This is a genomic window from Methylobacterium sp. WCS2018Hpa-22 (genome assembly GCF_031843785.1).
Lineage (GTDB): Bacteria > Pseudomonadota > Alphaproteobacteria > Rhizobiales > Beijerinckiaceae > Methylobacterium.
This window is the reverse complement of sequence record NZ_JAVTJA010000007.1, coordinates 170,643-226,881: the sequence shown is the minus strand read 5'-3', so window position 1 is coordinate 226,881 and position 56,239 is coordinate 170,643. Positions and strand designations below refer to the sequence as shown.

The following is a 56,239-nucleotide window of genomic DNA, read 5'->3' as shown; positions in this document are numbered from 1 at the left end:
GCAACCCGGGCGGGCCACGCTCCTCGCCGGGCGACGCCCTCCTGACCATCCGCATCCTGCCGCATCCGCGCTTCACCGTGGAGGGGGCGGATCTGCGCACCTCCGTCGACCTCGCCCTCGAGGATGCGATCCTCGGCGGCCCGATCCGCGTGCCCACCCTCACCGGCGCGGTCGAGATGCGTGTTCCGGCCATGACGAGTTCGGGCCGGACCTTCCGCCTGAAGGGCAAGGGCCTGCCGAAGAAGGATGGCACCCGCGGCGATCTGTTCGCCACCACGGCGATCTCGCTGCCCGCGAGCGAGGACGAGAACCTCATCGCCTATGCCAATGCGCGTCGAGCGGCCCGCACCGGCACTGGACAGGCGTAGGCCCGGACTTCCGTCACCGGCGCACCTCCGCTAAGGATGCCTCGGCGCGAGCGCTTCCCCCCAGGTCCGGACGGGTCCGCTCCGGCGCGCGACGGCCTCTCGCTCAGGTGACCCATGGCGGATACGAACCCGGTACACGATCACGTCGGCGGCCTGCTCGCCGGGAAATGCGGTCTGGTGCTCGGTGTCGCCAACAACCGGTCCATCGCCTGGGGCATCGCCAAGAGCGCCCATGCGCATGGCGCCAAGCTCGCCTTCAGCTACCAGGGAGATGCCCTGAAAAAGCGGGTCGAGCCGCTGGCGCGCGAGCTCGATGCCCATGTGGTGGGGCATTGCGACGTCACCGACGGCGCCTCCATCGATGCTGTCTTCGCTGAAGCCGGCCGTGTCTTCCCGCAGGGGATCGACTTCGTCGTCCATTGCATCGCCTTCTCCGACAAGGATGAGCTGACCGGCCGCTATGTCGAGACCTCGGAGGCGAACTTCACCAAGTCGCTGATGATCTCCTGCTACTCGTTCACCGCGGTGGCCCAGCGGGCCGAGAAGCTGATGCCCAATGGCGGCTCGCTCCTGACCCTGACCTATTACGGCGCCGAGAAGTGGATGCCGCATTACAACGTCATGGGCGTCGCCAAGGCGGCGCTGGAAGCCTCCGTGCGCTATCTCGCGGCCGATCTCGGCCCCTCGAAGATCCGCGTCAACGCCATTTCGGCGGGGCCGATCAAGACGCTCGCCGCCTCCGGCATCGGCGACTTCCGCTACATCCTCAAGTGGAACGAGTACAACGCGCCCCTGCGGCGCACGGTGACCATCGAGGAGGTCGGCGAGACCGCGTCCTATCTCATCTCCGACATGTCGCGCGGCATGACGGGCGAGATCCTCCATGTGGATGCCGGCTACCACGTGGTCGGCATGAAGAACCCGGAAGCCCCGGACCTGAGGCTCGACAGCAAGGAGTGAGGTGGGCCGCGAGCGCTTCGCGCCGTCCGCCCCGGGCGATTAGGGCGGAACACCGACCCGGTCCGGGGCCGCTTTCCGCCGAGGCCCCGTCATCGTGAAGACTCGCCCTGACTTCGATGACGCGGCCTCCGCCGGGATCATCACCTCCGACCAGGCACGCGCCCTCGCCGCCTTCTACGCCGCGCAGCAGGGCCGCGGCGCGGCCTTCGATCTTACCCATGTGCTCTGGTATGCCGGCGCCCTGGTTGTCATCGGGGCGATGGGCCTGTTCTCGACCCTCGCCTTCGGGCTGATGGGCGGACCGGCCCTCACCGCCACCGCCCTGATCTACGCCGCCGCCTTCGTCGCCGCCGGGCGGCACCTTCGCATCGCGCACGACCTGCCAGTCCCCGGCGGTCTTCTCATCGCCTGCGCCGTCGCCATGACGCCGCTCGCCGTCTACGGCCTGCAGGAGAGCTGGGGCTGGGGCGAGCAGGGCCGGCCGGGCGCCTATCGCGACGTCTTCGCCTGGATCAAGGGCGGCTGGGTGCCCATGGAAGCGGCGACGCTTCTGACCTCGGCCATCGCCCTGCGCGCCACGCGCTTCGGTTTCATCACGGTGATCGCGGCGGTGGCCCTATGGTTCCTGTCCATGGATATCGGCCTCTGGGCCACGGGGCCGGATCTCGACTGGGAAACCCGCCGGACGATCTCGCTCTGGTTCGGCCTCGGCCTCATCGCCTTCGCCTGGGCGGTGGACCTGTGCCAGAAGCGAACGGATTACGCGTTCTGGCTCCATGTTGCAGGCATCCTCACCTTTTGGGGCGCGGTGACGTGGCAATTCTCCGACAGCGAGGTGGCGAAGGCACTCTACGCCCTGATGAACGTCGCACTCATCGGCCTCGCCATTTTCCTCTCGCGGCGGATCTACGCGGTGTTCGGCGCCATCGGCGTGGCGCTCTATCTCGGCGATCTGGCGAGCCGGGTGTTCAAGGACTCGCTGCTCTTCCCCTTCGCGTTGTCGCTCATCGGTCTCGGCCTGATCGGCCTCGGTATCCTCTACCAGCGCCATGCCGACAGGATCGGCGGGGCGATGATACGGACGCTGCCGGGATCTCTCCGGCGCTGGCGGCCCGACCACGGCGATAGGGCATGACCAGCTGCGCTTGAGAGCCCCCGTCACGCGTCGTCGGCTTCCGCGAACTCTCCCGACAGCTTGAGCCCTTCGATCCAGGTCGCCCCCTCCCGCTTGACCACCCGGCGGGGCGACACGCCGCCCTGCTCCTCGATAGCGTCGGCCAGCCGCTCCGAATGGGTCACCAGCCAGACCTGTGTACGACGCGACGCGGTCACGATCATCCGTGCCAGGGGCTCGATCAGGTCCGGGTGGAGGCTCGTCTCCGGCTCGTTCAGGGCGATGAAGGGCGGGAGCCGGTAGGCGAGGAGGGCTCCGGCGAGGGCGAGGTAGCGAAGCGTTCCGTCCGACAGTTCGGCGGCCTCGAACACGCGCTTGGGGTAGTCGGGAAAGACCATCCCGAAGCTCGCCTCGCGGCCGGGCGACGGGATGACGAGGCGCGCGCCGGGGAAGGCATCGGCCACCGCCCCGTCAAGATCGACAGTGTCCTCGCGGATGTGCCGGAGGGTGGCGAAGACGGCGGCGAGGTCGGATCCATCCGACGACAGGGTCGGCGTGGTGACGGCGAGGCAGGGCCGGCGCAGGGCCGAGGCCGCGTCGGTGCGGAAATCGTGGTGGAAGCGCCAATCCAGTAGCGCATGCCGAACGAGATGCAGTTCGGGAAACGCCACCGCGTCCTGAAGTGCCGCGAGCGCGGTTTCGGTGGCGAGGAGACTCGAGCCGAGCGAGCGCTTACGGCCGTCATCGCCGCGCACGAAGCCGGAAGGCCCGTCACGCTCGAGCATGACCGACGGCCGCCGGCCCGACAGGACGGTGAGCCGCTCCCGCTTGATCTGCGGTTCGAGCCGGAAGGCGGCTCCCCTGGGGCCGTCCTCCGACTGGGGCACCAGACCGACCTCGATCTCGTATCCGTAGGCGACGGACGCAGCCTCGTCGCCGAGCTCGACGGACCATCCCACCCGCACCGGCCCCTTGCCGCTGCGTGGTCCGGCCCAGACGACCGAGTCCATCCCGCCTTCCGCCGCGAGATCACGCACCAGCGTGCCGGCGGCGGCGGCCTGCAGGCGTTCGAGCGCCCGGTAGAGGTTGGTCTTGCCGACACCGTTGCCACCGATGAACACGGAGAGAGCTTCCACCGGGAAGCCAATACGCCTGAGGGACCGATACCCGGTGGAGGAGATGTTACGGACGGTGAGCATGGGGCCGCCTTCGCCGAAGATGCGGGGCCAGTCGAAGCGCATGCGGCCATCGCGAGCAAGCGCTCGGGAGGGTCAGGCGGTGCTTGCATCTCCCTGCAGCCGGGGTTTCCAATCTTCCACCTGGCCCTTGTCGAGGCGTCGTGCGGCAAGGGTTCGCCAGGACGTCGACAGGGATGGCAGGGCGGCGATCTCAGCCAGCGCCGCCCGATCGAGCCGGTCGACATAGAAGACCCGCAGCAGCCGCGACAGCGGCCAGTCCGGGTGCGCCCGTTCCACCAGCGCGAGATCGTCTCCGGCCCCGACCATGCCAGTCTCGATGATGCGGTAATACCAGCCGGTCCGCCCGGTCTTCTGCACGCGCACGGCCATGTCGGTCACGCCAAACCGGGCGTTCAGCTTCCAGCACGGCTGACGGGCCTGGCTCACCTGGAGCAGGGCGGTACCGGCGCGCCAAAGGTCACCGATGCAGATGTCGGCCTCGGTGAGCCCGTGGGTCGAGAGATTTTCGCCGAAAGCACCCGGCCGCTCGAGCACGGCTGGCGCTCCGGGAAGGTCGGCTCGCCAGGCCGGAGCATGATCGAGGGGATAGTGATGGACAGCCTTCTCCGGCCCGCCATGGTTACGACGATCCGCCTGCTCGTCGCCGTCCAGCCCCTCGAACCCGATCCGCACAGGGCCGGCCGAGGCCGACTTATCGATGCCACTGGGCTTCCCGGTCGAAGCCAGAGGCGCGACCCGCCCCACCAGCACGGCCTCGATCATCACACGCATGGTCACCCCACCGAAATCACCTACGACAAACCATGAGACAACTTGTTGTCTCATGAGGCCCTCGTTGTCCCGCGGTCTTCGATTTGTCAACGGCGCATCGCATTGCCGACCCGGTGAAAGCCGGTCATGTGGGGGCATGTCGGTCGCACAACGCATCCGGGCGCTTCGACGCCGCAGCCATCTCACCCTCGATGCCCTCGCCGCCCGCGTCGGGGTCCACAAGGGCCACCTGTCGCGCATCGAGCGCGGTCAGAAGGCTCCATCCCCGGCCACGTTGGAGGCCATCGCGATGGGACTCGGGGCGAGCATGTCCGAACTGTTCGGGGAGAAGGCCGCCGCAGACGACGTGATCGTCGCGCGCGCCTGGGCCAGGATCACGACCCGTGACGCCGGTTATGCGGTTCACGCTCTGCTGCCGGCCGAGGCGGGACGGGCCGCCGCTCTGTACATGGTCGAACCGGGCGAGACGTTCCTCACCGAGGATCGTCCTACCCATGGCGGCCAGGAGATCGCTTATGTCCTGGCAGGGGAGGTCGAACTTGTCGTGGCGGACCGCAGCGTCGTCCTCGGTATCGGCGACTGCGCCACCTACGATGGCGGCCTGCCGCACCGCCTCCGCCGCCTCGGCAGCGCACCGGCATCGGTGCTGGTGATCATCACCGGCTGAGGCGACGCAGCGGCATCGTCCCCCTCAATCCGGCACCGTCAGCTCAGCGATGCCCGGCTGAGCGTCCGGATAGCGCGGGTCCATCGCCTCCAGGGTGTTGGCGATGGTGCGGGCGACGAGGAGGTTGCGGTACCATTTGCGGTTGGCCGGCACCACGTGCCAGGGCGCGTGCGGGGTGGAGCAACGGCTCAGGGCATCCGTGAAGGCGCTCTGATAGGCGTCCCAGGATTGGCGCTCGACGAGGTCGGCCGCATCGAATTTCCAATGCTTCTCGGGGTCGGCGATCCGCGCCTCCAGGCGCTCCTTCTGCTCGTCCTTCGAGATGTGCAGGAAGAACTTCAGCACGGTGACGCCCGACAGGGTCAGCATCCGCTCGAAATCGTTGATGAGGTCGTAGCGCGGCCGCCATACGTCCTCCGCCTCCAGGGATTTCACCCGCACCACGAGCACGTCTTCGTAATGGCTGCGGTTGAACACGCCGATCATGCCGCGCCCCGGCACCTTGGCGTGGTAGCGCCAGAGGAAGTCGTGATCGCGCTCCTCTGCGCTCGGAACCTTGAACGACCACACCCGGCACCCTTGCGGGTTCACCCCCTCGAAGACCGAGCGGATGGTGCCGTCCTTGCCGCCGGTATCGATGGCCTGAAGCACCACGAGGAGGCTGCGCCGATGTTCGGCATAGAGCCGCTCCTGCAGTGCCTGGATGCGGTTATGCTCGACGAGAAGCGCCTGTTTGGACGCCTCCTTGTCGAGCCCGCCATCGGCATCGGCGTCGATCGCGGCCAGATCCAATGCTTCGCCCGGCTGAACCGTGACGATGCCCGCGGCGGCGCAGGAGGCGATGGAGGCCGTGTCGATCGGGCTCGCGCGGTCGGGATACCGCATCGCCGAACGAGCCCAGGCGGCGGAGGAGGGCGGCTTGTCCGATTCGGGCCGGCGGGCCGGCGGCTTGGGTTTATGTCGACCCATGTCGTCCGATTGGCCCGAATGCCGCTTGCCGCGCTTCTTCGACATGATCACAACTCACCTTATACGATATTCAATCGATGCAGCGGGCACCGCATGGGCGAGCCGCCTCTCCGGGAAGGCGACCCGCCGATGCCCGTAACGCGTGGAGCAACCTTGAGCGCGACAACGATCCGCGGCCTTGGCCGTTCCGGGACAGCGCGGCACGCCGCCATGGCCGGCCGGCGCGCATGACGGTGTATTTCATCCGGCACGGCCAGACCGACTGGAACGCGGCCGGCCGACTCCAGGGCCAGCGCGACGTGCCCCTCAATGCCACGGGCCTGGGCCAGGCGGAAAGCGTGGCCGAGCGCCTGAAAGCCGTAGCGGGCGACAGCCTCAGCGAGGCCCGGTTCGTCGCGAGCCCGCTCCAGCGCACACGGCAGACGATGGAAGTCCTCCGGGCCCGCCTCGACCTCGGACCGCAGGACTACGCCGTCGATGCTCGGCTGAAGGAAATCAACTTCGGCACCTGGGAAGGCTCGACCTGGGCCGAGATCCGTCGGCGTGACAGCGGCAGCGCCCTGGCGCGGGACCGCGACCGTTGGGGCTACCGCCCGCCCGGCGAGCATGGCGAAAGCTATGCCATGCTGGTGGAACGGGTGAGACCGGCGATCGCCGAGTTGCAGCGGCCGGCGGTCATCGTCGCTCATGGCGGCGTCGCCCGCGCGATTCTGGTGATCCTGGGCTATGCCAGCATCCGCGAAGCACCCCGGATGGCGATCCGCCAGGGCAGCGTCCTCGTCCTGGGCCGGGCCCGCTGGCACTGGGCCTGACGTGCTTTCTCCGTGAAGACCAGTTCTAGGCGGCTCGGCAAACGTGCTAGAGGGCGCGACCACATCGGGGCGCCGCGTTTTCGGCACGATCCGGGCGCCTAACCCGGTCAAAAGGACGGCCTCGCAGCGGCGGGGCCGGCAGCGGAGCATCGGATGAGCAGTCTCGCCGAGACGACCCGGCCTCGGGCGGAGTCGTTTGTGGACAAGGCCGAATGGGGCGAGACCGGGTCGCATAGCGGCGGCGGAGCGCCGGAGCGTAAGGCCGTACTACGCGGGGAGAGCCGCCCGGACCTCATCCGGGACGAGGTTCTGGGAGAGATCTTTTCCGACAGCGCCCGCCTGCGCCCGGACCATCCCGCCATCATCGACGGCGCGAGCCGGGACGCGGCCGGCCGTCATCCCGCCTTTTCCTATGCCGAGGTCGAGGCTCGCGCGGGCGCCATCGCCCGTGGCCTCGCGCATCGCGGAATCGGCCCCGGCGACGTCGTCGGACTCTGGATGGCGCGGGGACCCGACCTGCTGATCAGCCAGATCGGGATCACGATGTCGGGAGCGGCCTGGCTGCCCTTCGACGCCGAGGCACCGGCCGATCGCGTCGCCGTCTGCCTAGACGATGCGGAGGCGAAGCTGCTCCTGGTCTCGCCCGCCCTCGCGCCCCAGGCGCCGGCGGCCAAGCCGGCCCTGACCCCGGAGGCGCTTCTCGCCGAAGTGCCGTCGGATGCGCCCCGTCCCGACCCGCGCGGTGCCGGCCTGACCCCCGCGCATCCCGCCTACCTGATCTACACGTCCGGCTCGACCGGGGTGCCGAAAGGCATCGTCATCAGCCACGCCAACATCTGTCACTTCCTGCGCTCGGGGAACGCGCTCTACGGGATGCGGCCCGACGACGTGGTGTTCCAGGGCGCCTCGGTGGCGTTCGATCTCTCCATGGAGGAGATCTGGGTTCCCTATCTGGTCGGCGCGACGCTGTTCGTCGCCAGCCCGGCGATGATGGGCGATGTCGAGGCGCTGCCCGACATCCTGACACGGAACCGCGTCACCGTGCTCGACACGGTGCCGACGCTGCTCGCCATGCTGTCACAGACGCTGCCGAGCGTCCGCCTCGTGCTGCTGGGCGGCGAGGCCTTGCCGGAGCCCCTGGTCGCCCGCTGGGCCACGGGATCGCGGAAGCTGTTCAACACCTACGGTCCGACCGAGGCCACTGTGGTCGCCACCGCCGCCGAGATGCGGCCGGGCGAGCCCGTCACCATCGGCGGGCCGATCCCGAATTATTCCGTCTATGTGGCCAGCGAGAGCCTGGACCTGCTCGGCCCCGGCCAGCAGGGCGAACTTCTCATCGGCGGCCCCGGCGTGGCGGCCGGCTATCTCCAGCGGCCCGAGCTGACGGCGGAGAAATTCGTCGCCAACCCGTTCCCCTCCGACGGGACCGACCCGGTGCTCTACCGGTCGGGCGACGCGGTCTCCCTCGATGCGCAGGGGCGGATCGTCTTCCACGGCCGCATCGACGACCAGGTCAAGATCCGCGGATTCCGGGTGGAGCTCGGCGAGATCGAATCCCGCATCCAGGCGCAGGCAGGCATCAACCAGGCGGCGGTGGTCCTACGCCAGGACGATGGCGTCGACCGCCTCGTCGCCTTCCTGATCCCCGAGCGGGGAACGGAATTCGACAAGGCCGCCCTGCGCCACACCCTCGCCGAACAGATGCCGCCCTACATGGTGCCGGGGCATTTCGAGGTGGTGGAGGTGCTGCCGCGCCTGACCTCGGGCAAGGTCGATCGCAAGGCTTTGCGCATCGCCACACTCACCGTCGCCGACCTGTCGGGCGAGCAGGAGCTGCCCGACAACGAGACCGAAGCGGCGATGCTGGCCGCCGCCAAGCAGGTTTTCGGCAACCAGCCGATCCCGTTCGAGGCCGATTTCTTCGCCGATCTCGGCGGCCACTCGCTACTCGCGGCCCGGTTCGTCGGCGCCGTGCGCGAGGCGCCCGCCCTCGCGGCCATCACCCTGCAGGACGTCTATACCCGGCGCACCCTCCGGGCCATGTCGGAGGCGCTGATCGAGCGCACCGGCGGCGTCGGCACCCAGATGGCCGTACGCGACCTCGGATTCGTGGCGCCGCCGCTCCTGCGCCGCATCCTCTGCGGGACCGCGCAGGCCATCGCCCTGCCATTCGTCATCGCGCTCGCCACGTCGCAATGGCTCGGAATCTTTGTCACCTACCTGCTGCTCACAGGCGGCTCGCTCGGCTTCTTCGGCGAGATCGCTGTGCTGCTGCTGGTTTATATCGGCATCAACGCCGTCACCGCCTGCATCGCGATCAGCGCCAAATGGCTGATCCTCGGGCGGACCAAGCCCGGCCGCTACCCGCTCTGGGGCGTCTATTATTACCGCTGGTGGCTGACGCAGCGGCTGACCCCGCTCGTCCACGTGAAATGGCTCCAGGGTTCGCCCGCCATCGCCATCTACCTGCGACTCCTCGGCGCGAAGATCGGTGCCGATGCCCTCATCTCCGATATCGAGGTCGGCGCGCCCGACCTGCTCAGCGTCGGAGAAGGGGCCTCCCTCGGCGGCCGCCTCGTCATCGCCAATGCCGAAGTGGTGGGCGACGAACTCATCATCGGCACCGTCAGCATCGGCGCCGATGTGGCCATCGGCACGTCCTGCGTCATCGGCCCGGACACGACGATCGGCGATTTTGCCGAGATCGCCGATCTCACCACGATCCCCACCGGCACGGTGGTGGAACGCGCCGAGCAATGGGACGGCTCACCCGGCCGCAAGGTCGGCATGGCCGACCCTTCCGTCCTGCCCGAGGCCGCCCGGGCCTCGCCCCGCCGGCGCGCCGGCTTCCTCGCCGTCTACGCCTTCCTGCTCGCCGCCATCCCGGCCGTGGGTCTGCTGCCGATCTTCCCCGCGTTCTACATCTTCGACCAGCTCAGCGATTCACTCAGCGACATCACCGATATCGACTACCACTGGTATCTGCCGCTGCTGACCTGGCCCACCGCCATGCTGATGACGGCGGGCACGGTGCTCCTCATCGCCGGCATCCGCTGGCTGGTGCTGCCGCGGGTCTCGTCCGGCACCTACTCGGTGCATAGCGGATTCTACCTGCGCAAATGGGCCGTGGCGCTCGCCGCCGAGGTGACGCTGGAGACACTCTCCTCACTCTTCGCCACCGTCTACATGCGGGCCTGGTACCGGCTGATGGGCGCGCGGATGGGGCAGGGGGCGGAGATCTCCACCAACCTCGCCGGACGCTACGATCTGGCGGATGTCGGCGCGCGCAACTTCATCGCCGACGAGGTCGTGTTCGGCGAGGAGGAGATCCGCCGGGGCTGGATGCACATGCATCCCGTGAGCACCGGGGCCCGCGTCTTCGTCGGCAACGACGCGGTAGTGCCACCGGGCGCCGTGATCCCCGACGACATGCTGGTGGGCATCAAGTCGAAGCCGCCCGCCAACGACCTGATGGCGCCGGGGGATACCTGGTTCGGCTCGCCGCCCATCAAACTCCCCTCGCGCCAGAAGGTCGATCTCGGCTCCAACGCGCAGACCTACGAGCCCGGCATCGGGCCGAAGCTCCGGCGCGGCATCTTCGAGGCCTTCTCCACCTCGTTCTCGCCGATGCTGTTCATCACCCTCGCGATCTCGGCCATCGACTTCTACTTCTACCCCGCCATCCTGGCTCAGGACTGGACCGGCCTCGCCGTCAGCTTCGTCGCCGTCAGCGTCGCCATCGCCTTCATCCAGTCCTTCACGGTGATCGGGGTGAAATGGCTGCTCATGGGGGCCTACCAGCCCGGCATGCAGCCGATGTGGTCATGGTGGGCCATGCGCACCGAGGCGGTGGCCGTGCTGTACTGGGGCTTGGCCGGCAAGGTTCTGCTGGAGCACCTGGTCGGCACGCCGTTCCTGCCCTGGATGCTGCGCCTGTTCGGCGCGAAGATCGGCTCTGGCGTCTGCATGCTCACCACCGACATCACCGAGTTCGACTGCGTCACCATCGGCGACTATTCGGTGATCAACCGGACCTCGGCCCTGCAGACGCATCTCTACGAGGACCGGATCATGAAGGTCGGCCGCGTGGTGGTGGGCAAGGGCGTATCGGTAGGGGCCTTCTCGACGGTCCTCTACGACACCAAGGTCGGCGATTACGCCCGCCTGCGCCCGCTCACCATCGTCATGAAGGGCGAATCGATCCCGAGCCATTCGGAATGGGAAGGCGCGCCGGCAGTGCCGGTGATTCACGCAAAGACGGCGGGGGCCTGACTCGGGGCCTGCTCTTCCCGTTGGACGGTCCGCAAAAACCTGTAGGATGACGCCATGAACAATATGGCACCTGTTTCACTTCCAAACCTGCAGGGCCTCGTCGGGACGTGGCGGCGGTTCGGCCAGGTCGGTCCCGTCTACGAGATCGTCAGTGTGGGCGATACGCCTGCGGATGGCGATCGGATCGTGCGCGTGCGCGTGCTGGAGACCAGCGAGGAGATCAATTATCGACTCGCTGACGTCTTGGACGATCCCAGAGAGCGCTGATGTTCGCCATTGCGTTCGATCTCGTGGTCGCAGAGGCTCAGATCCATCATCCCAAAGGCGTGTCGCAAGCCTATACTGACATCCGCACCACGCTTTCCGGGCATGGTTTCGACTGGGTGCAAGGAAGTCTCTACACCAGCAAGGACGAGGATCTGGCTAAGCTGTTCTCGGCCATCACGGCCCTGAAGGGGCTGAGCTGGTTTCCCCTATCCGTGCGCGACATCAGGGCCTTCCGTGTCGAGCAATGGTCGAATTTCACCGCCTTGATCAAGGGTTAGGCGAAGCCCGGCATGTCTCGGCCGATTGCCGGGCATGACGTTCCTCCGATCGAAAAAAGCCGGCGGAGCTTGGCGCCACGCCGGCTTTTTTAAAGAAGAATCGCTGGCGACGGATCGATCCCGTCCGTTTGTCTCACCCTACCTGCTCTTTCGGGCCGAGCCTCTTGTCGAGATAGGTGTCGACCGTCTGGGTCAGCTCGTCGACCTTGCCGTCGAAGAAGTGGTTGGCGCCCTCGACCACCTGATGCTCGATGATGACGCCCTTCTGCACCTTCACCTTCTCGATGACCGGCATCACCTCGCGGGCCGGAGCCACGCGGTCCTCGGAGCCGTGCACGAACAGGCCGGAGGACGGGCAGGGGGCCAGGAAGGTGAAGTCGTAGCGGTTGGCCATGGCCGCGATTGAGATGAAGCCCTCGATTTCGGGGCGGCGCATGAGAAGCTGCATGCCGATCCACGAGCCGAACGAGACGCCGGCGATCCAGCAGGCCCGCGCCTCGGGATTGACCGACTGCACCCAGTCGAGCGCCGAGGCCGCATCGGACAATTCACCCGTGCCATGGTCGAAGTTGCCCTGGCTGCGGCCGACGCCGCGGAAATTGAAGCGGAGCGCCGCGAAGCCGCGATTGGCGAAGGTATAGAAAAGATTGTACACGATCTGATTGTTCATCGTCCCCCCAAACTGGGGATGCGGATGCAGCACGATCGCGATCGGCGCGCCCTTCTTCTTGGGTGCCTGGTAGCGCCCCTCGAGACGGCCGGCGGGTCCGGTGAAGATGACTTCGGGCATGGTCTTTCCAAAACTCCTGGCGCCGCTCGCTGAAAGCAACCCATCCTGTCGGCCAACGCGCCTTGACTCGGAGCGCCGCACTCTTAAAAACGCTCTTAGAATAATTCTAGGTGATTAGAATAATTCTAAACTGACTCGTTTCCAGAGACTTGGGATCGGTCGCCCCTCGAGGCTCGGCGCTTGGCGAAGACGTGTGGTGCCGGGGCCTTAGCATGATGACGGGGGGCAAAAGCAAGGAAATGTGGGTTCGGGCCTTGACCAACGCATGACTATTTCGCGCGCCTATCTCGATCACAACGCGACATCTCCGGTTCGTCCGGAGGTGGCGGTAGCGGTCGCGCGCGCGCTGGAACTGCCCGGCAACCCCTCGTCGATCCATCACGAGGGCCGTGCCGCCAAGGCTGCGTTGGAGGCCGCGCGCGACCAGGTCGCCGCCCTGATCGGCGCTGGCCAGAGCCGCGTCATCTTCACCAGCGGCGGCACCGAGGCGGCGAATGCAGTCCTGTCGGGCGCTCTGATCAGGACCGGAGCCGCGGCGCCGACACGTCTCCTGATGAGCGCCACCGAGCATGCCTGCGTCGGGGCGGGACACCGCTTCGCGCCCGGATCGGTGGAGATCGTACCGGTTCACCCCTCCGGCCTGATCGACTTGGCCGCACTGAAGCAGGCCCTGGAGCGAGCGCGCGACGAATCGGTGCTGGTCTCCGTCCATGCGGCCAACAACGAGACCGGCGTGGTCCAGCCCCTCGCCGAGATCGTCGCCCTGGCCAAAGCGCATGGCCGTGCCCTCGTCCATAGCGACGCAGTGCAGGCGGTGGGGAAGATCCCTCTCGATTTTGCGAGGCTCGGCCTCGATGCCCTCACCCTGTCCGGACATAAATTCGCCGCGCCGAAGGGCACCGGCGCGATCGTGCTCGCCGAAGGCGTCGCGCTGGATCGGGCTTTCATCCGGGGCGGCGGCCAGGAATCGCGGCAGCGCTGCGGAACCGAGAACCTGCCGGGTCTCGTCGGCCTCGGCGAAGCGGCGCGGATCGCTCGGGTGCATCTGGCCGGCATCGATGCCGACCTCCGAAACGGGACGGAAGCCGCCCTTCGTCGCATCGCCCCGGATGCCGTCGTCTTCGGGAGCGGTGCGCCAAGGCTCCCCAATACCCTGTGCTTCGCCGTGCCGGGACTCAATGCGGCAACGGCGCTGATGGCGCTGGATCTCGCCGGAATCGCCCTCTCGTCCGGGTCGGCTTGCTCGTCGGGCAAGGTCGCCCGCTCGACGGTCCTGGCCGCCATGGGCGTGAGCCCCGCGCTGGCTGCGGGGGCGCTCCGCGTCAGTTTCGGCTGGAACAGCGCGGAAAGCGACCGCTCACGCTTCCTCACGGCCTTCGAACGGCTGGTGGGGACCCTATATCAACGGCGAGGGCAGGCGGCCTGAAGCGCCGCCCATCCCAAGCCATCCTCTCGCGAAAACCCCGGCCCTTGACGCCGGTGTAGGTCAGGAGACGTGCAATGCCTGCAGTGCAGGAAACCATCGACCGGGTCCGCTCGATCGACCTCGACCAGTACAAGTACGGGTTCGAGACCACGATCGAGATGGAGAAGTCCGCCAAGGGCATCTCCGAGGACGTGATCCGCTTCATCTCGGCCAAGAAGGACGAGCCCGAATGGATGCTGGCCTGGCGCCTCGACGCCTACAAGCGCTGGCAGACCATGCAGGAGCCCGACTGGGCGCGGGTCTCCTATGACAAGGTCGATTATAAAGACATCTACTACTACGCGGCGCCCAAGCGCCCGGCGGCGATGTCTCTCGACGAGATCGACCCCGAAATCCTGAAGACCTACGAGAAGCTCGGCATTCCCCTGCGCGAGGTCGAGGTGCTGGAGGGCATCGCCCCCGAGCGCCGGGTCGCCGTCGACGCGGTGTTCGACTCGGTCTCGGTGGCCACCACCTTCAAGGCCGAATTGTCGAAGGCCGGCGTGATCTTCATGCCGATCTCGGAAGCCATCCGCGAATACCCGGACCTGGTGCGGAAGTATCTCGGCTCGGTCGTGCCCGTGACCGACAACTTCTTCGCGACTCTGAACTCCGCGGTCTTCTCCGACGGCTCGTTCGTCTACATCCCGCCGGGCGTGCGCTGCCCGATGGAGCTGTCGACCTATTTCCGCATCAACGAGCGCGACACGGGGCAGTTCGAGCGCACGCTGATCATCGCCGACAAGGGCTCATACGTCTCGTATCTCGAGGGCTGCACCGCCCCGAAGCGCGATGACAACCAGCTCCATGCCGCTGTGGTCGAACTCGTCGCTCTCGATGACGCCGAGATCAAGTACTCGACGGTCCAGAACTGGTATCCGGGCGACAACGAGGGCAAGGGCGGCATCTACAACTTCGTCACCAAGCGTGGCGACTGCCGGGGCGCCAACTCGAAGATCTCGTGGACCCAGGTCGAGACCGGCTCGGCCATCACCTGGAAGTACCCATCCTGCATCCTGCGCGGCGACAATTCCCGCGGCGAGTTCTACTCGATCGCGGTGTCGAACGGCATGCAGCAGGTCGATTCCGGCACTAAGATGATCCATCTCGGCAAGAACACGACGAGCCGGATCATCTCGAAGGGGATTTCCGCCGGGCGTTCGCAGAACACCTACCGCGGCCTCGTCTCGGCGCACCGGAAGGCGACGGGCGCGCGCAACTTCACCAACTGCGATTCGCTGCTCATCGGCGACCAGTGCGGCGCGCACACCGTGCCGTATATCGAGTCGAAGAATTCTTCCGCGCAGTTCGAGCACGAGGCCACCACCTCGAAGATCTCGGAAGACCAGATGTTCTATTGCCAGCAGCGCGGCCTCTCCAACGAGGAGGCGACCGCCCTCATCGTCAACGGCTTCGTCCGCGACGTGCTGCAGCAGCTGCCGATGGAGTTCGCCGTGGAGGCCCAGAAGCTGATCTCGATCAGCCTCGAAGGCTCGGTGGGGTAGGGCGGTTTTTCCCTTCTCCCCTCTGCGGGAGAAGGTGGCCCGCGAAGCGGGCCGGATGAGGGGTGCGCGCGACCCGGAGGGGTCGCCCCCTCTTGCGGGACTTCGTACCGATCCGCCCGCTCCGTAGGCACGCCCCTCTCCTCGGATGGGAAAGGGTCGCTCCGCGTTTCAAGTTTTAGAACGGACTTTGCTGCAATGATCGAAATCAAGAACCTGACCGTCGCCATCGAGGACAAGCAGATCCTCAACGGTCTCAACCTCACCGTGAAGGACGGCGAAGTCGCCGCCATCATGGGCCCCAACGGCTCCGGCAAGTCGACGCTGTCCTACGTCATCGCCGGCAAGGAGGATTATGAGGTCCTCGACGGCGAGATCCTGCTCGACGGCGTGAACATCCTCGAGATGAGCCCCGACGAGCGCGCCGCTTCCGGTGTGTTCCTGGCCTTCCAGTACCCGCTGGAAATCCCGGGCGTCGGCACCATGACCTTCCTCAAGGCGACGCTCAACGCCCAGCGCCGGGCGCGCGGCGAGGGCGAACTCTCCACCCCCGACTTCATCCGCAAGGTGAACGGCGCGGCGGAGAAGCTTGAGATCAACAAGGAGATGCTCAAGCGCGCCCTCAACGTCGGCTTCTCCGGCGGCGAGAAGAAGCGCATGGAGATCCTGCAGATGGCTCTACTGGAGCCGAAATTCTGCGTGCTCGACGAGACCGATTCCGGCCTTGACATCGACGCCCTTCGCATCGTCTCCGGCGGCGTGAACGCGCTGCGCGCGCAGGGCCGCTCGTTCCTCGTCATCACCCACTACCAGCGCCTGCTCGACTACATCGTGCCGGACGTGGTCCACGTGATGTCGCAGGGCCAGATCGTGAAGTCGGGCGACAAGGACCTCGCCAAGGCGCTCGAGGCTTCCGGCTACGCCGAGTACCGCACGGGCGAGGCCGCCTGATCATGGCCGACATCACCCCGCTCCGCACGGCGGCCGAGACCGCCCTGTCGAAACTCTTCGAAGCCACGAAGATGAAATACCCCACGGGCGTGTCCATCGCCCGCGAGGAGGCCTTCCGCTATTTCGAGGCGGTGGGCCTGCCGACCCGCCGGGTCGAGGCGTTCAAATACACCGATCTGCGCTCGGCGTTCCGCGATGCCGCTCACCCGGCCGAGATGCCCTCATCCGACACCGCCAAGGCGGCGGTCGAAGAGGCGAAGGGCTTTGCCGGGATCGAGGCCGTGCGCCTCACCTTCGTGAACGGCCACCTGATCGCCGACCAGTCGGATCTCGGCCGCATCCCGGCCGGCATCACCGTGACTCCGCTCAACGAGGCGCTGACCGTCGGGAACGCGCTTCTGGAGAAACTGACGCCCGTTCGTCAGGCCTCTGAGAACCCGATCTACCAGCTCAACACCGCCTTCCTGGCGGATGGCGCGTTGATCAGCGTGGAGGCCGGCGCCAAGGTCGAGACGCCGCTGCACCTGCGCTTCATTGGCACCGGCACGGAAGCCTACTCGACCGCCACCCGCGTGCTCGTAACGCTGGGCGAGGGCGCGGAAGCGCTCGTGCTGGAGAGCCATGAGGGGCCGGACGGTATCTCCTACCAGCCCAACGATGCCATGGACGTGGTGGTGGCCGATAACGCCACCTTCCGGCATGCGCGCCTGAACGCGGAGGGCCGCGACGCCGTGGCCTTGTCGACGCTATCCGTGAAGCTCGGGGCCGAGGCTGCGGTGGAAACCGTGAACGTCGTGGTGGGCGCGGTGCTCTCCCGGCATCAGGTCTACCTGAACTTCGCCGGGGCCGATGCCCGCGCGGTGGTGAACGGCGCAGCCATGCTCAACGGCAAGCAACTCGCGGACACCACCTTCCTGGCCGACCATGCCGCCACCGGCGGCGTCAGCCGCGAGCTGTTCAAGACCGTGGTGGATGGCGAGGCCACGGGCGTGTTCCAAGGCAAGATCATCGTCCAGCAGGCGGCCCAGCAGACCGACGGCAAGATGATGTCGGCCTGTCTCATCCTGTCCGACGAGGGCCAGATGATGAACAAGCCCGAGCTCGAGATCTTCGCCGACGACGTCGCCTGCGGTCACGGTGCCACCTGCGGCGCGCTCGATGAAGATCTGCTGTTCTACCTGATGCAGCGCGGACTGCCGAAGGCCCAGGCCGAGAGCCTGCTGGTCCAGGCCTTCCTGGGAGCCGCCATCGAGTCGGTCAGCCACGAGGGCGCGCGAGAGGCTCTGGTCGGAACCGTCGAGGCGTGGCTCGCGGCGCGCGGCTGATCGCATTCCGACAGGCCCCTTCCCCTCGCACCGGGGGGAAGGGTTGCGCGCGCCGGACACCCAACAGGTATCGCCATGAACGCACCCGTCCCGAATACTCCCTACGACGTCGAGGCGATCCGGGCCGAATTCCCGATTCTGGCCCAAAAAGTCTACGGCCGGCCGCTGGTCTATCTCGACAACGCGGCCTCGTCGCAGAAGCCGCGCGCAGTCATCGACGCCATGGTGAATTGCATGGAGACCGGCTACGCCAACGTCCATCGCGGCCTGCATTTCATGGCGAATGCGGCGACCGAAGGGTTCGAAGGCGCGCGCGAGACCACGCGGCAATTCCTCAACGCCGACTCCACCGACGAGATCATCTTCACCCGCAACGCCACGGAAGCCTACAACCTCGTGGCCTCGTCCATGGGGCTGCTCGGCCAGATCGGGGAGGGGGACGAGATCATCCTCTCGATCATGGAGCACCATTCCAACATCGTGCCCTGGCACTTTCTGCGCGAACGGCGCGGTGCGGTGATCAAATGGGCGCCGGTGGACGACGAGGGCAACTTCCTCGTCGAGGAATACGAGAAGCTGTTCACGCCCCGCACCAGGATGGTGGCGATCACCCAGATGTCGAACGTGCTCGGCACGGTGACGCCGGCGGCCGAAATCGTCCGCATCGCCCACGCGCACGGGGTGCCGGTGCTCCTCGACGGAGCGCAGAGCGCGGTCCACCAGCCCATCGACGTGAAGGCGCTCGATTGCGACTTCTTCGTCTTCACCGGTCACAAGGTCTACGGACCCACCGGTATCGGCGTGCTCTACGGCAAGAAGGAATGGCTGGAGCGCCTGCCCCCCTATCAGGGTGGCGGCGAGATGATCCGCACGGTGAGCCAGGACGCGATCACCTATAACGATCCGCCGCATCGCTTCGAGGCCGGAACCCCCGCGATCATTGAGGCGGTGGGCCTCGGTGCGGCGCTGGAATTCATGATGGGGGTCGGGCGCGACCGGATCGCGGCGCACGAAGCGTCCCTCCTGGCCTATGCCCAGGAGCGCCTCGGCGCGATGAACTCACTGCGGATGATCGGCACCGCCAAGGGCAAGGGCGGCGTCATCGCCTTCGAGATGAAGGGGGCCCATGCCCACGACATCGCCACGGTGATCGACCGCTACGGCGTCGCCATCCGGGCCGGCACTCATTGCGCCATGCCGTTGCTGACGCGATTCGGCGCGACCTCCACCTGTCGCGCGTCGTTCGGCCTGTATAATACCCGTGACGAAGTGGATGCGCTTGCCGAGGCCTTGGCCAAGGCCGAGATGATGTTCACCTGAGACGAGATCCGGCGGCGAAGCCGCCGCGAGTGCGATTGCGCGCCGCCGCGCCTGCGGCGGTCGTCGCGAGTCGGAGACGATCGATCCGCGGCACTCACCATGAGGACGACACCATGAGCGACGCAGCCATCACCGGAGGGGCCAATACCCCCGCCATCGCCAGCGCCTCGGCGATCCCGCCGGAGGAACTCGACCGCCTGACCGACGATATCGTCGCCGCTTTGAAGAGCGTCTACGATCCCGAGATCCCGGCGGACATCTACGAGCTCGGCCTGATCTACAAAGTCGACATCGCCGATGACCGCACGGTCGCCATCGACATGACCCTGACGGCCCCCGGCTGTCCGGTGGCCGGCGAGATGCCGGGCTGGGTCGAGACGGCGGTCGCCGCCGTGCCGGGTATCCAGTCCTGCAGCGTCACGATGGTGTTCGATCCGCCGTGGGACCAGAGCCGGATGTCCGACGAGGCCCGCGTCGCCCTCGATATGTGGTAGCGCGGTTCAGAGGGGCGGTTCTTCGGCGGCGAGATCCCGGCGCCGCGGGAAGCTTAGCCTGTCAGAGATGTCTGCCAGTGCCAATGCGGCACCGATCGCCGGGAGGGCGATGACGGCCTCCAGACCTTCGAAGGTCTCTATCTCCCAGGAATCCCTCTCACGCGCGTAGAGCAAAGCCTGCGGCTTCAGGGGCTCGACAAGGAGGATGTAGGCGAGGGTCGGATGCCGCTTGTATTCTTCCATCTTGCGGGTCTGATCGATGGAGGTGGTTGAGGGCGAAGCCGCCTCGACCACGAGCTTCGGCTACGGCATGGCTTGCCGCGGAGCTGATTGCCGAGGCTGATGATGATGTTCACCGTCGCCCGGTCGTGCTGCATGCTCGCCCCCGTCATAATCCGGTGCCGCGGCACCGGGTGGCCGTCGACGAGTTCGTAGAGTTCGTAGAGTTCGTCCTGACCGCTTTGCCAATCGAAGAACTCTTCCGGGGTCATGGTCCTCCGCCCCGCGTCCGCCATCGCTCCCTCCGCCTCGCAGTGCGAACGATATCATACCCATGCAGGCCTTGCTGCGTCCCACGGCAGTGGACCGCAGCCTTCGCCATCCTTATCTTAACGGCGTACTGCCATCCTCAACCGCCCGGGCCTTGAACCCGGTTGCCGGAGAGATCTCATGCTCAAGAATTTCAAGGTCCTTTCGCTGACGGATGCGGCGGCGGACCGGATCAAGGCCATCATCGCGGATGCGGACAAGCCGATCGCGGGCCTCCGCGTCGGCGTCAAGAACGGCGGCTGCGCCGGCATGTCCTACACGATGGAATATGCGGAAGGGCGCAACCCCGGCGAGGACATGGTGGAGGATCGCGGGGTGACGGTTTTCGTCGACCCGAAGGCGGTCTTGTTCCTCCTGGGCACCGAGATGGACTTCAAGACGACCAAGCTATCGTCCCAGTTCGTGTTCAACAACCCGAACCAGACCTCGTCCTGCGGCTGCGGCGAATCCGTTGCGATCACGCCGGCCAATCCCGAAGTGCTGCGCGCCTCGGCCTGAGGCCGGGTTGGCCGGGACGCGAGGGTCCGGCCGGCAGAACCGGCTCGGCCTTCATGCGACGGCGGTGAGCACGTCCAAGGCGACGCGGGAATCGTCCACGGTCCGGTTGCGGCCGTCGCGCTTGGCCATGAACATGCATTGGTCGGCGCGTTCGAGGAGCGACACGGCGGTGTCCCCCGGTCGCGAGGTCGCGACCCCGAGGGAGATCGTCACCTTGCCGAGGGACTCTCCCGTGGTCCGCTTCACCAGTTCACGCCCCATCACGCTGGCACGGACCTTCTCGCCGATGGCGACGGCCGCGTTCCGGTCGGTTTCGGGCAGGAGAATCCCGAACTCCTCGCCGCCGAAACGCGCGAGGGTGACACGAGCCTTCAGGTGCTCGCGCATGACGATGGCGACGAGGCGCAGCACTTGATCGCCCGTGAGGTGGCCATAGACGTCGTTGAAGCGCTTGAAGAAATCGACGTCGATGACGATCAGGCTACAGGGAAGCGCTTGGTTCGCCGCGGCCTCGACCATCTTGCGCAGACTCTCCTCGAAATGCTTGCGGTTAGACAGCCCGGTGAGGGGATCGGTGAGGCTCTCCAGCCGCGTCGCCTCCAGCGTCTCGCGCAGGGTCTCGATCTCGCTGCGGCTCTCGCGCATGCGTGCTTCGAGCGTGCGGTTATTGGCGGTGATCTCCCGGGTCGTCGCCACGAGTGTCGTAACGATCTCACGGACGCGGGCGCGGTTCTGGTCCGAGACGTCGAGATCGCGCGATAACGCCTGAAGTGACGCGCCATACTGCGCGGTCGATCCGAGGGAGAGGTCCATCACCTCCATGATGCCCTCGATTTCGGCCAGCATGTTCGCGTTCATCCGCTCGGTGGCGGCGACAAGACGGCGACTGTCGACATACGTCTCGTAGAGGGAATCCACATCGGAATCGGAGAGGCTGCCCTTCTCCGTGGTCAGCCTCTTGATCGCGTCGTTCATCAGCGGCTGGGTGCCGGACACGTAGGCATACCAGACGGAATAGGCCTGGGGGGTCGCCGAGGAGCCGTAATCCCGCATCAGCACGTTGGCGCGGTCGGACAGTGCGAAGGTTCGCTCCCTGTCACCGTAGCTTCCGTGGCTCATCAACCCGCCTGCTTCCCGAACCGGCATTCAGGATGCTGAATGACGAGATGTCCCCGTTACCCCACTGATGGTGGAGATGCAGTTAAAAGGGCAGGGAACAATTTGTGGCTCGGCGCGTTAGGTCGACTTTTTGATCACGGCCGGGCGCAGGAGGAAGGCTGGCACATGCTCGCCAAGACCGAGCGGCGTATCGCCATCGTCATCGTCTCTGCGACGGGGTGACGGACGGCGTTCGTCGCGGCCGCGGTCCGACGAGCCTCGGCGGGAATCTTGACCGCGTGGATCAGGGTTGCGAGCCTCTTGCGGCGGACGAGAAGGCTCGCGCCGGCGCGGAACCTGGACGATTGCCTCGGGCGTGGGGGACTCGGCCACAGCATCGACCTGTGCGGGCTCGGAACGCCGCGAGGGCTGGCGCTCGCGTGATGAGCGCCGGCCTTCCGACTTGCCGCCTTCCGACTTACCATTCTCGGACTTGCCGCTTTCGGGCTTGCCGCTTTCGGACTTGCTTCCCTCGGATCTTCCGCCCTCGCCACCGCGTGAGCGCCGAGCGGAATCCCCGCTGCGTCCGCGATGACGTGTGCGGGTCTCTTCCTCGACCACCACCGGCGAGGGCTCGGCCAGGGTGCCGAGATCGCCCTCAGCCCAGGGGATCGGCTGACCGATCAGGCTCTCGATCGCGGTCACCGACCGTTCGTCGGAGCGGGTGACCAGGGTGAAGGCATGCCCGGCGCGACCGGCACGGCCCGTACGCCCGATCCGGTGCACGTAGTCTTCCGGGTGATGCGGCACGTCGAAATTGAAGACGTGGCTCACCGCGGGAATGTCGAGGCCGCGAGCCGCGACGTCGCTCGCAACCAGCAGCGGAACTTCACCGGAGCGGAATCCATCGAGGGCGACCGTGCGCGCGCGCTGATCCATATCGCCGTGAAGGGCCGCGACGTTGAAACCGTGGCTCGCCAGCGACTTCTGCAGCAGCGCCACGTCGCGCTTGCGGTTGCAGAAGATGATGCCGTTGTTGAGTTCGGCCTCACCGCGGATGAGACGGCGCAGGAGATCGCGCTTCTCGTGCCCCTCCGACCCTGCGGCGACCAATTTCTGCACGATCGTCGTCGCGGTGGAGGCGGGGCGCGCCACTTCGATCCGCTGCGGGTTATGCAGGAACACGTCAGCCAGCCGCTCGATCTCGGGCGGCATCGTCGCGGAGAAGAACAGGGTCTGGCGCGTGAACGGCACCATCTTCACGATGCGCTCGATATCGGGAATGAAGCCCATGTCGAGCATCCGGTCCGCCTCGTCGATGACGAGGAGCTCGACCCCGGTGAGCAGCAGCTTGCCGCGCTCGAAATGGTCGAGCAGGCGGCCCGGTGTCGCGATCAGAACGTCGGCGCCGCGCATCAGCTTGGCATCCTGCTCGGCGAAGGACACGCCCCCGATGATCAGGGCCACGTTGAGCTTGTGGTTGACGCCGTAGCGGTCGAAATTCTCGACCACCTGGGCAGCGAGTTCGCGGGTCGGCTCAAGGATCAGCGTGCGCGGCATGCGCGCCCGTGCCCGTCCATTCTCGAGCAGGGTGAGCATCGGCAAGGTGAAGGCGGCGGTCTTACCCGTCCCTGTCTGGGCGATACCAAGGACGTCACGGCGCGCCAGAACGTGCGGGATGGCTTGAGCCTGGATCGGTGTCGGGTCCGTGTAGCCCGCGGCCGTGACGGCCTGGAGGACCTTGTCGCTCAATCCGAGGTCGGCAAAAGACATATGCTGATGTGAACCGTTGCGCGCAGGAACTCGTAACGATCCGCGCGGAGAAGATCGTCGTGGGCTAGGCTCCACGGTCCGTTCGAAAAGGGTCGTTCGAATACAGGACCAGCCGCGCACACGCGTTGCGGGACACTTAGAGCCTTGAGGTGTCTTGTCAATCGACCACGGGCAAAGCACCGTCGTTTATCCGGTGCATACGGCGTCCTGCGAACGAGAAGCCGAAGAGTCGGGGGTACTGTCAAGCTGGCACACGCCCTGCTTGAGCGAGCGCCGGTAGGACATGGGCTTCGGCCCTCACACGAAGGGGGACGAACTCATGTCACATAGCGCCTCGATCACCGAGCCGGCCGCGTCCGGAGGTGCCGTTCCCGGTTCCCATGCGGATGTGGTGATCAAACCCGGCTACGACGACCGCCTCACCAACGAGGATCTGGCCCCGCTCAGGAAACAGAGCTGGGGCACCTACAACTTTTTCGCTTTCTGGATGTCGGACGTCCACAGCGTCGGCGGCTACATCACGGCGGGCAGCCTGTTCTCCCTCGGCCTCGTGAGCTGGCAGGTGCTGGTCTCGCTGCTCGTCGGCATCCTCATCGTGCAATTCTTCTGCAACCTCGTGGCCAAGCCGAGTCAGGTCACGGGCACGCCCTATCCGGTGATCTGCCGGGCCTCCTTCGGCGTGAAGGGCGCCAACATCCCCGCCATCATCCGGGGGCTCATCGCGGTCGCCTGGTACGGCATCCAGACCTACCTCGCCTCCAGCGCCTTCATGATCGTCGCCTTGCGCTTCTACCCGGAGCTGAAACCCTATGCCGACGTGACCCAGTTCGGCTTCGCCGGCCTGTCCAGCCTCGGCTGGGCGGCCTTCATGGCCCTTTGGGTGATCCAGGCCCTCGTGTTCTGGCGCGGGATGGAGGCGATCCGCAAATTCATCGATTGGGCCGGCCCCGCCGTCTACGTCGTGATGATCGCCCTGGCGGTCTACCTCGTGGCCAAGGCCGGCGTGGCGAATGTCGGCCTCACGCTGGGCGAGGTGAAGTACCGGGGCTGGGACGCCCTGCCGGTGATGCTCAATGCGGTCGCACTGGTCGTCTCGTACTTCTCCGGGCCGATGCTGAATTTCGGTGACTTCTCACGCTACGGGAAGTCATTTCCCGCGGTGAAGGCCGGTAATTTCTGGGGCCTGCCGGTGAACTTCATCGGTTTCTCGCTGCTCACCGTCATCACCACCTCTTCGACCTTGCCGGTCTTCGGCCACCTCATCATCGATCCGGTGGAGACGGTGAGTAAGATCGACAACACCTACGCGGTGGTGCTCGGCGCCTTCACCTTCATGACGGCGACGATCGGCATCAACATCGTGGCGAACTTCGTCTCCCCGGCCTTCGATTTCTCGAACGTGGCTCCGCAGCATATCAGCTGGCGCATGGGCGGGATGATCGCGGCCGTGGCCTCGATCTTCATCACTCCGTGGAACCTCTACAACAACCCGGCCGTGATCCATTACACGCTCGACATCCTCGGCGCCTTCATCGGTCCGCTCTTCGGCATCCTGATCGCCGACTTCTTCATCGTGCGGAAGCAGCATGTCGTGGTGGACGACCTCTACACGATGAGCCCGACGGGCACGTATTGGTACGAGGGCGGCTACAACCGCGCCGCCATCTACAGCGTCATTCCCTCCGCCCTGGTGCCGGTGCTCTGCGCCGTCATCCCAGCCCTGGGGAGTCTGGCGAATTTCAGCTGGTTCATCGGCGTGGCCCTAGGCTTCTCGATCTATGTCGTCCTGATGCGTAAGACGGCGGTCGCGGCCAAGGCCTGACCGGAGACCGATTCCCTTTGCGCATCCTGCTGATCAACCCCAACACGACCGAAACCGTCACCGATCTGGTCGCCGCGCATGCGCGGCGAGTGGCGGGCGACGCCGTCGAGATCGTGGCGGTCACCGGGCGCTTCGGTGCCCGCTACATCACCAGTCGGGCCGCGTCGGCGATCGCGGCTCATGCCGCCCTCGACGCGCTGGCCGAGCACGCCGAGGGCTGCGACGCGGTCTACCTCGCCTGTTTCGGAGATCCGGGACTCGGAGGCCTGCGCGAGATATCCCCGCTGCCGGTGGTCGGCATGGCCGAGGCCTCGTGCCTCGCTGCCACGGCGCGGGGAGGGCGCTTCGCCATCGTCACCGGGGGCGCCCTATGGGGACCGATGCTGGAGGAGTTCGTGGCGGGCATCGGCCTCTCCGACAAGCTCGCCGCCATCCGCACCATCGCCCCCACGGGAGACCGCATCGCACGGGACCCCGAGGCGGCCCTGGCGGATCTGGCCGCCGCCTGCACCACCTGCGCCATCCGCGACGGGGCGGATGTGGTGATCCTCGGCGGAGCGGCGCTGGCCGGCCTCGCCGAACGCATCCAGCCGCATGTGCCGGTGCCCGTCCTATGCTCGGTGGAAGTAGGGACCCGTGCGGTCCTCGCCGCCGCGATCTGCGGCTTGCCGCCGGGCCAGCCAGCGCCGTCCATCGAGAGCATCGGCCTGTCGCCGGCCCTGGCCGAGCGGCTGGCACAGGAGTGACAGAGCTCCGCACCCGCTGATTCCACGTGCCTGACGGCACTTGCGGACAGGCGCAGGATCAGCTTACTTTGCGATACAAAGTTGATCCGGGAGCATCGGATGTCCGATCTCGATAGAGCCCTCGCCGATATCGTGGCGATCCGCGCGCAACTCGCCCGCGGCGACGCCTTCTGCGGGTTCGGACCCTCCGCCATCGCGGCCACGGGCGTCCTCGCCCTCGGCACCGCCCTGGCGCAGCATGTCTGGCTCGACGACCCGACCGGGCAGCCGCTACTGTTCCTAGGCGGCTGGATCGTCACCGCCCTGGCCTCCGCCGGCCTGATCGGCGCCGAGATGCGAGCCCGTTCGCGTCGCGACCATGCGGGGCTCACCGACACGGCGATCGTGAACGCGGTGGAGCAGTTCCTGCCCGCCGGCGCGGCGGGCGCCTGCCTCGCCCTGGTCCTGGTACAGGTCTCGCCGGAATCCCTGTGGATGCTGCCGGGGCTGTGGCAGATGCTGGTGAGTCTCGGGCTCTTCGCCTCGGTGCGGTCCCTGCCGAAAGGCGTCGCGCTGCCCGGCGCCTGGTACATGGTGGCGGGCCTCGCCGTGCTCATGCTGGCGAGCGCCGACCGCGTCCTCTCGCCCTGGACCATGGGACTGCCTTTCGCCGTCGGCCAGTTTCTGATGGCCATGATCCTCTACCGCGCCCGGGAGGACAGTGATGCGTGATGCTCCCTTCGCGTATGACGGCCTCGACCGGGTCATTCACGAGAAGGCCCGGCTCGGCCTCCTCACCTCGCTGATGGCGGCTCCGAAGGGGCTGGCCTTCGGCGACCTTAAGCAACTCTGCGGCCTCACCGACGGTAATCTCAACCGTCACCTCCAAGTGTTGCAGGAGGCCGGCTTCGTCGAGATCAGGAAAGGGCAGGGCAAGAGTCATAGTGGCACCCGACCGCTGACGACCTGCCATCTGACGCCGACGGGCCGGACTCGCTTCCTCGATTACCTCGCCGTCCTCGAACAGGTGGTGCGGGACGCCGCAAAGGCCGCCGAGATGGCGGCCGAGAGCGCGGGCCTCCCCCTCGTCGCGCGTCCGGCCTGACGCCTGGACTCCGTCTTTTTTTGCCAAGGAACTCTGCGATGCAAAGCGAACAGACGCCCGGCCTGCATGTGGGCATCATCATGGATGGCAACGGACGCTGGGCCTCGGGGCGCGGACTGCCCCGCGCGCTCGGTCACAAGGAAGGCGTCGAGGCGATCCGCCGGGTCGTGGAGGCGGCGCCGAAACAAGCCATCGGCACCCTCACCCTTTATGCCTTCTCTTGCGACAACTGGAGACGTCCGGAGGCGGAGGTCTCCGCCCTGATGGGGCTGCTCCGGCTCTACCTGCGCAACGAGATCGCCCGTTTGGTCGAAAGCGGCGTACGCCTCAGCGTGATCGGCCGGCGCGACCGCTTGCCCGAGGGGCTCGCCGCCGCCATCGGCCGAGCCGAGGCCGCAACGCTCGAGGGGAAGGCCCTGCATCTGCGGATCGCCGTCGATTATTCCGCCCGCGATGCCATCCTCGCCGCCGCGCTCGCCAGCGCCAGCAATCCCGGCATGACCCGCACCACCTTCTCGACCCTGGTGACGGGCGATGCCTGTGTCCCCGAGGTCGATCTCGTGATCCGCACCAGTGGCGAGCAGCGGCTTTCAGACTTCCTGCTCTGGGAGAGCGCCTACGCCGAGCTTCACTTCACCCGCCGCCATTGGCCCGATTTCGATGCCGGAGACCTCAAAGACGCTCTCGCCGCCTACCGCAATCGCGACCGCCGCTTCGGAGGGCTGGCTACCGGGTCCGTGGCGGCCTGAAAAGCTGATCCGACGGTTGGCGAGGCAGGAGGCTAAGGGTCGGGTCAAAGACTACCCTCTCACCCTTCGGCAGGCTGTTTTCCTTGCGATATGATGGTTCGGTCGGCTTGAGCCAGGCATAGCTTCGTCGGCGAGCAGACGGCTCCCTCGACCTTTAGGGCTGCGCTGCCCTCAGACGAAGAAGAGGAAGGCTCCGAAGCTCGCGAGGAAGCCCGCAAGAGACACCGCCGAGAGAGCAAGAAATTTGGAGGATGCCGTCGATCCATCGTCGGCTCCGTCCTCGATCGGCGAGAAGGCACGACCCGCAGCCTGCGACGCGCGGATGAGATCGTCGTGGCGCACCATTCTCAAGGCTGCAGACGGCGCCATGTCGCTCTCCCACCGATCGGCTCTACGTGCGGAAGCGCACAAACCAGAGATTGGTTCCCAATCCGACCCGTCATCGCCCCGCCATGTCCGGCTCCTAGGAATCCGTCACCTAAGTCACAGGACGAGTTCCACCATGACCGAGCCGCTGCGCACCCGCTCGCAGGCCGCCGAAGACGGCGAGGATGCAGGCACGAATACGAGCGGCAACGCCACGTTCGGCGATGTGGTCGCCGCGCGGTTCGACCGGCGCGACCTCCTGCGCGGTCTCCTCGGGGTCGGCGCCATCGCGGCGGTGGTGACGCCCCGCGCGCTCGCCGCCGCCCCGGCTGCGGCGGCGCAGGGACGGGCGACGCCGTTCCCGTTCAAGGAGATCGAAGCGGGTTCGGACACCCACCATCACGTGGCCGAGGGGCACGATGCCGACATCCTGATCCGCTGGGGCGATCCAGTTCTGCCTGGCGCGCCTGCTTTCGATCCGCGGAACCAGTCGGCGGAGGCCCAGGCCCGGCAATTCGGCTATAACAACGACTTCGTCGGTTATTTCCCGATGTCCGGCGCCGCCGATCCGGCGGCGCACGGACTTCTCGTGGTCAATCACGAATACACCAACGAGGAGCTGATGTTCCCCGGCCTCGGCCGCCAGGATATCAAGACCGTCGCGTTCAAGGGCATGAACCGCGAGCTCGTCGATATCGAGATGGCCGCCCATGGCGGATCGGTGATCGAGGTGAAGCGAACGGACGGCAAATGGGCCGTGGTGCCGAACTCGCCTCACGCCCGGCGCATCACCGCGGAGACGGTGATGACTTTGTCCGGTCCCGCCGCAGGCTCCGACCGGCTGAAGACGACGGCCGATCCTGTGGGCCGTACGGTGAAGGGCATGATCAACAATTGCGCCGGCGGAACCACCCCCTGGGGGACGTGGCTCACCTGCGAGGAGAACATCAACTATTACTTCTCGGGCTCCCTCGCCGAGGGTTCTGCTGAGGCGACCAACCACAAGCGTCTCGGCCTGCCCGGCAACGCCTATGCCTGGGGACGCTTCCACGAGCGCTTCGACCTCTCCAAGGAGCCGAACGAGCCGAACCGCTTCGGCTGGGTCGTGGAAATCGACCCGTTCGATCCCGCCTCCGTCCCGACGAAGCGCACCGCCATGGGCCGGTTCAAGCACGAAGGCGCCGCCGGCATCGTCTCGAAGAGCGGCCGCTACGTGGTCTACCAGGGCGACGATGAGCGTTTCGACTACGTCTACAAGTTCGTGACGGACGCGGCCGTAAATCTCGCCGACCGGCAGGCCAACCGCGATATCCTCGATTCCGGCACGCTCCACGTCGCCCGGTTCGATGCCGACGGACGCGGCGCCTGGATGCCGCTGGTCTTCGGACAAGGCCCCCTGACGACGGAGAACGGGTTCCGCTCCCAGGCCGACGTGGTCATCGAGGCACGGCGTGCCGCCGACCTCCTCGGCGCCACCAAGATGGATCGCCCGGAAGACGTCGAGGCCAATCCGAAGACCGGCAAGGTCTATGTCATGCTCACCAACAACGTGAAACGCAAACCCGACGAGGTGAACGCCGCCAATCCGAGGCCCGACAACCGCTTCGGCCACATCGTGGAGCTGACCCCCGACGAGGGCGACCATGCGGCACCGGGCTTCGCCTGGGAGATCCTCGTCAAATGCGGCGATCCCTCCATCGCTACGGTCGGCGCCACCTTCTCCTCCGCGACGACGAAGGACGGCTGGTTCGGCATGCCGGACAATTGCTCGGTCGACGGACAGGGTCGGCTCTGGGTCGCCACCGACGGGAACTCGCCATCGAAGACGGGCCGGAACGACGGAATCTGGGCCATGGAGACGGACGGGCAGGGACGGGGAACCGGCAAGCACTTCTTCCGGGTGCCCAACGGCGCGGAGATGTGCGGCCCCTACTTCACACCGGACGACACCACGTTCTTCGTCGCCGTCCAGCATCCCGGCGAGGCCGACGAGGAGGATCCGAAGGCCGCTCCCGCCACGTTCGAGGCACCTTCGACCCGGTGGCCGGATTTCGACGATGCGATGCCGCCCCGGCCGGCTATCGTCGCCATCACGAAGCGAGGCGGTGGCCGGGTCGGAAGCTGACCGCTCGACCTTTCCAGCTGGACACTGGATCCCCCTCCGTCGCCGTCGAATGGCGGCCCTGTCGAACCGGCGTCGTGGAACTCGCCCCCATTGGGCCGCAACTCCTTCAGAGTGCCAGCAGGGGTACGGATAGCGACCCGGGAAAGGGCAGGGCGTAGCGACCGCGCCGGTCCCTCCGAAATCCAGACGACACAGCGTTAAGGGAATCGGCGCAAGCTGTGCAGGAACACGGGGAGAGACCTCCCGCGCCCTCATGGCGGCGCTTCACGTTTCCGTTTCGTTCCTGTATGGTTGGCACATGACTCAGCGCGAGACCTCACGCCAGGCCGTTGCGGCCCCCGCCGTCGGCCGGCCGAGCGATCTGTTCGCAGGCGGCCAGGCGCCGGTTCGCGGTGCCAAGGCTTCCTCGGCCGCCCGGGCGCCCCTCGACAAGGCGCCCATCGAAACAGCCGAGGCCGGCTACGACGCCTCGTCGATCGAAGTGCTGGAGGGGCTGGAGCCCGTCCGGCGCCGGCCGGGCATGTATATCGGCGGCACCGACGAACGCGCCCTGCACCATCTCTTCGCCGAGGTGATCGACAATTCCATGGACGAGGCTGTGGCCGGCCATGCCAGCTACATCGAGGTGGAACTGGAGGCGACGGGCCACCTCGTCATCACCGATAACGGACGCGGTATCCCGGTGGACCCGCATCCGAAATTCCCCGGCAAATCCGCCCTCGAAGTCATCATGACGACGCTGCACGCCGGCGGAAAATTCGACTCGAAGGTCTACGAGACCTCGGGCGGCCTTCATGGCGTCGGCATCTCCGTGGTCAATGCCCTCTCGGACAGCCTCGAAGTCGAGGTCGCCCGCAGCCAGACCCTGTACCGCCAGACGTTCTCGCGCGGCCACGTGCAGGGGCCTCTGGTGGAGGTCGGCCGGGTGCAGAACCGTCGCGGCACCCGGGTGCGCTTCCATCCCGATGCCGAGATCTTCGGAGCTCTGAAATTCGATCCGCGCCGGCTGTTCAAGATGGCCCGGTCAAAGGCCTACCTGTTCGGCGGCGTCGAAATCCGCTGGCGTTGCGCGCCGTCCCTGATCGAGGGGATGGACGACGTCCCGACAGAGACCGTGCACCGCTTCCCCGGCGGCCTGCGCGATTATCTCGCCCGCGATCTCGAGGGCAAGGAACTCGTCACCGATGCGGTTTTCGCCGGCAAGGTGACGAAGCCCGGCGGCCATGGCTCCCTCGAATGGGCCGTCGCCTGGATGGTGGTGGAGGACGGGGTCTCGCACTCCTATTGCAACACCATCCCCACCGCCGAGGGTGGCACGCATGAAAGCGGCCTGCGCGTCGCCCTGCTGCGGGCCCTACGCGAACATGCCGAACGCGTCGGCCAGGCTAAGCGCATGACCTCCGTCACAACGGATGACGTCATGGCGACCTGCGCCTCGATGCTCTCCGTCTTCATCCGCGAGCCGGAATTCCAGGGCCAGACCAAGGACAAGCTCGCCACCGTGGAAGCCTCGAGGATTGTCGAGACGGCGATCCGCGACGCGTTCGACCATTGGCTCGCCGCCTCCCCGGCCCAGGCCAACAAACTTCTCGACTGGGTGATCGACCGGGCCGAGGAGCGCCTGCGCCGACGCCAGGAGAAAGAGGTCGCGCGCAAATCCGCGACCCGCAAGCTACGTCTGCCGGGCAAGCTCGCCGATTGCTCCAAGGCCGGTACGGCCGGCTCGGAAATCTTCATCGTCGAGGGTGATTCCGCCGGCGGCTCGGCAAAGCAGGCGCGCGACCGCGCCAGCCAGGCGATCCTGCCCCTGCGCGGCAAGATCCTCAACGTGGCCTCGGCCAGTCGCGACAAGATGGGCGCCAACCAGCTCATCTCCGACCTGACCCAGGCGCTCGGTTGCGGCACGGGCAACAGCTACAAGGGCGAGGATCTTCGCTACGAGAAGGTCATCATCATGACCGACGCCGATGTCGACGGCGCCCATATCGCATCCCTGCTGATCACCTTCTTCTATCGCCAGATGCCCAAGCTCATCGACAAGGGCCATCTCTACCTCGCGATCCCGCCGCTCTACCGCCTCCAGCACGGCGCGAAGACGGCCTATGCCCGTGACGATGCCGATAAGGAGCGGGTCATCAAGACCACGTTCAAGGGTGCCAAGGTCGAGATCAGCCGCTTCAAGGGGCTCGGCGAGATGATGCCGGCGCAGTTGAAGGAGACGACCATGGACCCGAAGAAGCGCACCCTTCTGCGCGTCGCGGTCCTCGACGAGGCGCGCGTCTCCACGGGCGACGCCGTGGAGCGGCTGATGGGCAACAAGCCCGAAGCCCGCTTCGCCTTCATCTCCGAACGCGCCGCCTTCGCCGACGAGGCCGTGCTCGACATCTGATGCCGAGGGCGGGCTGAGGCGGGCTGATCGAGGTCTGGCATGAGACAGGGGAAGCACCGCTTCCCCGTCACTGTGCGACGAACTCATACCAACGCAAAAAACCCGGCCGCGAGGCCGGGTTTTTCGTTTGGACGATCCTGAGAGCCGCGCAATCCTCGCGGAGGACTGCGCGGAGATCATGGACGATCCTAGTAGGTGCCGAACTTGTAGTTCAGGCCGGCGCGGACGACGGCGAACTCGTCGTCGCGACGACCGCTGCTGATCGACTGCACGACAGCGTTGTTGGCGGCGGTGTTGATGATGAAGGCGCCCTGGTTGCGGGTGCCGCGATCGAGGTTCACGTACAGGCCTTCGACCTTCAGCGTCACAGCGGAAGCGCGGAAGAAGTTGAAGAACGAGTCGGTGGGGAGAGCGTATTCGATACCACCGCCGACGGCGTAGCCGGTGCGGAAGTCGTCGTTGCCCTGGAAGCCGCCGAAGCTACGGTCGGTGCTGCCAGCACCGTAAGCGAAGCCGCCGGTGCCGTACACGAGGGTGCGGTCGAAAGCGTAGCCGAGGCGACCGCGGACGGTACCGAAGAAGTCGAGGCTGGAGAGGCCACGCGGGTCGTTGATGGCGAAGCCGGGAGCGGCAACGACGCCCGAGTCACGACGCTTGGCGCCGAAATCGAGGTACTGGGCGTCGGCTTCGATACCGACGACCACGCCCGAACCCGGGGTGAACTGGTAGTTGTAACCGATCTGCGCGCCGCCGGAGAAGCCGTCCTGGCTGTCCTTGCTGAACGTGGCGACCTGCGGGGTGCCAGCGGCGGTGAAGCGGCTCGCCACCGGGAAGGAGTTGGGGCCTTCCTTGCCGGCGTCGAAAGCGTAACCGGCGTTGATACCGGCGTAGAAGCCCGTCCACGTGAAGACCGGGACCGGAACGAAGACCGGCGGAGCGGCGCGACGGGGAAGGTCGGCGGCCGAAGCGACAGCAGTCAGGCCGGCGAGAACGGTCGTAGCGAGAAGCAGTCTTTTCATTGTGTGTCTGGTCCTGATGGGCATTAAGCCTGAGCGCTTGTAGGCTTGGTCGGGCGTGAGGTCTGTCGCATTCCTGCAACAACATCCATCGAATACAGCAGCAGCCGTCAACGAAGGGTAAAGGTTAGACTCAGGTGAGGAATTGGGAATCGGCCACGTGTTCTGGCGCACCTGAGGGTATTTCTCCTTCAGAGCGACCGATGATCCAGATCCACCGGTGCGACATCCGCTCCACACCTTCTACAACCATTTGTTAATCAGAATAATTATGCATCATTCAGATCAGCAACAATGATCACTGTGATGTTCGCGAGAACGGTGTCCGGCTTTCAAGGGGACGACGCCGCTCCTGCATGGAAGCGGGGCCTGGCAAGTAAATGCAGGATTGGGAGTCGCGCAGGTGCGGCGGTCCCGAGGCTCGCGCCGTGGAACCCGGTTTTCGGGTCGCTGCGACGCCTAGGCGGCATGTCGCGAACGGAGCGATCGTACCGATCCGGCGTCTCGTCTCCGACGAAACGAACCTTGCGAGCCATGATCTGAGCGATCCGGGCTTCCCGGCCAGCGCCGTGGCCTATGCGTTCAGAGCCCCGGAGAATGAGGGCGGGGCGATCAACGGTCGATCAGCAGGATCGCACCGGGCTAACGGATACGTGATGACTCCGCCGACGGCGCAGAGCGCCGCCGGCAAGGGACCCGCCCGGTTTCTCAGGCGGCCGTAACCCAGAGCTCACCCTTGCCGAGGGTGGCGAGATCGCCGGAATAGCGCTTGAGCGCGCCCGCCGCGAGGTCGGCATGGGCGGGGCTGAGGGCGCGCAGTGATCGGGCGAGCAGGCGCAAGAACACGAGATCGTGCGTCCCAGTCTCGACGAAACTCGGGCTCAGGGCACCGTGTCCGCCTGCGAGGATCGTCCCACGCCGCATGCCGTAGCCCGGATGGTCACCCACCGAGAGGGCCGCGATCGTACCCGCGATCATCCGCGATCCGGCATGAGCCCCGGCGGATCCGACCAGGATCAGCCCGCGCCGCATGCGGTCGCCGAGATAATCTCCGGCCGAGCCTCGGATCACCAGCGTGGCGCCGTCGAGCCCGGCCTTGGCGGCATAGACTGCGCCGCCCGCATGATCGCCGGCATCCCCTTCGATGGTGATCGTGCCGCCCTTGGCACCCGATCCGGCATAGGGGCCGGCCGATCCCGTGACCGTCACCGAGCCCGATGCCATGCCTGCGCCGAGGCGCTGGCCGACATCGCCGACGACCCGGATCGAACCGCCGCTGAGCGAGGCACCAATGCTGTCGAAGCGGGATGACCCGCCCTCGATGGTCAGGCTGTCGGAGCCGTCGAGGCTGATCGCGAAGACGTCGCCCAGCGTCAGGCCGCGTCGGCTGGTGCCGATGGGGAGCCTGGCCGCTTCGGCCTCGGAGAGGCCGCTCAGGGAGAGCGGATTCACATGAAGGAAATCGAGCCGCTCCGGCGGCTCCTGGCGCAGGGTGAGGGTGCTCATGCCGCTCCAGCCTCGCTCGCCGGCTCCTTCGAGAGCAGGTCCTTCAGGTGATAATGGTGGCGGCCGAGATTGCCGCCGTAATTGCCCGCCGTCACTGCGACGAGCCCGCGCGCGGCACCCGCCTCGGTCGAGGCATGGAGCGCCGCGCGCATGGATTCGGCCACTGAGCGGGATGTGAGCCCGTCGATGACGATCTCCAGCACCACGCCGACCTCGGCCGCGAGTTCGGAGCCGGCCCGGCCCTTGAGGGTGGGGCAATAGGCGTCGTTGGTGGAGGCCATCATGCCCTTGGTGCGCGCGCCGACCTTCGAACCGGAGCGGACGATGCCGCCGGGGAAGGGCAAGATCACGTCCGCCACCGAGCGAGCGGCATCCACGGCGATCTCCGCGACCTTGAGGGTCTCGGCATGGTTGCGGCCGAGGAACAGCAGGTTGCCGCCGCCCACCGCGCCGTCCACCGCGCGGACGAAATCCTCACAGAGGAACTCGCCGTCCATCACCGGCACGCGCCAGTAGCGCCGCGCCTTGCCGGAGACGGGGTCGGTCAGACGCTTGGCCACCGCGAACCCGTCACCGAAATACCGGATCGCGCCGCCGAGCTTGATCTTGTGAGGCCCGTCGACGCCCGCATAGCAGGCGGTGCCAGGACAGGTGAGGATGCACTGGCCGACGCGCTTGAGGAGCTGGTCCTTGAGACCGTTCGGCTCGAAGCCGAACAGCAGTACGCGCACGCCGGGGCGGCCGTCCGGAGTCTCCTCCGGCGAGAGCTCGCAATCGATCCCGGCCTCGGCGCCGCAGCCGATCACCGACGTAGCGAACCCGGTCATGGTCACGGCGGCGATCATCGCCCATTTGGCGGTGTCGTTGGTGATGATCAGCGCCGTACCGGCGACGTCGAACGCCTCGGCGAAGGTGTCGATCACCGGAATGCCGTTGAGGGTGAGGTCAGCCATGGTCAGTCACCCATCCTCACGCGACGCATCGTCTTCGAGCCCTGCAGGATCTTCATGCGCGACATGCCACGTCCTCGAACACGTCGCCCGCGGGGAAGGCCGCGTCCGGCACGGTGAAGCTGTCGAGGCCGGTGCCGAAGCGAGCGTCGAGATAGGCGTCGGCGCGCGTCACCATCGCCTTGTCGGATTCGACGACGAGCTCCAACGTCCGGCCCGAACGCCAGTTCACGATCTCGCCATCCTCGACGATGACCTCGCCGTCCTTCAGGACGAGTCGGGCACGGGCGAACATCGCGGTCCGGTTCTTGTCGTCCCGGTAGATTGCGACATCGGCGCGGGCGCCCTCACGGAGATGGCCGCGATCGGCGAGGCCGAGGAGCTTGGCCGGGCCGGACCGCGTCAGCTGGGCGATCTCGGAGAAGGAATATTCCCGCTCGATTCCGCACAGGCCGGACCGCTCGGCGATGACCTTGTGCAGGCCGGCGATCTCACGGTCGCGCTCCTCCTTGTCCATCAGCAGATGGATGATCCGCGGATATTCGGTGAAGGGGCCGCCATTGGGATGGTCGGTGGTGAGGATGGTGCGCTCCGGATCGCCCGACAGCAGCATCAATTCGAGGCCGATCGCCCATTGCAGGGAGCTGACCGGGCCGCGCGGCTTGTACAGGAACGGCACGATGCCGCCGCCTTCCGCGTCGCCCGCCGTGATGATCCACTTCTTCGGGTTCGCGCCCTTGCGGCCGGCGAACTGGCGGATCACGTCCAGCGAGATCGTCACGGTCTGGCCGAAGGCGACCTGACCCACGTCGAACGTTGCGTTGGGGTGCCGCTCCATCGCCTCCGTGATTCGCTCGGCCGCAGAGCGGAAGCCGCCGGTGGCCGGGTTGGCGGGATCGGCCGCGCCATAGGCATAGAATTGCGCATGGGCGAAGTGGATACGCCGTCCCTCCGCCGCTTCCATCGTCGCCACGAACGAATCGTCGGCGCCGGGAATGCCGAGATTGTTGGCATGGACGTGGAGCGGGTGCGGGACACCGATCTCCTCCACCGCGTCGAGGAGGGCGTTCATGATCTTGCGGGTGGTGAGCCCGTAGACCGGGATCTCCTCGTCGAGGCTGAGATTGAGCATCCCGTCCTTGAAGGCCGATGCGCCTCCCGCATTGATGCACTTGACGCCGAGGCCCCGCGAGGTCGCCACCGAGAGGGCGACGAGGTCCCGCACCGCCGCCTTGCCCTCGCGCTGGCGCAGCAATTCGAGGAGCTGGTCATCGTTGCCCATCACCGTAAGGGCGCCGCGGTCGAGCAGCGGGATGTCGGCGAGTTCGAGCTGCGTCGCGAGCGCGTTGGTCGGCGGCATCGCCGGCTCGACGGCGACGGTGTAGCCCATCCGCGCGTAATTGGCGCCGATCCAGGCGGCGGAACCGCCGGCATGAGCGAAGGGATGGCCTTCTGGCGCGGCCTCGCTGGCATAGAGATCGGGCAGCAGCAGGCGGCTCATCACCACGTTGCCACCGGCGATATGCGAATGCACCTCGACGCCGCCCGCCATCACGACGCAGCCGGAAGCATCGATGGTCCGGTCGGGCTTGCGCTCGGAGGCGGCGACGACATGGCCGTCCTCGATCCAGACATCACCGATACCGTCGCGGCCGGCGGTAGGATCGACGACCCGGCCGCCCTGGATCAGGATCAGCATGAGACGCCCTTCTTCTGCGTGAGGCGATCTTGGATGGCGGCGAGCACGCCGGCCGCCGTGAGGTCGGCCGGTTGGCCGACGGGGGGCGAATAAGTGATCGCCGCGCGACGCTCGTTCCACAGGGCGCCGCCGGCGGTCTCGCCGGGCACGCCCACCGCGATGACGATGTCGGCGACGTCGCCGGTAGCCTCGGGGCTGCCCTCGCCGACAATGGCGATGGTCGGCAGGCTGCCGAGCCAGTCCGGGCGTGGAGCAGGGATGGCGGCGAGCCACAGGGCGGCATCGACTTCACCGGCGGCCACCTGGCGCGCGCTATCGAACCGCCAGGGATCGTGCTCGGGCAGGTCGCGTCCGAAACCGACCCGCGGCGGCTGGCCGCTGGTCCAGGAGGCGAGCTGGGTCACGGCACGCCCCTGGAACCCGTCGGAGATGGAGAGCGCGAAGAAACGCGTCAGGTCGTTGAGGTCGCGGACCAGACCCTGCAGCATCTCCACGCCGAGCTCACCGAGCTCGGCCGCATCGTAGAGAACGACGCCGTATTGCGCGGTCGTGAGACGACGGGCGAGGTCTGCAAAGGCCGCTTCGCCGGAGAGGTTGCCCTTCACGTAAGCGCGCAGATGCGCCACCGAGACGGCGAGCCCGCCGGTATCGGCGGGATAGGCCACGTGCCGCGTGGCTCCGTTGCCGGGACCGCCGAGGGAGAGCAGCGTCCGCTCGGAGCCGGCGGCGCGGCCGCGCACCGGCGCGGAGGAGGCGATCTCCTGCACGATCGGGCGGTCCCACGGCCGCAGGCCGACGACCAGCACGGCATCGGCCCGGCCGATCGCCTCGGCCGGCGTCGTGTTGAGGTTACCGAACTGACTGAGAGGACCGAGCTCCGCATAGAGTCCGTCGCCACCGGCGGGATCGACGGAGGCGCCGATCAGTCCAGCCAGATGATAGGCCGCCCTCACCGCGCTCGTATCCGCACTCAACCCCGTGACGATCGGGGTCTTCGCTGTGGCGAGGAGCGTCGCGGCGGCCTCCACCGCCGCGCTCACGTCCACCGCACCACCCTTTACCCAGGCAGCCATGCCTTCACCTTGGAGAACGAGGGCCCGGCACGCGCTGTGTTCAGCGTCGCGCACGGCGGGACTGCGCCAGTCCATTCCTAGTGGGCCGGCACGTTTGCATCGCGGAGACGTCGCAAGCAACCCCCCACGCTCGCCGCTTCGGGGCAATCGCATGGAGGCAATGGGGTTCGAGATGGCGGGCGGTGCTTGCGAGCGGTCGGCCCTCCGTGGGAGAAGCCGGCAACCGGGCCGTCGTCTCGAGCGCGGTTTTGCTCCCGCCACCGACCGACGGGACGAGGATGCGGCTGACACGCGCCGGGACGGGAGCGTGTCACGATAAAGGAGCTCGCCGTGGACCGGATCGCCGACGAACGGCCTCTCAGCCAGGAAGCGGCGACACGCGGCGCAGTCCGGGTGCATGCACCCGCGCGCCTGCATTTCGGGTTTCTCGATCTTCATGGCGGCCTCGGCCGGCGCTTCGGGAGCATCGGCCTCGCGGTCGACGCCCCCTCCATCGATCTCACCGCGAGGCCGGCGGCGGCGCTCCGGGTGAACGGGTTCGAGGCCGGGCGCGCCAGGGGCTATGCCGAGGCAGCGGCGCGCCATCTCGGCATCGCAGGGCACGCCGCCTTGCAGGTGGACCAGGCGATCCCCGCCCATGCCGGTTTCGGCTCGGGCACGCAGCTCGCGCTGAGTGTCGCCGCGGCGCTGGCCGCCCTCGACGGCCGTCCCTTTTCACCCGACGCCTTCGCCGATGCCCTCGACCGTGGCAACCGGTCCGGCGTGGGCCTCGCCGCCTTCACCCAAGGCGGGCTGATCGTCGACGGGGGCCGAGACGCCAGCAATGGCCCGCCGCCCCTCATCGCGCGTCTCGCCTATCCTGAAGCGTGGCGGGTGCTGCTCATCCTCGACGAGGGCATGACGGGAGTGCATGGCACCCGTGAGGTCGAGGCTTTCCGTGACCTGCCGCGCTTTCCGGAGGCGCAGGCGGCCGAGATTTGCCGCATCGTACTGATGCAAGTGCTGCCCTCCGTCGCCACGGCGGAGCCGGAAGGGTTCGGGGCTGGCATCACCACCATCCAGCGGTTGATCGGCGACCACTTCGCGCCGCATCAGGGAGGGCGCTATGCGAGCCCCGCCGTGGCGGAGGCCCTGGCGGCGATCGCCGCCAGAGGGGTGGCCGGCTACGGCCAGAGTTCATGGGGGCCGACCGGCTTCGCCCTCCTGGCGTCGGAGGCCGAGGCCCAGGCGCTCAAGGCCGACCTCGAACGTCCCGGTTCCCTGCGCTTCGTGATCGCGCGCGGACGCAACAGCGGCGCCTCGGTCACGCGACTTTAAGGGAACCTGGCGCATAAGCGACGCTTGACCATGCCGGCCCAGGCCGGTTCTGGATGTAGACGTGAAAGAAACCATGCGAGAGGCGACCCCGCGAGGGAGTCGGACACTTGCGGAGGAGACAGACGATGGCCCGTTCGATTCTGCATATGCTGACGCCCCTCAAGCATATGAGCCCGTTCGACGTGAACATGGCTGTGGATGCTGGCTTCGAGACGATCGCAACCTATACGGACGTAACCCTGCCGGACGTGACCTCCCTGGTGCAGGATTCGATCTTCTCCCGCTCGCCCCAGGACGGTACGCGCACCAGCATCTTCATCGGCGGTAAGAATGCCGAGGACGCCCTCGACATGATGGACCGGGCGAAGAAAGCCCTGGTACCGCCCTTCGCCAATCACATCGTGGCCGATCCGGCCGGGTCCTTCACCACCGGTGCCGCCATGGTCGCCGAGGTGACCCGCGCCCTCAAGGCGAAGTTCGGCACCGACCTGAAGGGCAAGCGCATCGTCATCTTCGGCGGAGCCGGCGTCGTGGCTTATGTGGCGGCGGTGATCGGCGCGCTGGAAGGCGCCAAGACCGTCCTCGTCGGGCATGATGGCGAGGAGCGTGTCAGCAAGATCGCCTTCACGATGAAATGGCGCTTCGGCATCGATGTCGGCGCCGTGGACGGCTCCACCGGCGATGCGCGCCGCGCCGCCATCGCCGAGGCCGACTTGATCCTCTCGGCCGGCCCGGCCGGCGTCCCGATCCTGTCGGCGACGGATCTCGAATCGGCGCCGAAGCTCCTCGTCGCCTCCGACGTGAACGCAGTACCGCCCGCCGGCATCGCTGGAATCGACGTGAACGCCAAGGACGTGGCGCTGCCCACGGGCAAGGGTATCGGCATCGGCGCGCTCGCGGTCGGCAACGTCAAGTACCAGACCCAATCGCGCCTGTTCCGCCAGATTCTCGCTGCCGACGAGCCCCTCTGCCTCGATTTCCGCGACGCCTACAAGGTCGCCGTCGAGGTGGCGGGCTGACGGGCACTCATCTGCTCGCTCAATCCTACCCATGACCTCCATCCTGAGGTGTCCGCGAAAGCTGGCCTCGAAGGAGGTCTCCAGCTCCCGCCGAGCAAACTGGAAGCCTCCTTCGAGGCCTTCGCTTCGCTCGTCGCCTCAGGATGAGGCAGGGTGGTGGGAGCAGCGTAGGAGTGATCCGAAGCGATCGCCGCAATGGCAGCATCATCCGAACGGCGTCCGTCCCAGGGTGACGCACTTCTCATCGCCGCCCAGTCCGGGCGCGCCCTGGCGCAGGCCGCGCGCAGGGCGGGCCTGCGCCCCTATGTCCTCGACCTCTTCGGCGATGCCGACACCCGCGCTCTCGCCGAAGGCTATCGCCCCGCCGAGGGCCGTTTCGGCGAAGGGCTGACGGGGGAGGGCGTTCTGGCCGGGCTCGATGCCCTGGCCGCCAAGACGGACAAGCCACCGATCGGACTGGTTCTCGGCAGCGGCTTCGAGACCGCCCCGGACCTGATGGAGGAACTGGGCCGGAGCCACAGGCTGCTGGGGGCCACGCCCCGCTCGGTCCGGGCCCTGAAGGATCCGTTCGCCTTCGCCGCCCTCTGCGCGCGGCACGCGATCCCCCATCCCGAAGTGACACGGGACCTTCTGGCTGACAGATCGGGCTGGCTGGTCAAGCGTGCCGGCGGGTCCGGCGGCAGCCATATCCGCCCCGCGGGCATGGGCCGGGCCCCACCCGGCGCCTACTTCCAGAGTCGCGTCGATGGAAAAGCCCATGCGGTCGCCTTCCTGGCCGACGGGCGCGAGGTGGCGATCCTGGCGGTGACCGAGCAATGGAGCGCGCCGTCTGCCTTACGCCCCTTCCGCTATGCCGGTGCGCTGGAACGGGCGGCCCACGAGCCGCCTTTCCTGGCCGCCCCCGCCCTCGACGCGATCACGGCGGCGATTGGTAGCCTCGTCGCCGCGACGGGGCTTCGCGGCCTCGCCAGCGCCGACCTCCTCGTCTCCGAGGCGGGATGGTGGCTCACCGAGATCAACCCGCGCCCAGGAGCCACGCTGGACATCCTGGACCGACGCGACACGCCACTGCTGACCACGCATATCGACGCGAGCCTCGGCGTTTTGCCGCGAATCGAACCAGCACCGGTGGATGCGGCGGCCACGGAAATCTGGTACGCGGCAGCCGGCTACGCGCCGATGCCGCCCCTCGACTGGCCGGATTTCGTTCGCGACCGCCCACAATCCGGCGCCCCCGTGGCACGCGATGCACCGTTATGCACCGTGTTCGCCCAAGGTCCGGACTCGGCCGCCACCCGAGACCTATTGCGTGTCCGGGCCGCCACTCTGCGGACCCTGCTCGCCCCGACGGAGGAAGCCCGATGACCACCCATCCCCCCGCCACGCTCCGGACTACGCCGAGCCTGAACGCCCTGTCCGCTCCCCTCGTGGAGAAGCTGGTAGCGGACGCCGAGGCCCTGCGCCTTGCCGTCACCACTGAGAATGGCGCACGCATGGTCGATGCCGGCGCCACCGTGCGCGGCTCCATCGAGGCCGGACGGCGCATCGCCGAGATCTGCCTCGGCGGCCTCGGCACCGTCTCGATCGTTCCCACAGGACCGATCGCGTCCTGGCCCTATTCCGTCGTGGTGCATTCCGCCGATCCGGTTCTGGCCTGCCTCGGCAGCCAGTATGCCGGCTGGTCGCTTGCCGACGAGACCGGGGATTCCGGTTTCTTCGCCCTGGGTTCCGGCCCCGGCCGTGCCGTCTCGGTGGTGGAGGACCTCTACAACGAGCTCGGCTACCGTGACACGGCCAGCCGAACCGCCCTGGTGCTCGAAGCCGCCGGCGGACCGCCCGCCTCCGTCATCGCCAAGGTCGCCGAGGCTTGCGGCCTGTCGGCCGAGGCCCTGACCTTCATCTACGCACCGACCCAGTCGCTGGCCGGCTCGACACAGGTCGTCGCCCGCGTCCTCGAAGTCGCCCTGCACAAGGCCCATACCGTGGGCTTCGACCTACACAAGATCGTCGACGGCATCGGCTCGGCCCCGCTCTCGCCGCAGCATCCCGACTTCATCCAGGCCATGGGCCGCACCAACGACGCCATCATCTATGGCGGCCGGGTGCAGCTCTTCGTCGAGGCCGACGAGGCGGATGCCAAGCAGCTGGCCGAGCAGCTTCCCTCCACCACCTCCGCCGATCACGGGGCGCCCTTCGCCGAGATCTTCGGCCGGGTGAACGGCGATTTCTACAAGATCGACGGCGCGCTCTTCAGCCCGGCCGAGGTCATCGTCACCTCGGTGACCACCGGCAAGAGCTTCCGCGGTGGCCGGCTGATGCCGGAACTGGTGGAAGCCTCCTTCAGCTGAGGCCCATCACGCAACCCTCCCCCCTCCGCGGGGGAGGGTGGTCGCGGAGCGACCGGGAGAGGGGAAGCCCTGTCCGGAACCGGCGCTCCCCTCTCCCGACCCGCTTCGCGGGCCACCCTCTCCCGCAAGGGGGAGAGGGATCGACGTCGAGGTTGCGAACAACATGCGCATCGGGCTCGCGGCCGATAACGGCAACTGGCACAAGGCCCGATTGAGGGCCGCCCTGGAACATCTCGGCGCCGAGCCGGTGCTGTTTTCGCTCGCCGACGTGGCGGTGGTCACCGGCGCGGGTGAGCCGCTCCGGGTACCGGGCTACTCCGACGGGTTGCCCGACGGCGTCCTCCTGCGCACCATCGCCGGGGGTACCTTCGAGGCCACCACCATGCGGCTCGGCGTGCTCCACGCCCTCGTCGCATCCGGGGTCACGGTCTGGAATTCCCCCGGTGCCATCGAGCGCTCGGTGGACAAGGCCATGACGAGCCTCCTCGTCGCCAGGGCGGGCCTGCCCACTCCCGACACGTTCGTCTTCTCCAGCCGCGAGGCCGCCGCCGCCTGCGTCGCCCGCGAGGCGGGACCGGGCCGGCCACTGGTGCTCAAACCGCTCTTCGGCTCACAGGGCGAGGGTTTGCAGCTCATCGAACGGCCGGAAGACCTGCCCGCCGAGGAAGCCGTGTCGCGGGTCTATTATCTCCAGCGCTACATCGCGCGGAACGACGGCCTCTGGCGCGATTACCGGGTCTTCGTCTGCGAGGGCCGGGCCATCGCCGCCATGATCCGCGAAGGCGACGGCTGGATCACCAACGTCCATCGCGGGGGCCGGCCATTGCCCTGGGCGATGCCGGAGAAGGCTGCCGAGCTCGCCGAGCGGGCCGCCGCCGCCATCGGCGTCGACTATACCGGCATTGACCTCGTGGAAGACGGGGAGGGCGGATACCTCGTCCTCGAAGTCAATTCCATGCCGGCCTGGTCAGGCCTGCAGCAGGTCACCGAGGTCGACGTCGCGGCCGCCGTGGCCCGGGGCTTCCTCAACGCCGTACGGGCAGCGAGGCCCCCCCGGCTCCTCGCGGCATCGGGATGAGCCGGCTCTCGCTGGAGGCGATCGCCACGGCCTACCAGGCGTGCTGCTTGGCCGAGCTCGATGCCCTGAAACCCGGAAACGTCCACGTCTTCGGCGACGGCCACCGCATGGCGGTGGCCGATTTCGTCACGAGCGCCGAAATTTCCGCTCCCCATCTCGCGGAACCCGGCGCGCGGATCGGCCGGCGCGTCCGCACCGCCATGGAGGCGACCCTCGGCGCGGTGGGCCAGAACACCAATCTCGGCATTCTCCTCCTCTGCGCGCCCCTGGCGCTCGCCGCCGAACGCGGCGGCCCTCTGCGCGAGGCGTTGAGCCACGTTCTCGTTACCCTCGACGCTGCCGATGCGACCGACGTCTTCGCGGCGATTCGCGCCGCCAATCCGGGCGGCCTCGGCCGAGTCGAACGGCACGACGTGACCGAATCGGTAGCGCCCGCCAGCCTCGTCGCTGCCATGGCAGAGGCGGCCCCGCGCGATCGGATCGCCCGCGCCTACGTCACCGATTTCGCCGACATCTTCGGCATCGGCCTGCCCGCATTGGCGGCGGCGCGCGGCAAGGGTCTCACGCCCCCCTGGAGCACGACCGCGGTCTTCCTCGGCTACCTCGCGGCCGTCCCCGACAGCCATGTGGCGCGCAAGCACGGGCCAGACCGCGCCGACGCCCTGCGCGCCGAGGCGGCGGAGCTTCTCTCTCTCGATCTCGCCACGCGCCCCGTGACCGAACTCCTGGAGCGGGACCGCTCGTGGAAGCGTCAAAACCTCAATCCGGGCACCAGCGCGGACATGACGGTGGCCACCCTCTTCGCCGACCGATTGCTGGCGGCCGGGATGGAACAGCCGTGACACCGGCCACCCGGTGCCGGCGGAGTGCGCCATAATTCATGAAACGGCGCGTTCAACCCCCCGTTAGACAAAGATTTTGCTCGAATCCGCCCCCCCTGCAGGGTTGTTCCGGCAGAGACCCCAGAGTAGGGTCCGCGCCGCGATCCGGGCAAACCGGTCCGGTCCTCATGGGACTGGACGCCGTGAACAAGGATGGCTTTCGGCCGCGCCAAACTACGGGGCGGTCATGCTTTTTCAAGACTCCTGGGAGAAACCCCACATGGCGAAGATCAACAAAGTTCTGGTCGGCGAGGCTCTCGTCGGCGATGGCAACGAGGTCGCCCACATCGATCTCATCATCGGACCGCGCGGTTCGCCGGCCGAGACGGCTTTCTGCAACGGCCTCGTGAACAACAAGCACGGCTTCACCAGCCTGCTCGCGGTCATCGCGCCGAACCTGCCCTGCAAGCCGAACACCCTGATGTTCAACAAGGTCACCATCAACGACGCCCGTCAGGCCGTCCAGATGTTCGGCCCCGCCCAGTACGGCGTTGCCAAGGCCGTGCAGGACGCCGTTGCCGAAGGCATCATCCCCGCTGACGAAGCCGACGACCTGTTCATCCTGGTCGGCGTGTTCATTCACTGGGAAGCTGCCGACGACGCCAAGATCCAGAAGTACAACTACGACGCCGTGAAGCTGTCGATCCAGCGCGCCGTCAAGGGCGAGCCCACCGCTGCCTACGCCACCGAGCAGCGCAACTCCGCTTCGCACCCCTTCGCGTCGAACGCTTAGATCGGGGACAGTCCTGGGCAGAGCGCGCCTCCGCCCGCACCGCGGGGCCTGCTCCAGCGACTGGCTTCCATCTTCCTCGGACGATGAAACATGAAACGAGGCGGCTCCGGCCGCCTCGTTTTTTTATGGGCTCGACACTCTTGGATCGCCCCTCTACCGCCGCAGCGTCCCGTCGTGGATCGCGGTGGCCACCAAGGCGCCCGTGACGCCGATCTCCTCCAGCGCGGCGACATCCCCCGGTCCGCGCACGCCGCCCGCCGCGTAGAGCCGCGTCGCGGGGCTGGTCCTGCGGATCTCGGACAGGCGGTCGAGATCCGGCCCGGTCCCCGCGCCGACACGGCTCAGGGTCATCACGATGACCTCGGAAGGCCAGTGCGCCGGCTCGTCATGGAGTTCCGCCGGCCCCATCCTCTCGGCCCCCCGGCTGTCGAGGGAGAAGACCGCGCGGTCTCCCAGCGCCTGCACCAAGCCGGCATCGTGCTGGCTCTCGCTACCGATCACCGGGCGGCCCAACCCCTCCGCCAGGAACGCATCGACGCCGGCGGCCCCTGAGAATCCCGCATCGACCCAAAGCTGTACGCCCGGACAGGCGAGAGCGACCTTCGTGAGACTGCCGAGATCGGGAGGCCTGCCATCGATGATCGCATCGAGATCGGCGACATAGAGGATGCGCGCGGCGATCGCCTCCGCGAGACCCCGCGCGACCTCCCCGGGTGACGATCCCTTTGCCAAGGGTGTCACGATCGGGGCATAGGAGTCGCGATCCCCGGCCCTGGCCCGCACCACCTCTCCGTGGCGCAGGTCGATCACCGGAACGATCCGAAACCCGTCCTTCATCGCGTTCCTCCCTGTACGGACTTGCCCGTGACATCTGCCGCATCCACGCACAACCCGGTGATCGGCTGGGATCTCGGAGGGGTCCATGTCAAGGCGGCCCTGGTTCGGGGCGGCCGGGTCGAGGCGGTGGTGCAGGCGCCCTGCCGTCTCTGGCGCGGCCTTCCCGCCCTCGACGAGACGTTTTCGCAGCTGCCGGATTGGGCGCGCGGCGAGGCCGAACACGTCGTCACCATGACGGGAGAACTCACCGACTGCTTCTCCGACCGCACCGATGGCGTGGCGCAGCTCTCCGCCTGGGCGAGCGCGAATCTCGCCGGTTCGGTGCGGATTTATGGTGGCCGGGCCGGGCTCCTCGCGCCCGGTGAGGCGACGGGCGCCGCCATCGACGTGGCCTCGGCGAACTGGCACGCCACGGCGGCCCTGGCTGGCCGCCACGCGGCGAACGCGCTCCTCGTCGATATCGGCTCCACCACGGCCGACCTGATCCCCATCGTGGACGGCCACCCCGCCGCCACCGGTTACAGCGACGCCGAGCGCCTGGAGACGGGCGAGCTGGTCTATTCCGGCGTGGTGCGCACGCCCGTCCTCGCCTTCACCGCCTCCGCGCCGTTCAAGGGCCGACGCACGGGCCTGATGGCCGAGACCTTCGCCACCACGGCCGACGTCTACCGTCTCACCGGCGATCTGCCCGAGGGGGCCGACCAGCAGCACAGCGCCGACATGAAGGGCAAATCGATCCCAGAGACCGAGATCCGCCTCGCCCGTATGATCGGCCGCGACCATGCGGAGGGAGGCTCAGCGGATTGGCGCGCTCTCGCGGCGCATTTCGCCGAATGTCAGCTCCGTCCCCTCCACGATGCGGCGGCGATCCTGCTCTCGCGCCCCGACATCGCGGCGGATGCACCTCTGATCGTCTGCGGGGCGGGGCGATTCCTGGCAGAGCGGCTGGCCCGGCGCCTGGGACGCCCGGCAGTGGCGCTCACCGACCTCATCGCGCCGTCGCTCGCGGAGGAGGGCGCCGACTGGGCCTCCACCTGCGGCCCGGCCGTGGCGGTGGCCTTGCTGGCCGCCGAAACCATCCAACACTGAACCGAACGGGAGACCCGCATGAGCGCCACGCACAAACTCGCCCGTATCCTCGCCACGCGCTCCGGCGCGGGAATCGAGCTCGCCCTCGCCACCGAGAGTGGCCAGACCCTCAAGGTGCTGGCGAGCCAGGACCAGATCGACATGCTGGTGGACGAGTTGGAGGACATCCTCAATTCGCCGGCTGAGCCCGGAGACGACGAGCCGCCGGCGGCGGCGTGAAGCGCCGCTCCCCTCAGTAGGCGTCGCGCTCCTCGCGCTCCTCGTCCCCTAGCAGACCCCGGATCTGGTCGAGGCAGCCCTGGAGGATGTAGGCGGCCGCCAGCATATCGACGACCTCGCCGCGCTTGGCCCGCGAGGCATCCGCCGCGATCAAGGCCCGCGTCACTGCCGCCGTGGACAGGCGCTCGTCGCAGAACAGGACCGGCAGGTCGAGCAGGGGCTTCATGTTGCGCACGAAGGAGCGCGTGGCCTGGACGCGCGGCCCTTCGCTACCGTCCATGTTGAGGGGCAGCCCCATGACGAGGCCGCCGACCTGGTGAGCCTCGCACAGGAGGCGCAGGCGCGCGACGTCGGGGGTGAACTTCACCCGGCGGATGGTCTCGAGCGGCGAGGCGATCTGCCGGCCTACATCCGAGAGGGCGAGCCCGATCGTCTTGGTGCCGAGGTCGATCCCGATGAGGCGTCGGCCGCCTGCAGACGCCGCGACGAACGCCCGGACCTCGTCTTCCGTCACGAGACCTGACCCAGGAAGGTGGAGGGCAGGGGCTCCGCGCCCATGCCGAGGATGCCGCGCACGGCGGGGCCCTGAACCCGTCGCATGAGGTCGGGAAGGTCGCTCCCCCCGAACCGCACCGATTCGAGATCGGCCCCCATCACCCAGATCTCGTATTCCCGGCGCCCGGCCTCGTCGGCGCCGACGGCCACGTCCCAGAACAGGAACTCGCCCGCTTCGGTCTCACCGAAGAAACAGGCGCGCTCGACAACGCTCGGATCGTCCCCCTCGATATCGAAGCGATGGCCCTCCCGCATCTCGATCACGGAGGCGATGCTGTGCGCGATCAGTTCCGAGCGGGTCACGAGGTCCGCGCTCTCGGTGGAACTCGGAATCGCGATGCGGATGGAACCGCAGGCGAGCCCTGCGCCGCATTCGAGGCAGAAGCTGCGGTAGCTTTCCGGCAGCGGGAAACCGAGTTCGGCCTCGGCACGGTCGAGATCGGCCGGATCGGCTTTCGGCCCGGCAGTGAATTCGGTGAACACCGTCTGCCACATGATGTCTGTCCTCGACGCGCTAGACCCTACTCCGGAGGGAATAGCCGCGTGGGACGTAAATGCGCCAGACGTCCACGAAGGATTCCTCGACGTGACGCCGCTGGGTTCGCTCGATCCCGTCCCCGGCTCGACGCAATGCGTTGCCCGGGCCGCGACCAGGAACCCAGCGCGTCCTCTCATGCGCCCCGAGGCGAGATCGCGATGGTCAGCCACAGATTCCATCCCGCCGGGCGGTTCTCCGCTTCGAACTCGCGGTAGAATTTGAGGTTGAGGTACCCTTGGGCGTCGCCCACCGGAAACAGGTAGCCGGCCTGGGGTCCCGCCGCGAAGACCCTGCCCTTGAACGGGCCAAATGTAGCGCCGCGTCCGCGATCGCCGGTCACCTGCTGATAGACGTAGCCGACCAGCCCGAGCTGGTATTGGTCGCCGATGAACTTCGACGCCGAGAAGTCGATATGTGCGTCGATACCGTTCTGATACTGTGTCTTGGTATTCTCGAAATTATACGTCATGCCGGCGACGGCCGAGAGTTCGTAGCCCAAGTCCTTATCGTAATAGGTGTAGCCGAAACCTGCATCCTGGCCCCAATGCCCGATGCCGAAATTGGCCAGGCGTGATGAGTTGTAGGTGCCGGACGGGACGTTCGTGAGGGTATAGACGAGGTAGTTGTGATTTCCGGCGCTCCAGCGCATCGAAGCGGCTGGCGTCAGGTCCATGATTCCAACCCGGGAATCGTTCCTGACATCGGTGATGGCGACGGCCATCCCGCCGAATGCGCCGAACAGGCTGAGGGACAATTGCCCGTCGAGCACCGGCGTTGGGAGGGAATAGGTGATGCCCGCATAGGCGAGGTCCGCCCTCTCGGAGACGTTCTGAACTCTTGCGGTCGAGTGGTAGTAGGTCAGGCTCGTCGACCATCCCGGCATGCCCGGCACCGCCGCCATGCTGGCGAAGGAGCCGGCCAGATACAGGTTCGCTCCCCCTTCATCCGCCCGTGCCGGAGCGGTGAGGAAGGTCGCCGTGATGGAGGCCAGCAACGCAGCCAGCGCGTGCATGGTCCCGATTCTGGTCGCTGACTTTGCCACGGCGCTCACTTTTTGGTTGTCCCGAAGCGAAAGAGTCGCCGGACGCACATCTCGGTCGGTCGGTTGTGGCGTCACGATGTGGGCAGCGAGACCGTGGGCAGAGTGGCCGTGGGCGGTTCGACCTGAAGGACCGTGCGATTGAACCTGAGAAGGTAGAGAAAATAGACGCCGCCCGTGACGAGCAGCCCCACCACGATCAAGTCGGGGACCAAAGCTGCATCGGGCGTGACCAGCACGAACAGCGCGCCCATCAGCCAGACGAGGGCGATGACGGCGACGGGTACCTCGAAAGCGCCCAGGTCGAAGGCGCCGACCCGTCGGTCGAGCTGCTTTCGCACGGCCAAATAGAGAATGACCGTGACGCCGTAGCTGAGGATCGGCAGGATCGTGGACGCCGTGATCAATTGCAGAAGCGCCTCGCCCGGAAGCGCAAGCATGAGAAGTATGCCCCCGACGAGGACCAGGATCGTCGCCGGAATCGGCGTCTGCGTCCGCGGGTGGACCTGGCTCATCAGACCCGACGCGGGAAAGCGGCCGTCCCGCGACATCGCGTAGACCAGCCGTGCCGCGGTCGCCATCACGACCATTCCGCAGGCGAAGAAGGCGAATGTCACCGCGGCCATCATGATCGTCTTCATCATGGGGCCGAACTGATCGTGGAGGATCTCGGCCACCGGCGAGTCGCTCAGGGTGATCCGCCGGACATCCGGAATGGCGACGGTGAGCGCGATCAGGAAAAGCAGCCCCAGTACTCCCGCGGCGACGACGGATCCGACGATGGCGCGAGGAACGCTGCGAAACGGGTCCTTGGCCTCCTCGGCGACATTGGCCGCGGCGTCGAAGCCCACGAGGGTGGAGAGGCCCATCAGCATGGCGAGCATCAGGCCCCCGCCGACCTTGAAATAATCGGGGTCGGCGGCGGCCGTCCCGCGGGAGGTCAAGTTGGCGAAGGAGCCCATCCCGTTCATTGCGATCGCGATCGGCAGAAGGATCACGAGCAGGATGACGATCATCACCTCGATGCCGACGGCGGTCCCGTTGATCAGGCCGACGAGGCGCGTGGACACAATGGTCAGCACGGCCTGGACCAGCAGGATAGCCAAGGTGATCCACCGGGCCGTCTGCTCGTCGGGCGCCATGCCGAGCAAGGGCATGAGCGCCTGACTGGCGAGTGCGTTGTCCACCGCCACCACGCCGATGCCGAGGTAACAGAAGCTCAAGAGACCGAACCACCAGCCGATTGCCGGATTGGCGAGCCGCGACGCCCATTGATAGGACGAGCCCGTCAGGGGAATGCGGGCCGCGAACTGTGCGATGACGAGGGCGACGAAGGTCTGCCCAATGGCCACGATCGCCCAGAGCCAGATCCCGACCGGGCCTGCACTGCGAAGGACGTCGTCGAAGGTACCGAAGATCCCGACGGCTACCGAAATGAAGGCAAAGGAAACGGCGAAGACTTGAAACGAACCCAAAGTTCGCTTCAGTTCCTGGCGGTAGCCCCCAAGCTCTGCGGAGGCTTCCTCCCCCCGCAGCCCATGCGGAAACTGTTTCATGATCACCTGCCGCCCCTCGCAGCGATGATTTGCCCCCACCGCATGCTTTGGCGTTAAGCGAAAAAGCGTCCCTCAACAATTGAGAAATTGGCGCGGTCACAGTGTTGATGAGTGCTTCGCAGCCCACAGCTTTGATAGAAACGACAAACACGGCATTCGATCTCTGAATATTCAGACACACCGAATCTCAGAACGGCAGCTTTTCCCGATTAAATCGCCACCGCACAAAGACCATCCATGACTTACAGGACGGAGTCTGAGCTCTATCTGGCAGCACAGGTCGTCTGGTTCTCACCAGAAGAGTCATATCCGGCCGGATATGGTCTGGCCCGATACGACTCCCGGTTGTTGTCGTGACGCGTCTTGTTTCGACGAGCCGGTTTCCGCGTCGTGGGAATGCGCTCTTGTTGGCAGAGGCTAGGAGGCTGTGCCGACCGTCCCATGAGACGGAGCGTCAAGACAATCCGATGGGCCGCGTATCGCCCGGCCTCGGCGACGGCATCGCCGGGGCGAACATGCAGTTGCTTGCCGGCTCGCTCATCCGACGATTCGTGTCGAGCCGGCACCCTCGTTCGAATCCGTTTGGATTGAATGTGCCGGGCGGCTCAAGCGGGGAAGCCGTTGGCGTGAGGAATATGTGCTGACAGCAGCAGGGCGCGACTTCCTCCCCGTCCTGATGATGGGAGCCTGGGCGCAGCGGAACCGCGGCGTCGATCTCGCTCGCTTCGTCGACGATACGACGGGCCTGGAGATCGAGCCCATTGCCGTCGATGCGCCGGGTCACGAAGCCGATCGATCTCCACGGTAAGTTTGGGCGGCACGCGGACGGCATCCGCAAGGCCATAGGTATAGCGCTCCTGCTACGGCCCCCGCCTATTGGCTCAGGAATGTCGAGCGCCGCTTGGTATTCGCAACACCAATGGGTGTTCGTTTAACGATTTCCAATGATGATCCCTACACGGCTGCCTATGGATTCTTGAGTGGCAGCGTTCGGAGATCATCGTGTCTTTCCAAAATCTTTCCATCCGCACGAAGCTGGTTGCGGCTTTCTTGATCCTGACCCTCCTTACCGTCGGGCTGGGCGTGCTTGGCCTGCTCGGGACACAACGCATGCGCGAGCAGGCGCTCAAGATCGAGACCAACTGGCTGCCGAGCGTACGTATTCTCGGTGAGATCGATACGCTCACAGCGCGGACGAGCGCGCTCGTTCTCCGGCACACGCAGGCCACCGACCCGGCACTGGTCGCCAGTATCGAGAAGGATATGGAGCGTTTCGGCAAGAAGCTCGACGAGAAGAAGGCCGCCTACGAACCGATGATCGCCTCACCGGAGGAGAAGGCCCTTTACGAAACGTTCACCCGTGAAGCCGGAAACTTCGAGGCGGTGCGCCGGTCCATTCTCGATCTCTCGCGCGCCGGTCAGAAGGCACAGGCCTACGACCTGTATGAGCAGAAAGGCATCATTCCGCGCCGCGCGGCCTCGGCGGCTCTCGATAAGCTGGTCGCGATGAATAACGAAGGGGCCAGCGCCGCCGAGACGGACAGCAAGGTCGTGTTCGAGACGACGCGTGCCTGGGGGATCGGTGCCATCGCGCTCAGTCTCGTCATCTCCGCGCTCTCGGCGGCATTGATCGTTCGCGGGGTCACGCGCGGCATCGGATCGGTGGTTCAGCCGATGCAGGCCCTCGCGGCCGGCGACCTTTCGGTGACGATCCCGCATCAGGGCGCCCGGACCGAGATCGGCACCATCGCCGACGCGGTGCAGGTGTTCAAGGACGGGTTGATCAGGATGCGGGCCCTCGAGGAGGAGACGGTCCTGGCGCGGGCCGGGGCGGAGGCACAGCGCAAGGCGGCCATGAAGGCCATGGCCGACCGTTTCGAGGACGCGGTCGGGGGCATCATCTCCATGGTCACGAGTTCGGCCACCGAGCTGCAGGCAACCGCGCAGAGCATGGCCGGCACCGCGACCCAGACCGCCAACCAGACCACGAGCGTCGCGGCGGCGGCGGAAGAGGCCGCCTCCAACGTCAACACCGTCGCGGCGGCGGCCGAGGAACTCGGCTCGTCTGTTCTCGAGATCGGGCGCCAGGTGAGCACCTCCGCCACGATGGCGCAGAGTGCCGTTCAGGAAGCGGCCGAGACCGCGGAACTGGTCCAGCAACTGAACACGGCGGTGTCCCGCATCGGCGACGTCGTGACGATGATCACCTCGATCGCCGGCCAGACCAACCTGCTGGCGCTCAACGCCACCATCGAAGCAGCACGAGCCGGCGAGGCGGGGCGAGGGTTCGCGGTCGTGGCGGCCGAGGTCAAGGAACTGGCCAACCAGACGGCGCGGGCTACGCAGGAGATCGGGGAGCACATCAACCAGATCCAGGGCTCCACCGACCGTGCCGTGTCGGCGATCGGCAGCATCGCCTCGCGCATCCAGGACATCAGCGGCGTCGCGACGACGATTGCGGCCGCGGTCGAGGAACAGGGAGCGGCGACCCAGGAGATCGTGCGCAATGTGGCCCAGGCCGCGATGGGCACGAGCGAGGTGACGAGCAACATCTCGGGCGTGGCGGGAGCGGCCGAAGAGACAGGAGCGGCGGCAAGCCAGGTTCTCGGCGCCGCTTCGGATCTGTCGCGTCAATCCGAACACCTGAACGCCGAGGTCGACAGGTTCCTGGCCACCGTGCGCGCGGCCTGACGCAACCGATCACGAGGGTGGGGCGACGTTCCGGAGCCCCACCCGGAGAGCGGGGTACCCAGGCGGACTTCAAGTCCACCTCTGCATCAGGTGGCCATCCGAACTGCCGGACGAAGAGGAGGCATCGCCTCGACCAGCACCACCTGCGCTGCGGTTTGTAACCGCACTGGCCCCGAACCGCATCGTCGTTCCGCCGACAGGCCACCGCAAGATGAACCGGCAACGGGTGGTAACCCGCTTTGGCAATTGCAACGCGTTCATGCCCTCCGTAGTTAAGGATTTCTTAACGATACGGAGACACCATGCGTCGGCTCGGCCGAATATCCCTATGCCTCGACATGGTGCGACCGGCGCCCACGGGTCCGCGAACCGGACCTGCCGACGGCGAGGGCCGGTTGTCGTTCCGGCACAAACTCATGCTCGCCTTGGCTCTCGAAATTCTGGTCCTTGGCTTCCGACAGTCGGAAATCGTCCGGCAGGACAAAGGCATCGTCGTCGAGACTCCCTCTCATCCCGGCAATGCCATCGTCTGAGTTGGGGCTTCCGCCCGCCCCCGGCGTTGCGGCGCCGCGAAGCCCGGTGCTATAGCCCGGCCTCTGACGCGCGTTCCGGCGCAGGTCCCGAGGTCCGAAGGCAGCATGTCGGTCGACGCAACCACAGTGAGGCGCATCGCGCATCTGGCGCGTATCGCGGTGAGTGACGACGAGGTCGCGCCGCTGCAGGGCGAACTCAACGCCATTCTCGCCTTCGTCGAGCAACTCTCCGAAGTCGATGTGAGCGGCGTGGAGCCGATGACCTCGGTCACCCCGATGGCGATGAAGAAGCGGACCGACGTGGTCACCGATGGTGGTCACGCTCGAGACATCGTCTTCAACGCTCCCGAGACCGAGGACCATTATTTCCTCGTCCCGAAGGTGGTCGAGTAGCTCCGTCGATTTCGTGATTCTTGCCCGCTGAGAGGGACCGCGCGGCGCCGGAAACGGGCGACGGGGTCCGGCGGGCTTTGGAGGACAGGCCCCATGACCCAGATCAACGAACTCACCCTGGCCGAGGCCCGCGACGGGCTGAAGGCCAAGGACTTCTCCGCCACGGATCTCGCCAAGGCGCATCTGGCCGCCATGGAGAAAGCGCGGGGCCTCAACGCCTATCTGCTGGAGACGCCGGACCGCGCCCTGCAGATGGCGGAGGTCTCAGACGCCAAGATCGCCTCCGGCGAGGCACGGCCCCTCGAAGGCCTGCCGCTCGGCGTCAAGGACCTGTTCTGCACCCACGGCGTCGCCACCACGGCCGGCTCCAAGATCCTCGAAGGGTTCCAGCCGCATTACGAATCCGCCGTGACCCACAATCTGTGGCGCGACGGCGCGGTGATGCT

Annotated in this window: 52 protein-coding genes and 1 pseudogene (2 of these 53 only partly in view); 35 read left to right on the top strand and 18 right to left on the bottom strand. The window is 67.0% G+C overall.

The annotated features are described in order from the left end of the window. The 3 genes from RQI43_RS11750 to RQI43_RS11740 form a co-directional block, all read left to right on the top strand. On the top strand, positions 1-368 hold the final stretch of the coding sequence (locus RQI43_RS11750) for a DnaJ C-terminal domain-containing protein (RefSeq protein ID WP_056423910.1). It extends 574 nt beyond the left edge of the window; only the last 368 of its 942 coding nucleotides appear in the window; its start codon lies off the left edge, out of view; the stop codon is at positions 366-368. Positions 369-482: 114 nt separating this feature from the next. Continuing rightward, complete coding sequence (gene fabI, locus RQI43_RS11745; protein WP_056256854.1) at positions 483-1,328, top strand: enoyl-ACP reductase FabI; 846 nt, start codon at positions 483-485, stop codon at positions 1,326-1,328. Positions 1,329-1,422: 94 nt separating this feature from the next. Next, on the top strand, positions 1,423-2,463 hold the full coding sequence (locus RQI43_RS11740; protein ID WP_311275265.1) for a hypothetical protein: 1,041 nt from the start codon (positions 1,423-1,425) through the stop codon (positions 2,461-2,463). 23 nt (positions 2,464-2,486) lie between these two features. Here the strand turns inward: RQI43_RS11740 and RQI43_RS11735 are convergent, their stop codons facing one another. Then, positions 2,487-3,641: an AAA family ATPase gene (locus RQI43_RS11735; protein ID WP_311275288.1), complete on the bottom strand. Its 1,155-nt coding sequence runs from the start codon at positions 3,639-3,641 to the stop codon at positions 2,487-2,489. A 72-nt stretch (positions 3,642-3,713) separates the two neighbouring features. Next, positions 3,714-4,412, bottom strand: coding sequence for an MOSC domain-containing protein (locus RQI43_RS11730; protein WP_311275287.1), 699 nt, complete (start codon positions 4,410-4,412; stop codon positions 3,714-3,716). A 136-nt stretch (positions 4,413-4,548) separates the two neighbouring features. Between RQI43_RS11730 and RQI43_RS11725 the strand changes: the two genes are divergently transcribed. Next, complete coding sequence (locus RQI43_RS11725; RefSeq protein ID WP_056423917.1) at positions 4,549-5,079, top strand: helix-turn-helix domain-containing protein; 531 nt, start codon at positions 4,549-4,551, stop codon at positions 5,077-5,079. 24 nt (positions 5,080-5,103) lie between these two features. Here the strand turns inward: RQI43_RS11725 and RQI43_RS11720 are convergent, their stop codons facing one another. Next, positions 5,104-6,093 (bottom strand): polyphosphate kinase 2 family protein, encoded by a 990-nt coding sequence (locus RQI43_RS11720; RefSeq protein ID WP_156467676.1) that lies wholly within the window; start codon positions 6,091-6,093, stop codon positions 5,104-5,106. Positions 6,094-6,275: 182 nt separating this feature from the next. On the opposite strand from RQI43_RS11720, the gene RQI43_RS11715 reads away from it, so the two are divergent. The 4 genes from RQI43_RS11715 to RQI43_RS11700 all read left to right on the top strand — a co-directional run bounded on the left by RQI43_RS11715 (position 6,276) and on the right by RQI43_RS11700 (position 11,677). After that, positions 6,276-6,860: a histidine phosphatase family protein gene (locus RQI43_RS11715; protein ID WP_056423919.1), complete on the top strand. Its 585-nt coding sequence runs from the start codon at positions 6,276-6,278 to the stop codon at positions 6,858-6,860. 153 nt (positions 6,861-7,013) lie between these two features. Beyond that, positions 7,014-11,132, top strand: coding sequence for a Pls/PosA family non-ribosomal peptide synthetase (locus tag RQI43_RS11710; protein WP_311275264.1), 4,119 nt, complete (start codon positions 7,014-7,016; stop codon positions 11,130-11,132). Between the two features lie 54 nt (positions 11,133-11,186). After that, a complete protein-coding gene (locus tag RQI43_RS11705; protein ID WP_056423920.1) occupies positions 11,187-11,399 on the top strand; it encodes a DUF5397 family protein in 213 nt (70 codons plus the stop codon). Next, on the top strand, positions 11,399-11,677 hold the full coding sequence (locus RQI43_RS11700) for a virulence factor (protein ID WP_056423922.1): 279 nt from the start codon (positions 11,399-11,401) through the stop codon (positions 11,675-11,677). Before RQI43_RS11705 ends, RQI43_RS11700 begins: the two co-directional genes overlap by 1 nt. A 133-nt stretch (positions 11,678-11,810) precedes the next feature. Here RQI43_RS11700 and RQI43_RS11695 read toward each other — a convergent pair whose 3' ends face one another. Further along, positions 11,811-12,467 carry an alpha/beta hydrolase gene (locus RQI43_RS11695; RefSeq protein ID WP_056423924.1) on the bottom strand — a complete coding sequence of 219 codons (657 nt, stop codon included), beginning with the start codon at positions 12,465-12,467 and terminating at the stop codon, positions 11,811-11,813. Between the two features lie 265 nt (positions 12,468-12,732). On the opposite strand from RQI43_RS11695, the gene RQI43_RS11690 reads away from it, so the two are divergent. The 6 genes from RQI43_RS11690 (at position 12,733) to RQI43_RS11665 (ending at position 19,524) form a co-directional block, all read left to right on the top strand. Further along, positions 12,733-13,893 carry a cysteine desulfurase family protein gene (locus RQI43_RS11690; RefSeq protein ID WP_056423926.1) on the top strand — a complete coding sequence of 387 codons (1,161 nt, stop codon included), beginning with the start codon at positions 12,733-12,735 and terminating at the stop codon, positions 13,891-13,893. 74 nt (positions 13,894-13,967) lie between these two features. Continuing rightward, complete coding sequence (sufB, locus tag RQI43_RS11685; protein WP_056423928.1) at positions 13,968-15,437, top strand: Fe-S cluster assembly protein SufB; 1,470 nt, start codon at positions 13,968-13,970, stop codon at positions 15,435-15,437. Between the two features lie 195 nt (positions 15,438-15,632). Next, positions 15,633-16,385: a Fe-S cluster assembly ATPase SufC gene (sufC, locus tag RQI43_RS11680; protein ID WP_056423930.1), complete on the top strand. Its 753-nt coding sequence runs from the start codon at positions 15,633-15,635 to the stop codon at positions 16,383-16,385. A 2-nt stretch (positions 16,386-16,387) separates the two neighbouring features. Beyond that, positions 16,388-17,710: a Fe-S cluster assembly protein SufD gene (gene sufD / locus RQI43_RS11675; protein ID WP_056423931.1), complete on the top strand. Its 1,323-nt coding sequence runs from the start codon at positions 16,388-16,390 to the stop codon at positions 17,708-17,710. 75 nt (positions 17,711-17,785) lie between these two features. Continuing rightward, positions 17,786-19,030, top strand: a complete 1,245-nt coding sequence (locus tag RQI43_RS11670; RefSeq protein ID WP_311275263.1) for a cysteine desulfurase — start codon at positions 17,786-17,788, stop codon at positions 19,028-19,030. A gap of 113 nt (positions 19,031-19,143) precedes the next feature. Beyond that, entirely contained in the window at positions 19,144-19,524 is a 381-nt protein-coding gene (locus tag RQI43_RS11665) for an SUF system Fe-S cluster assembly protein (RefSeq protein WP_056423936.1), read from the top strand. A 6-nt stretch (positions 19,525-19,530) separates the two neighbouring features. Here RQI43_RS11665 and RQI43_RS11660 read toward each other — a convergent pair whose 3' ends face one another. Further along, a complete protein-coding gene (locus tag RQI43_RS11660; protein ID WP_311275262.1) occupies positions 19,531-19,767 on the bottom strand; it encodes a hypothetical protein in 237 nt (78 codons plus the stop codon). A gap of 426 nt (positions 19,768-20,193) precedes the next feature. Here RQI43_RS11660 and RQI43_RS11655 point away from each other — a divergent pair, with 426 nt between their 5' ends. Beyond that, positions 20,194-20,571: an iron-sulfur cluster assembly accessory protein gene (locus RQI43_RS11655; protein ID WP_056423941.1), complete on the top strand. Its 378-nt coding sequence runs from the start codon at positions 20,194-20,196 to the stop codon at positions 20,569-20,571. A 51-nt stretch (positions 20,572-20,622) separates the two neighbouring features. Here RQI43_RS11655 and RQI43_RS11650 read toward each other — a convergent pair whose 3' ends face one another. Together RQI43_RS11650 and RQI43_RS11645 are read right to left on the bottom strand one after the other, a co-directional pair. Continuing rightward, complete coding sequence (locus tag RQI43_RS11650; protein WP_311275261.1) at positions 20,623-21,690, bottom strand: GGDEF domain-containing protein; 1,068 nt, start codon at positions 21,688-21,690, stop codon at positions 20,623-20,625. A gap of 117 nt (positions 21,691-21,807) precedes the next feature. After that, complete coding sequence (locus RQI43_RS11645; protein WP_056423944.1) at positions 21,808-23,442, bottom strand: DEAD/DEAH box helicase; 1,635 nt, start codon at positions 23,440-23,442, stop codon at positions 21,808-21,810. 319 nt (positions 23,443-23,761) lie between these two features. Here RQI43_RS11645 and RQI43_RS11640 point away from each other — a divergent pair, with 319 nt between their 5' ends. The 5 genes from RQI43_RS11640 to RQI43_RS11620 all read left to right on the top strand — a co-directional run bounded on the left by RQI43_RS11640 (position 23,762) and on the right by RQI43_RS11620 (position 27,843). Beyond that, positions 23,762-25,264 (top strand): NCS1 family nucleobase:cation symporter-1, encoded by a 1,503-nt coding sequence (locus RQI43_RS11640; protein ID WP_311275260.1) that lies wholly within the window; start codon positions 23,762-23,764, stop codon positions 25,262-25,264. A 17-nt stretch (positions 25,265-25,281) separates the two neighbouring features. Then, positions 25,282-26,010 carry an aspartate/glutamate racemase family protein gene (locus tag RQI43_RS11635; protein WP_311275259.1) on the top strand — a complete coding sequence of 243 codons (729 nt, stop codon included), beginning with the start codon at positions 25,282-25,284 and terminating at the stop codon, positions 26,008-26,010. 99 nt (positions 26,011-26,109) lie between these two features. Then, a complete protein-coding gene (locus RQI43_RS11630; protein WP_311275258.1) occupies positions 26,110-26,721 on the top strand; it encodes a hypothetical protein in 612 nt (203 codons plus the stop codon). Next, positions 26,714-27,094: a transcriptional regulator gene (locus RQI43_RS11625; RefSeq protein WP_311275257.1), complete on the top strand. Its 381-nt coding sequence runs from the start codon at positions 26,714-26,716 to the stop codon at positions 27,092-27,094. Before RQI43_RS11630 ends, RQI43_RS11625 begins: the two co-directional genes overlap by 8 nt. 38 nt (positions 27,095-27,132) lie before the next feature. Next, entirely contained in the window at positions 27,133-27,843 is a 711-nt protein-coding gene (locus tag RQI43_RS11620; RefSeq protein ID WP_311275256.1) for a di-trans,poly-cis-decaprenylcistransferase, read from the top strand. Positions 27,844-28,014: 171 nt separating this feature from the next. Here the strand turns inward: RQI43_RS11620 and RQI43_RS11615 are convergent, their stop codons facing one another. After that, on the bottom strand, positions 28,015-28,212 hold the full coding sequence (locus tag RQI43_RS11615) for a hypothetical protein (RefSeq protein ID WP_056423954.1): 198 nt from the start codon (positions 28,210-28,212) through the stop codon (positions 28,015-28,017). Positions 28,213-28,345: 133 nt separating this feature from the next. Here RQI43_RS11615 and RQI43_RS11610 point away from each other — a divergent pair, with 133 nt between their 5' ends. Both RQI43_RS11610 and parE read left to right on the top strand, forming a co-directional pair. Next, positions 28,346-30,334: a PhoX family phosphatase gene (locus RQI43_RS11610; RefSeq protein WP_311275255.1), complete on the top strand. Its 1,989-nt coding sequence runs from the start codon at positions 28,346-28,348 to the stop codon at positions 30,332-30,334. Between the two features lie 298 nt (positions 30,335-30,632). Continuing rightward, positions 30,633-32,723, top strand: a complete 2,091-nt coding sequence (gene parE / locus RQI43_RS11605; protein WP_311275254.1) for a DNA topoisomerase IV subunit B — start codon at positions 30,633-30,635, stop codon at positions 32,721-32,723. 188 nt (positions 32,724-32,911) lie between these two features. Here parE and RQI43_RS11600 read toward each other — a convergent pair whose 3' ends face one another. The 5 genes from RQI43_RS11600 to RQI43_RS11580 all read right to left on the bottom strand — a co-directional run bounded on the left by RQI43_RS11600 (position 32,912) and on the right by RQI43_RS11580 (position 38,967). Next, the gene (locus tag RQI43_RS11600; protein WP_056423958.1) at positions 32,912-33,742 is read right to left on the bottom strand and encodes an outer membrane protein; all 831 of its coding nucleotides are present in this window, start codon (positions 33,740-33,742) and stop codon (positions 32,912-32,914) included. A 705-nt stretch (positions 33,743-34,447) separates the two neighbouring features. Next, positions 34,448-35,245 (bottom strand): formylmethanofuran dehydrogenase subunit C, encoded by a 798-nt coding sequence (locus RQI43_RS11595; RefSeq protein ID WP_311275253.1) that lies wholly within the window; start codon positions 35,243-35,245, stop codon positions 34,448-34,450. Then, a complete protein-coding gene (gene fhcD / locus RQI43_RS11590) occupies positions 35,242-36,198 on the bottom strand; it encodes a formylmethanofuran--tetrahydromethanopterin N-formyltransferase (protein ID WP_311275252.1) in 957 nt (318 codons plus the stop codon). The genes RQI43_RS11595 and fhcD overlap by 4 nt, the downstream gene beginning before the upstream one ends. Positions 36,199-36,250: 52 nt before the next feature. Then, entirely contained in the window at positions 36,251-37,894 is a 1,644-nt protein-coding gene (locus RQI43_RS11585) for a formylmethanofuran dehydrogenase subunit A (protein ID WP_056423966.1), read from the bottom strand. Next, positions 37,888-38,967, bottom strand: coding sequence for a formyltransferase (locus RQI43_RS11580; protein WP_311275251.1), 1,080 nt, complete (start codon positions 38,965-38,967; stop codon positions 37,888-37,890). The genes RQI43_RS11585 and RQI43_RS11580 overlap by 7 nt, the downstream gene beginning before the upstream one ends. A 330-nt stretch (positions 38,968-39,297) precedes the next feature. On the opposite strand from RQI43_RS11580, the gene RQI43_RS11575 reads away from it, so the two are divergent. The 7 genes from RQI43_RS11575 (at position 39,298) to fae (ending at position 46,343) form a co-directional block, all read left to right on the top strand. After that, complete coding sequence (locus RQI43_RS11575) at positions 39,298-40,284, top strand: beta-ribofuranosylaminobenzene 5'-phosphate synthase family protein (protein WP_311275250.1); 987 nt, start codon at positions 39,298-39,300, stop codon at positions 40,282-40,284. A gap of 125 nt (positions 40,285-40,409) precedes the next feature. Beyond that, a complete protein-coding gene (locus RQI43_RS11570) occupies positions 40,410-41,303 on the top strand; it encodes an NAD(P)-dependent methylenetetrahydromethanopterin dehydrogenase (protein ID WP_311275249.1) in 894 nt (297 codons plus the stop codon). Between the two features lie 195 nt (positions 41,304-41,498). Then, positions 41,499-42,668 carry an ATP-grasp domain-containing protein gene (locus tag RQI43_RS11565; RefSeq protein WP_311275248.1) on the top strand — a complete coding sequence of 390 codons (1,170 nt, stop codon included), beginning with the start codon at positions 41,499-41,501 and terminating at the stop codon, positions 42,666-42,668. Next, the gene (mch, locus tag RQI43_RS11560; protein ID WP_056423976.1) at positions 42,665-43,651 is read left to right on the top strand and encodes a methenyltetrahydromethanopterin cyclohydrolase; all 987 of its coding nucleotides are present in this window, start codon (positions 42,665-42,667) and stop codon (positions 43,649-43,651) included. Before RQI43_RS11565 ends, mch begins: the two co-directional genes overlap by 4 nt. Positions 43,652-43,814: 163 nt before the next feature. Then, positions 43,815-44,729, top strand: a complete 915-nt coding sequence (locus RQI43_RS11555) for a RimK family alpha-L-glutamate ligase (RefSeq protein ID WP_311275247.1) — start codon at positions 43,815-43,817, stop codon at positions 44,727-44,729. After that, positions 44,726-45,571, top strand: a complete 846-nt coding sequence (locus RQI43_RS11550; RefSeq protein ID WP_311275246.1) for a triphosphoribosyl-dephospho-CoA synthase — start codon at positions 44,726-44,728, stop codon at positions 45,569-45,571. The genes RQI43_RS11555 and RQI43_RS11550 overlap by 4 nt, the downstream gene beginning before the upstream one ends. Before the next feature lie 259 nt (positions 45,572-45,830). Further along, positions 45,831-46,343, top strand: coding sequence for a formaldehyde-activating enzyme (gene fae, locus RQI43_RS11545; RefSeq protein ID WP_018043473.1), 513 nt, complete (start codon positions 45,831-45,833; stop codon positions 46,341-46,343). A 153-nt stretch (positions 46,344-46,496) separates the two neighbouring features. Here the strand turns inward: fae and RQI43_RS11540 are convergent, their stop codons facing one another. Beyond that, positions 46,497-47,180, bottom strand: coding sequence for a HisA/HisF-related TIM barrel protein (locus RQI43_RS11540; protein ID WP_311275245.1), 684 nt, complete (start codon positions 47,178-47,180; stop codon positions 46,497-46,499). A 27-nt stretch (positions 47,181-47,207) separates the two neighbouring features. On the opposite strand from RQI43_RS11540, the gene RQI43_RS11535 reads away from it, so the two are divergent. Together RQI43_RS11535 and RQI43_RS11530 are read left to right on the top strand one after the other, a co-directional pair. Next, positions 47,208-48,269 (top strand): hydantoinase/oxoprolinase family protein, encoded by a 1,062-nt coding sequence (locus RQI43_RS11535; protein ID WP_207412030.1) that lies wholly within the window; start codon positions 47,208-47,210, stop codon positions 48,267-48,269. 18 nt (positions 48,270-48,287) lie between these two features. After that, a complete protein-coding gene (locus RQI43_RS11530; protein WP_056423983.1) occupies positions 48,288-48,488 on the top strand; it encodes a hypothetical protein in 201 nt (66 codons plus the stop codon). A 13-nt stretch (positions 48,489-48,501) separates the two neighbouring features. On the opposite strand, the gene ruvX is transcribed toward RQI43_RS11530, so the two are convergent. The 4 genes from ruvX to RQI43_RS11510 form a co-directional block, all read right to left on the bottom strand. Continuing rightward, positions 48,502-49,002: a Holliday junction resolvase RuvX gene (gene ruvX, locus RQI43_RS11525; protein WP_018043477.1), complete on the bottom strand. Its 501-nt coding sequence runs from the start codon at positions 49,000-49,002 to the stop codon at positions 48,502-48,504. Next, positions 48,999-49,538 carry an SMI1/KNR4 family protein gene (locus RQI43_RS11520; RefSeq protein ID WP_311275244.1) on the bottom strand — a complete coding sequence of 180 codons (540 nt, stop codon included), beginning with the start codon at positions 49,536-49,538 and terminating at the stop codon, positions 48,999-49,001. Before RQI43_RS11520 ends, ruvX begins: the two co-directional genes overlap by 4 nt. 176 nt (positions 49,539-49,714) lie before the next feature. Beyond that, on the bottom strand, positions 49,715-50,593 hold the full coding sequence (locus RQI43_RS11515) for a transporter (protein WP_311275243.1): 879 nt from the start codon (positions 50,591-50,593) through the stop codon (positions 49,715-49,717). A gap of 101 nt (positions 50,594-50,694) precedes the next feature. Next, on the bottom strand, positions 50,695-52,176 hold the full coding sequence (locus tag RQI43_RS11510; protein ID WP_311275242.1) for an amino acid permease: 1,482 nt from the start codon (positions 52,174-52,176) through the stop codon (positions 50,695-50,697). A 625-nt stretch (positions 52,177-52,801) separates the two neighbouring features. Between RQI43_RS11510 and RQI43_RS11505 the strand changes: the two are divergent. The 4 genes and pseudogenes from RQI43_RS11505 to gatA form a co-directional block, all read left to right on the top strand. After that, positions 52,802-52,984 (top strand): annotated as a pseudogene (locus RQI43_RS11505) (hypothetical protein); the annotation flags it as partial. A 194-nt stretch (positions 52,985-53,178) separates the two neighbouring features. Next, positions 53,179-54,867, top strand: a complete 1,689-nt coding sequence (locus RQI43_RS11500) for an MCP four helix bundle domain-containing protein (RefSeq protein ID WP_311275241.1) — start codon at positions 53,179-53,181, stop codon at positions 54,865-54,867. Between the two features lie 638 nt (positions 54,868-55,505). Beyond that, a complete protein-coding gene (gene gatC / locus RQI43_RS11495) occupies positions 55,506-55,793 on the top strand; it encodes an Asp-tRNA(Asn)/Glu-tRNA(Gln) amidotransferase subunit GatC (protein WP_056424141.1) in 288 nt (95 codons plus the stop codon). Positions 55,794-55,886: 93 nt separating this feature from the next. Further along, positions 55,887-56,239 carry the 5' portion of an Asp-tRNA(Asn)/Glu-tRNA(Gln) amidotransferase subunit GatA gene (gene gatA, locus RQI43_RS11490; protein WP_056424143.1) on the top strand. The gene runs 1,129 nt beyond the window's last position, so only the first 353 of its 1,482 coding nucleotides appear in the window; its start codon is at positions 55,887-55,889; its stop codon lies off the right edge, out of view.

Bases quoted from the DNA above. Each gene is read 5' to 3' on its own strand.
- fabI (WP_056256854.1), top strand. From the start codon at position 483: ATGGCGGATACGAACCCGGTACACGATCACGTCGGCGGCCTGCTCGCC.
- RQI43_RS11735 (WP_311275288.1), bottom strand. From the start codon at position 3,641: ATGCTCACCGTCCGTAACATCTCCTCCACCGGGTATCGGTCCCTCAGG.
- RQI43_RS11730 (WP_311275287.1), bottom strand. From the start codon at position 4,412: ATGCGTGTGATGATCGAGGCCGTGCTGGTGGGGCGGGTCGCGCCTCTG.
- RQI43_RS11725 (WP_056423917.1), top strand. From the start codon at position 4,549: ATGTCGGTCGCACAACGCATCCGGGCGCTTCGACGCCGCAGCCATCTC.
- RQI43_RS11720 (WP_156467676.1), bottom strand. From the start codon at position 6,093: ATGTCGAAGAAGCGCGGCAAGCGGCATTCGGGCCAATCGGACGACATG.
- RQI43_RS11715 (WP_056423919.1), top strand. From the start codon at position 6,276: ATGACGGTGTATTTCATCCGGCACGGCCAGACCGACTGGAACGCGGCC.
- RQI43_RS11710 (WP_311275264.1), top strand. From the start codon at position 7,014: ATGAGCAGTCTCGCCGAGACGACCCGGCCTCGGGCGGAGTCGTTTGTG.
- RQI43_RS11705 (WP_056423920.1), top strand. From the start codon at position 11,187: ATGAACAATATGGCACCTGTTTCACTTCCAAACCTGCAGGGCCTCGTC.
- RQI43_RS11700 (WP_056423922.1), top strand. From the start codon at position 11,399: ATGTTCGCCATTGCGTTCGATCTCGTGGTCGCAGAGGCTCAGATCCAT.
- RQI43_RS11695 (WP_056423924.1), bottom strand. From the start codon at position 12,467: ATGCCCGAAGTCATCTTCACCGGACCCGCCGGCCGTCTCGAGGGGCGC.
- RQI43_RS11690 (WP_056423926.1), top strand. From the start codon at position 12,733: ATGACTATTTCGCGCGCCTATCTCGATCACAACGCGACATCTCCGGTT.
- sufB (WP_056423928.1), top strand. From the start codon at position 13,968: ATGCCTGCAGTGCAGGAAACCATCGACCGGGTCCGCTCGATCGACCTC.
- sufC (WP_056423930.1), top strand. From the start codon at position 15,633: ATGATCGAAATCAAGAACCTGACCGTCGCCATCGAGGACAAGCAGATC.
- sufD (WP_056423931.1), top strand. From the start codon at position 16,388: ATGGCCGACATCACCCCGCTCCGCACGGCGGCCGAGACCGCCCTGTCG.
- RQI43_RS11670 (WP_311275263.1), top strand. From the start codon at position 17,786: ATGAACGCACCCGTCCCGAATACTCCCTACGACGTCGAGGCGATCCGG.
- RQI43_RS11665 (WP_056423936.1), top strand. From the start codon at position 19,144: ATGAGCGACGCAGCCATCACCGGAGGGGCCAATACCCCCGCCATCGCC.
- RQI43_RS11660 (WP_311275262.1), bottom strand. From the start codon at position 19,767: ATGGAAGAATACAAGCGGCATCCGACCCTCGCCTACATCCTCCTTGTC.
- RQI43_RS11655 (WP_056423941.1), top strand. From the start codon at position 20,194: ATGCTCAAGAATTTCAAGGTCCTTTCGCTGACGGATGCGGCGGCGGAC.
- RQI43_RS11650 (WP_311275261.1), bottom strand. From the start codon at position 21,690: ATGAGCCACGGAAGCTACGGTGACAGGGAGCGAACCTTCGCACTGTCC.
- RQI43_RS11645 (WP_056423944.1), bottom strand. From the start codon at position 23,442: ATGTCTTTTGCCGACCTCGGATTGAGCGACAAGGTCCTCCAGGCCGTC.
- RQI43_RS11640 (WP_311275260.1), top strand. From the start codon at position 23,762: ATGTCACATAGCGCCTCGATCACCGAGCCGGCCGCGTCCGGAGGTGCC.
- RQI43_RS11630 (WP_311275258.1), top strand. From the start codon at position 26,110: ATGTCCGATCTCGATAGAGCCCTCGCCGATATCGTGGCGATCCGCGCG.
- RQI43_RS11625 (WP_311275257.1), top strand. From the start codon at position 26,714: ATGCGTGATGCTCCCTTCGCGTATGACGGCCTCGACCGGGTCATTCAC.
- RQI43_RS11620 (WP_311275256.1), top strand. From the start codon at position 27,133: ATGCAAAGCGAACAGACGCCCGGCCTGCATGTGGGCATCATCATGGAT.
- RQI43_RS11615 (WP_056423954.1), bottom strand. From the start codon at position 28,212: ATGGCGCCGTCTGCAGCCTTGAGAATGGTGCGCCACGACGATCTCATC.
- RQI43_RS11610 (WP_311275255.1), top strand. From the start codon at position 28,346: ATGACCGAGCCGCTGCGCACCCGCTCGCAGGCCGCCGAAGACGGCGAG.
- parE (WP_311275254.1), top strand. From the start codon at position 30,633: ATGACTCAGCGCGAGACCTCACGCCAGGCCGTTGCGGCCCCCGCCGTC.
- RQI43_RS11600 (WP_056423958.1), bottom strand. From the start codon at position 33,742: ATGAAAAGACTGCTTCTCGCTACGACCGTTCTCGCCGGCCTGACTGCT.
- RQI43_RS11595 (WP_311275253.1), bottom strand. From the start codon at position 35,245: ATGAGCACCCTCACCCTGCGCCAGGAGCCGCCGGAGCGGCTCGATTTC.
- fhcD (WP_311275252.1), bottom strand. From the start codon at position 36,198: ATGGCTGACCTCACCCTCAACGGCATTCCGGTGATCGACACCTTCGCC.
- RQI43_RS11585 (WP_056423966.1), bottom strand. From the start codon at position 37,894: ATGCTGATCCTGATCCAGGGCGGCCGGGTCGTCGATCCTACCGCCGGC.
- RQI43_RS11580 (WP_311275251.1), bottom strand. From the start codon at position 38,967: ATGGCTGCCTGGGTAAAGGGTGGTGCGGTGGACGTGAGCGCGGCGGTG.
- RQI43_RS11570 (WP_311275249.1), top strand. From the start codon at position 40,410: ATGGCCCGTTCGATTCTGCATATGCTGACGCCCCTCAAGCATATGAGC.
- RQI43_RS11565 (WP_311275248.1), top strand. From the start codon at position 41,499: ATGGCAGCATCATCCGAACGGCGTCCGTCCCAGGGTGACGCACTTCTC.
- mch (WP_056423976.1), top strand. From the start codon at position 42,665: ATGACCACCCATCCCCCCGCCACGCTCCGGACTACGCCGAGCCTGAAC.
- RQI43_RS11555 (WP_311275247.1), top strand. From the start codon at position 43,815: ATGCGCATCGGGCTCGCGGCCGATAACGGCAACTGGCACAAGGCCCGA.
- RQI43_RS11550 (WP_311275246.1), top strand. From the start codon at position 44,726: ATGAGCCGGCTCTCGCTGGAGGCGATCGCCACGGCCTACCAGGCGTGC.
- fae (WP_018043473.1), top strand. From the start codon at position 45,831: ATGGCGAAGATCAACAAAGTTCTGGTCGGCGAGGCTCTCGTCGGCGAT.
- RQI43_RS11540 (WP_311275245.1), bottom strand. From the start codon at position 47,180: ATGAAGGACGGGTTTCGGATCGTTCCGGTGATCGACCTGCGCCACGGA.
- RQI43_RS11530 (WP_056423983.1), top strand. From the start codon at position 48,288: ATGAGCGCCACGCACAAACTCGCCCGTATCCTCGCCACGCGCTCCGGC.
- RQI43_RS11520 (WP_311275244.1), bottom strand. From the start codon at position 49,538: ATGTGGCAGACGGTGTTCACCGAATTCACTGCCGGGCCGAAAGCCGAT.
- RQI43_RS11515 (WP_311275243.1), bottom strand. From the start codon at position 50,593: ATGCACGCGCTGGCTGCGTTGCTGGCCTCCATCACGGCGACCTTCCTC.
- RQI43_RS11510 (WP_311275242.1), bottom strand. From the start codon at position 52,176: ATGAAACAGTTTCCGCATGGGCTGCGGGGGGAGGAAGCCTCCGCAGAG.
- gatC (WP_056424141.1), top strand. From the start codon at position 55,506: ATGTCGGTCGACGCAACCACAGTGAGGCGCATCGCGCATCTGGCGCGT.